We start from the raw sequence: 46192 nt of genomic DNA on the forward strand, positions 1-46192 counted from the left end.
CCGCGCTGAGGCGCCCGGACCACACCGGCGTCAGGGGCCGAGCGTCACCGTGCCGGGGAACCGCGCGGCGGAACGGTCGGTCGCGGACCCGTCGCCCGCGGCGTTGATCTCCGAGATCATCATGACGAGCTCGAGGTCGGAGTCCGCGGCGCGGGCGAGGCTGGTCGCGAGCTGGTACGGGTCCGTGAGCGGCTGCATGTCGTAGTCCGTGACGATCATGCGCGTCTGCATGCCGAGGCTGTCGTTCTCGACCGCCGTGCGCACGCTGTCCGCGAGGCGGTTCATCTGCGACTCGGTGAGCGTCATCGTCACCTGCTGGCCGGACGACACCTCGCCCGACGGGGAGAAGCCGGAGAACTCCCGCGTGTTGAAGTACTGCGACGACATGTCGTCCGCGGTGACGTCGAACGAGTACGTGCGCGCCGAGAGGTCCTCGTTCCCCGACGCGTCGAAGGCCTGCGACATGCGGAAGTCGCCGCGGTCGCCGTACGTCGCGGTGAGGAGCTGCTCCGTGCTGCCGTCCGGGTTGGTCGTCGCGACGAGCGAGCCCGTGTTCTTGCCGATCTCCCACTCGGCCCCGCCGACGGGCGTGTCGAAGCCGACGGTCGACGTCGAGTCGAACTCGACGCGCTCGATCTTCGTCGTGCCCGAGATACCCGTCGACGGGTCGGCGGGGATCTCGCCGGTGACGAGGTACGCGTCGTAGGCGGCCTGACCCTCCGGCGTCGACAGGTCGAACTCGGCGCTGCGCAGGGACGCGCCGTCGAGCGACGTCGTGTTGCCGAGCATGACCTTCACGGCGTCGAAGTCGAGCCCGAGCCCCGCGTGGTTCGCGATGGCCTCGGTGGGGCCCGCGGTCACGCGCACCGTGTCGTCGCCCGTGCGCTCGATGAGGCTCGTCACGCCGCTCGCGTCCTTGACGGACGACTCGACGGCGATGTGGCGGAACGCCGCGTTGAGCTCGGTCTCCGAGTAGCTGCCGCCGTCCATCGTGACCGACGAGCCGACCGGCATGCTCCGGGGATCGAACGGGTTGATGCTCCCGGGGTCGGTGACGCCCGCGCCGTCGGGCACCTTGACCGTGTACTCGGACGCCACGCCGGTCGTGTACCCGCCGCTGACGCCCGTGCCGGCCTTGTCGACGCCGCCCTCGACGCCGATCGAGACGTCGGACTTGGACGTGTACGTGGTGAAGCCGTCCTCCGACTTCTCCCCGACCGTGTACTCCGCGCCGCCGGTGACCCCGAACGAGATCTTCGACCCGTTCGTCGTCTTCATCCAGTCGGAGAGCGAGCCGCTCCCCGAGTAGGTCGTCTCGCCGCTCTCCGGGTCGTGGGACACGCCGAACCCGACCTTCGCGTCCGTGCCCTCGGTCGCCGGGTTGCCCGGGCTCCCGTTGTCGGAGCCGGACTCGTGGTCGCCCTTCACCGTGACCTTCGGGCCGCCCGGACTCTCGTCGCCCGAGCCCGACCCGCCGCCCCCGCCGCCGGAGCCCGGCCCGCCGCCCGGTCCGCCGGCAGAGCCGCCGCTGCCGCCCCCGCCGGGGCCGCCCGTGCCGTCGGAGCTCGCGCTCTCCTGCTGGTCGGCGTTCTTGCGGACCTTGTCCGCCGCGTCGCGGAGCGTCGCGGTGGCGGCGGCCAGCGCGGGGCCCAGCTCGGCGGACCAGCGGCCGCGCAGCTCGTCGCCGTCCGGGCCGGCCCAGCGGGCGCCGCTCACGGTCGAGTCCAGCGTGCTGCGCGTCGCGGTGAGCGCCTCGGACGCCGTCGTGAGGCTCTGCGCGAGCGCGCGCAGCTCGCCGATGTCGGCACCGTAGAACCCCATGGTCGTCCCTCTGTCGCTGCGGATCGTGCCTCCGGAGCGTACGCGGGCGGCCGCCGCCGCGTCTCGCCCTGCTCATGGGGCGAGGTACCCATGGGGCGCCCTGGCGCGGCTCGGGAGCACGGCGCGTGGTCAGGCGGAGAGGACCTCGGCGAGCCGGTCGAGGACGATCCGGCCCGCCGGCGGGACGCGGTGCGCGTCGGCCGGCGTGAGCCACGCGAGCTCGGCGATCTCGGCGTTCGGCGCCGGCTCGGGGGAGCTGGGGAACGGCTCGGCGTACATGCAGTGCATGCGCACGACCCGACCGCCGAGGCCGTGACCGGGTGCCTCGGCGACGAAGGCGGGGCGGACCGACGTCGGGTCGAGACGGACGCCCAGCTCCTCCTGGATCTCGCGCACCAGGGCCTCGGCGTCCGACTCGCCGGGCTCGACCTTGCCACCCGGCACGAAGAAGCGGTCCTTGCCGGTCGTGCGGACGGCGAGCAGGCGCCCGTCGCGGACGTTCACCCAGCCGACGGTGCGCAGCGGCGGCAGCGCAGCGGGCTCGGGGGTGGACAGCTCGGTGCGAGGAAGGTCGTGCGACGTCACGGCTCCACTGTGCCATCTCCGCCAGGTCTGTCACCGCGCCGCGGTCCGGCGTCGACGGCTCACGACGAGCGGGACCCCCGACGGCGCGTGGCGCACCCAGCGAACCACGCGCCGTCGGGCCTGCCCCTCGCGCGGCCCCAGTTCCGGCGAAGGGCGATCGTGCCGGGCCGAGGCCCGGCACGACGATCGTCACACCGACCAGCGGACCGCGCTCGGTGCGGACTCGTTCCAGACCCGGTCGAGCGCGGTCACGACGTACGTGTAGCGGCGCCCCCGTACCGGGGTCGGGTCGAGGAAGTCCTGGAGCACCCGCCCCTCGGCCCGCTGCGTCGCGAGGAGGTTCGCCGGGTTCTCGGTGTCGACGTGCTTCACCCAACCGTCAGCACGGTAGATCGCGAACGACGTCGCCGCGAACCGACGGCCACCTGCGTCGGTCCAGTGGACGCGGATGCCGTCGTCGCGCCAGCCCGCCCACGCGAGCACGGGCGTGCGGATCTTCGTCCCCGGCAGGTGCGGCATCGCGGGGACGATGGCCGGGTACCGGTAGTGGTCGTCGCGGACGCGCGTCATCGAGCCCTGCGGGTCGGCCGGGACGTGCTTGGCGGAGAAGTACACGTTGCCGTGCACGGGGTGCTCCTGCTCGCCGCAGAAGGTCAGGTGGTTCGACAGCTCGGCCGGGTCGGTGAAGACGCCGGACGTCACCTTGTACAGCGCCTCGCCGACGTACAGGTGCGTGCCCGACTGCGCGGCGACGTCGGCCCACCAGGGCACGAGCTTCGCGTAGTCCGCGACTGCGAGGCCGAACTGCCAGTAGATCTGCGGGTTGATGTAGTCGAGCCAGCCCTCGAGGACCCACTTGCGCGTGTCCGCGAACTGCATGTCGTAGGACTGCGACCCTCCGGTCTCGGAACCGCGCGGGTCGGTCGAGGCGTTGCGCCAGATGCCGAACGGGCTGATGCCGAACTTGACCCACGGCTTCGTCTGCTTGATGCGCTGCGAGATCGACTGCACGAACGTGTCGACGTTGTGGCGTCGCCAGTCCTCGACGCGCTCGAAGCCCGCGCCGTGCGACGCGAACGTCGCCGCGTCCGGGATCGTCTCACCGGCGACGGCGTAGGGGTAGAAGTAGTCGTCGAAGTGCACGCCGTCGATGTCGTAGTGCTCGACGCTGTGCAGGATCGCGTTCTTGATGTGCTCCTGCGCCTCGGGCAGGCCAGGGTCGAAGTAGAGCTTGCCCCCGTACGCCCACACCCACTCCGGGTGCTGTCGCGCGGGGTGCTCCGGGACGAGCCGCGCCGGGTCCGCCTGCATCGACACGCGGTACGGGTTGTACCAGGCGTGGATCTCGAGGTTGCGCCGGTGGCACTCCTCGACGACGAACGCGAGGGGGTCGTATCCCGGGTCCCGGCCCTGGACGCCCGTGAGGTACTGCGACCACGGCTCGTACGGGCTCGGCCAGAACGCGTCGGCCGTCGGGCGGACCTGGACGAACACGGCGTTGAGCCGGAAGTCGCGGGCGACGTCGAGCCAGCGCAGGAGCTCGGCCTTCTGCTGGTCCGCCGTCAGGCCGGACGCGGACGGCCAGTCGATGTTCACGACGCTGGAGATCCACATCGCGCGCAGCTCGCGCTTACGGGGCGTGGGTCCCCCTGCTGCCGCGGCGTGGACCGTGCCGCCGGGGGTGGTGAGAGCGGCGGCGGGGGTGAGCGACCCGACCGTCACGGTGAGCGTGCTCGCCGCGACACCGGCCGTGGCGAGCGTGAGGAACTGTCGTCGTCCGACGCCGGCCGGGGCTGGGGCGGGAGACGAGGGGGAGCCGTCGAGCGTCATTGCTGATCCTCCGGGTCGAACGGGCTGTGTGGCAGATAGTTTCACAAAACGATCTGTCTGTGAAGGTTTCCACCACAGGAGACCCGCCGAACACGACACGGCGGTCGTTCTCAGCGCCGTTTCGACCCTCATGTCGTGCTCGACGGCGGGTGGGGGCTTGTTCGTATGGCTCTGGTGTGTCGTTCTTACATAGGTTCCTCGCGAGGGTATGTTTGTGGGCATGGCATCCAGACCGCTCCAGGAACCCGCGTTCCTGATCCTCTCGGCGCTCGCCGCCGGACCGCTGCACGGCTACGGCATCGCGCAGGACGTCGGCTCCAGCTCCGACGGGCGCGTCACCCTGCGCGCCGGGACGCTCTACGGCGCCATCGACCGGCTCGTCGCCGCTGGCCTGGTCGAGGTCGACCACGAGGAGGTCGTCGACTCGCGACTGCGCCGCTACTACCGGCTCACCACCGAGGGCGGGTCGCGCCTCGCCGCCGAGGCCGAGCGTGCCGAGGCCCAGGCACGCCGCGCGCTCGAGCGTCTCGGTGCCCGACGTCGTGCGTCCGCGGTGGCGCACGACGGCGCCGCGGGACGCCCCGCCCGGGGCGTCGCGGGAGGCCTCGCCGACGGCGGGGTGATGCCGGCATGAGCGAGGGCCGCGAGCACCGCCTCCGCGCCGCGGGTGACGAGACCGACAAACCGACCGCCGCCAGCCCGACGGCGAAGCCCGGCGCGACGGTGCTCGTCACCCCGGTGCTCGTGCGGGACTACCGCCGTCTCCTGCGGCTCTTCCCGTACACCTACCGGCGGGCGCACGAGGCCGAGATGCTCGGCCACCTGCTCGACGGCGCGCGGCCGGGACAGTCGCGCCCGACCCGAGCCGAGCGCTGGGACCTCCTGCGCGCCGCCGCGCGCGAGTGGGCGCTCGCGCCGCTGGGCCCGACCGAGCGGCAGCGAGCGTCGGCGGCGGTCGTGGTCCTCGTCGCGCTGACGGCGGTGCTCGCCGCCCCCGCGTCGCAGGACCTCCTGCGCGTCGGCCTCGCGCTGGGGGACGAGCCCATGCGGGAGGTGCTGGGAACGGCCGCCTCGCCGGCGTGGCTGGCGGTCGCGACGGCGCTCGTCGCGGTGCCCCTCGCCCCGGCCTGGCTGCTCTGGGCCGGATCGGTCGTGGCCCTGGCCGCGCGCCTGCGGCGGACCGGTCTCGTGCTCTGCGCCCTCGCCGCCGCGGCGGGCGTCGCCGCGGTCGGGTCGCTCGTCGCGGCGGAGCGCGCGTTCGTCGCGTTCCAGGAGACCGGGTGGGTCGTCGCCCTCCTGGCCTCGCTCGGGGCGGTCGTCGCCCGCGGGCGGCAGACGGGTCCCGTCCTGGGAGCGCGCGCGGGTGTGGCCGCGCTCTGGCTGACGGCGGCGTCGCTCGCGGTCTCCGTGCCGCGGAGCGCGACCGTCGTCGCGGACGAGGGCGTCTGGGTCACCGCTCCGGGCTACCCCTTCACGCTGGCAGCGGACGTCGTGATCCTCGGGGGGATGGCGGTCCTGCTGGTGGCCGTCCGCCCCGTGCGGCAGGCATCTCCCGTGCTGGCCGGGGTGTTCACCGCCCTGGTCCTCAGCGGCTCGGACGTCTTCTGGTCCGGTGGGCTCGACACCACGGCCGTGAACCTGGGCAACGTGCTCGGGGTGGTCGCGCTGTCGGCCGTCGTCACCCTCGTGGCCCGGTGGGTGGTCAACCGCCTCGACGAGCTCGCCGCGTCCCGGGCCGCGCACCGTGCGCTCCTGGCCGCGTCAGGCTCCGGCACGGTGGTCGCCGCATGACCGCGGCAGATGCCCCGGCCTCGGTCACGGGACCGCTGGTCCCTCCGGTGCTCGTGCGGGACTACCGCCGTCTCCTGCGGCTCTTCCCGTACACCTACCGGCGGGCGCACGAGGCCGAGATGCTCGGCCACCTGCTCGACGGCGCGCGGCCGGGACAGTCGCGCCCGACCCGAGCCGAGCGCTGGGACCTCCTGCGCGCCGCCGCCCGGGAATGGCTGCTCGCGCCGTTGGGCTCCACGCCACGGCAGCGGCGCGCGGCGACCGGCTTCCTGTTCGTGCTGCTCCCGGCCGTGCTCGTGGTCATGGCGGCGCGCGTCCTCGCGTTCGCCGCCGCGATCGTCCGGGCGATGTTGGGCCCGGACAGCATCGCGCCGCTCGTGGCGACCGTCCCGACGGCGCTGATGTGGGCCCTGTGGCTCGCGGCGGTGGCCCTCACGCTGGCCGGTGCGCGGCGCGTCGGCCTCGCGACGGCGGTGCTCGCTGCCGTCGTCGGGGTGGTCGCGCTCGTCCTGGCCCTCGTGTCGGGCAGCGCCTACGCCGCGTACCTCGACGCGCCGTGGGTCGTCGGGCTCGTCGCGTACGCGGGAGTCCTCGCCGCGCGACGGACGTGCCGGGTCGGTGCCGAGCCGGTGGCCCTCCGGGCGGCGACGGTCGGGGCCATGGCGCTGGTCCTCGGCACCTTCGTCGCCGCGACCTACTCCGACGCGGCGCACCTCGGGACGCCGTGGTGGTCGGGCGGCGCTCTGGCCTCGTGGACGCTCCAGGCGCTCGCTGCGCCGGTGGTCGTGCTCCTCGGCACCGCCCTGCTGGGGCGCCGCACCCGGCAGGCGGTCCCGGTGCTCGCTGGTCTCGCGGTCGCCGTGCTGCTGAGCCGGTCGAGCTTCTTCTGGTCCGGCACCGTGAGCATCCAGACGGCGGACCTCGGCAACGTCCTCGCCCTGCTCGGGCTCGCGACCGCCGCGACGGTCGTGCTGCGCTGGGTCGTCAACCGTCTCGACGAGCTCTCCGAGGCGCGCGCCACGCACCGCGCGCTGCTCGCCGCCGCGGGAGGGACACCGGAACCGGCCACGCCGCGCCCGGGCGAGCCGACCGCCGTCTGACACTGCGCCGTCGACCACGACCTCACCCACCCGCGAGAACGACATGAGGGTCGTTATCCGTCGGATAGCGACCCTCATGTCGTGTTCGGCGCGGGGCCGGGGCGGCCCGGCGCGGGGGCGGGTCAGTCCAGGTAGGTCGTCACCAGGTGGGGGGCCAGGCCCGTGTACGTCGCCGGGGTGAGGTCGGAGAGGCGCTGCGCGACGTCGTCGGGCAGGCCGAGGCCCGCGACGAACTCGCGCAGGCGCGCGGCGTCGACACGCTGGCCGCGCGTGAGGTCCTTGAGGCGCTCGTACGGGTTCTCCATGCCGGGCACGCCCGCGACCGACGCCGCGCGCATCGCCGACTGGATGGGCTCGCCGAGCACCTCCCAGTTCTCGTCGAGGTCCGCCGCCATGAGGTCGGCGTTCGCGGCGAGGGCCCTGAGGCCGCGGCGCACGTTGTCGATCGCGAGGAGCGAGTGGCCGAACGCGGGGCCGACGTTGCGCTGCGTCGTCGAGTCCGTGAGGTCGCGCTGGAGCCGCGAGGTGACGAGCGTCGCGCCGAGCGTGTCGAGCAGCGAGGAGGAGATCTCGAGGTTCGCCTCGGCGTTCTCGAACCGGATCGGGTTGACCTTGTGCGGCATGGTCGACGACCCGGTCGCGCCGGGCACGGGGATCTGCGTGAAGAACCCGAGCGAGATGTACGTCCACACGTCGGTCGCGAGGTTGTGCAGGATGCGGTTGAACCGCGCGACGTCCGCGTACAGCTCGGCCTGCCAGTCGTGCGACTCGATCTGCGTCGTCAGCGGGTTCCACGTGAGCCCCAGGCCCTCGACGAAGTGCTTCGAGACCGACGGCCAGTCCACGCCCGGGACGGCGACGGTGTGCGCGCCGTAGGTGCCCGTCGCGCCGTTCAGCTTGCCCAGGTACTCGGCCACGCCGACCCGGCGCAGCTGGCGGCGCAGGCGGTGCGCGAGGACGGCGAGCTCCTTGCCGAGCGTCGTCGGCGTCGCGGGCTGGCCGTGCGTGCGCGAGAGCATCGGCACGTCGGCGAGGTCGCGCGCCATGTCCGCGAGCTGGTCGGCGAGGGCCGTCGCGGCGGGCAGCCACACCTGCTCGACGGCGCCCCGCACCATGAGCGCGTACGACAGGTTGTTGACGTCCTCGCTGGTGCACGCGAAGTGCACGAGCTCGCCGACGCCGGGCAGGACGGTGTCCGAGCCCAGTGCGTCGGGCGCCGCGGCGAGGCGGCGCTTGACGAAGTACTCGACGGCCTTGACGTCGTGCACCGTCTCGCGCTCGATCGCGGCGAGCTCGGCGATCTCCTCGCCGCCGAACGTCGCGGGGATGCGACGCAGGTACGCGACCTCCGCGTCGGAGAGCTGGGGGGCGCCGGGCACGACAGGGCGGACCGCGTTCTCGTCGACCGCCTGGACGCCGTTGCACAGCGTGATCAGCCACTCGACCTCGACGTGGACTCGCTCGCGGTTGAGCGCGGCCTCGCTGAGGTGGTCGACGAGCGGGGCGACCGCGGCACGGTAGCGGCCGTCGAGCGGGCCGAGCGCGATCGGCGGGGTCACCTCGGCGAGCGACACGCGGGCAGGGGCGTCTGCGGCAGGGTTCTCGGGCACGCCCCTGATTCTCCCACGCGTGCCCGACGACGGCCCGCGCCTCCCGCAGTGCGGTCACCCGGTGCGGGCGGGAGGGAGACTCGTGGTGGCGCACCGGTCGTGACCGTCCCGAGGGTCCGCCCGCAAGGGTCCCGTCCACAGCGTGCGCGGCGCCGGGTGCACGCGGCGGTCAGCGCTCCGTACGGTCGCCGCCATGTCCTCCCCGTCACCGCCACCGCCTTGCGTCGCCCTGCCGTTCGGCATCACCCTCGCGCGGGCCCGCGTCCTCGCCGCCCGCGACGACGCCGCGCGGGCCGGCGCCGCCCTCGTCGCGCCCGACCTGCCGTGGGCCGGGCACGCGCGGCAGACGTACGACGACGCCGCGTCCGAGCGTCGGAGCGGGCTGCTGCGGCTCGACATGCTCCTGGACAGCTGCCTCGTGCGCCTCGACGCGCTCACGACGCAGGCCGAGGCGGACCTCGCGCGGATCGAGGCCGAGGCCGCGGTGGGAGCGTCGTGAGCGGTGCGGCGCCGGGACCCGCGGTCGTCGTCCGCGGCGGCACGGAACCGACCGTGGTCGAGACGGCGGCGGTCGTCGCGCAGGCGGTGGCGCTGGGCGCGCGGGCGGACCTCGTCGCCGGGAGCCTCGCGGCGCTCCGGGACGCGCGAGAGTCGGTGGAGGTCGTGACCGCCAGCCCCACCTCGTTCGGGGGCCGCCTCGCGGGTCCCGCCCCGCTCCGGGCCACCACGGGCTGGGACGTCCACGCCACGCCGTTCTGGTCCGCCGATGTGCGCGCCGCGCGCGCCGCCGCGCTCGAGGCGTTCGACCTCGCGATCGGCGTCGCCGACGAGCAGGAGCGGGGCCTGCGGGACCTCGCGGAGCGCGTGCACCAGGCGGTGCGGGTGTACGACGACGCGGACGCCGCCACGGCCGCCTTGTGGCAGGACGCCGCGCTCCTGGTCGCCGGGGGCCTGAACCCGGTCGGGGCGGCGGCTGCCGGGATCGCCGGCCTCCTGGCCATGGGGACGGTCGGGGCCTGGGTCTCGCTGAAGCAGGGTCGACCTTCCCTGTACCCGTTCATCACCTCGGGGCAGTCCCTGCACCCCGCCACGATCCGCGCGCTGAGCCGTGCGGTCGGCGTGCTCGACGTGGACCGCCCGTGGTACCAGATGCCTACGGTGGGCAACGGGGCGTCGGTGCTGCGCGGGCTGCTGCAGCCCCTGCGCGACCGGTTCCTGCGCGACCCCGAGGTCCGTCTCGTCGACCCGTCCTCCGACCTGCCGACCCCCACGGACGTGCGTTCCGCGCTCGGTGCCGTGGAAGCGCTGGAGAAGGACTCGACGCTCAGCATCCAGAGGATCGTCAAGGACGACGGCACGCTCACGTGGGTCGTCGCGATCCCCGGTACGCAGCTCCTCAACCCCGGGTCCGTCTTCAACATGACGTCCAACTACCAGCTCATGGACGACGACCCGGCGGTGCGGGCGCAGGCCGACAGCGCGCGTGCCGTGCTGGAGGCGATGCGGCAGGCCGGGATCGCGCCGGACGACGACGTCGTGCTCGTGGGGCACAGCCAGGGCGGCATCATCGCGTCGACGGTCGCGGCGGCGACGGTCGGCACGTACACCGTGCGGCACGTCGTGACGGCGGGCTCGCCCGTCGCCGGCCACGCCCTCCCGCCGGGGGTCAAGGGCACGCACATCGAGACCCAGGGGGAGGGGATCTCCGACACCGACGGTGCGGAGAACCGTGCGACGGCGGACCAGGTCACGGTCACGGGGGCCTTCATGGCGCCGGGCGGCGGGCCGACGAGCGAGTGGCCGCACAGCGTGCGCCACCACCAGGAGACGCTCGACGCCGCCGTCGAGGTGGGTGACCGCGGGCTCGAGGAGCACCTGGACGACGTCGAACGGTGGCTCGACGGGGAGGCCGACGAGCCGCTCGTCTACGAGGCGCGCCTGGTGCCCGACCCGGACACGACGTTCTGCATCGGGGACGTGGCGGTCCCGCGGTCGCTCACGCCCCCGTGGGCACCGGGCACGCCGTTCCCGGGTGCGCCCGGGGTGCCGTTCCCCGGGGTGCCGACACCGGGGGCGCCCGGGGTGCCGGGCATCCCGTCCACGGGGACTCAGGGGGCCGGTGATCTCACCGCACCGGGCCCGGACGGCGGGGGAGGCGAGGACGACGCGCGGTAGCGACGCCCGTCAGCGGTCCTGAGCCTTGGGCACGACGGCCGAGACGGCGAAGTTGATGAGCCCGATGATCAGCGCCGCGAGCAGGGCCCACCAGAACCCGCCCACGATGCGGATCCCCCAGTCCGTCTGCTCGGTGATCCACGCGGTGAGCATGAGCATGAGCGCGTTGACGACCAGGGAGAACAGCCCCAGCGTGAGGATGTAGAGCGGGATGGACAGGATCTGCACGATCGGCTTGATGACGGCGTTCACCAGCGAGTAGAGCAGCGCCACCACGAGGATGATGACGACCTGCCCGCCGGCGGTGTCGGAGCCGACGATCTGGAAGTGCTCGTCGATGAACAGGCTCGTGAGCCAGATCGCGAGGCCGGTGACGAGGACGCGGACGACGAAGCTCATGGCGCCATCCTGTCATCCGGGCCGCGCGGGGGCACGGCACCGAGCCGCGCGCCGTCGGGGTGGGTCGAGCAGGTGGCATGATCGAGGACCGTGGCCCACGAACCCCGCGTCCCCCTGCGTCCCGCCGTCGCCGCGCTGCCGGCCTACGTCCCCGGGGCCCGCGTCGCCCCGGGCGCCGCGGCGTTCAAGCTCTCCTCCAACGAGAACCCGTACCCGCCGCTGCCGTCGGTCGTCGCGGCGATCGCCGACGCCGCGGCGGACGTCAACCGCTACCCGGACATGTACGCGACGCAGCTCACCGAGGCGCTCGCGGCAGACCTCGGTGTCGGTGCCGACCAGGTCGTCGTGGGGAACGGCTCGGTCGCGGTGCTCGCGCACGTGCTCCAGACGGTCGTCGAGCCGGGCGACGAGGTGGTGTACCCGTGGCGGTCGTTCGAGGCGTACCCGATCGCGGTCGCCGTCGCGGGCGGGACGTCGGTCCAGGTGCCGCTGCGGACCGGGGCCGACGTCGGCAGTCTCGACCTGCCGGCCATGGCCGCGGCGATCACGGAGCGCACGCGCGTCGTGATGGTCTGCACGCCCAACAACCCGACCGGTCCTGTCGTGCACCGCGAGGAGCTCGAGACGTTCCTCGCGGCCGTGCCGTCGGACGTGCTCGTCGTGCTCGACGAGGCGTACCTCGAGTTCGTGCGCGACCCCGAGGCCCCCGACGGCCTCGCCGTGCACGCGCAGCACCCGAACGTCGTGCTGCTCCGCACGTTCTCCAAGGCGTACGGCCTCGCCGGGCTGCGCGTGGGCTACGCCGTCGCGCGTCCGCGGCTCGCGGCGGGGATCCGCGCGGTGTCGACGCCGTTCGGCGTCTCCCACGTCGCGCAGCGCGCGGCCATCGCGTCGCTCGCCGCGCGCGACGAGCTGCTCCAGCGGGTCGAGCATCTCGTCGCCGACCGCGCGCGCCTCGTCGAGGGCCTGCGCGACCAGGGCTGGGTGCTGCCGGAGTCGCAGGCGAACTTCGTGTGGTTCGACCTGGGCGAGCGCACCATGCAGCGGGCGGAGGAGGCCCGCGCCGCCGGCGCGATCGTGCGCCCGTTCGCGGGCGAGGGCCTGCGCGTGAGCGTCGGCGAGCCCGAGGCGACGGACCTCTTCCTCCGCGTGAGCGCCACCTGGCGGTAGGTCCACCGGCCGCCGCCGGTCCCTCGTCTCGTCATCCACCGCGCGTCCGCGATGCGGACGGCCCGGGACGGCCCCAGGCGTCGGTCGCTACTTTTCAGTAGCAATCATGTTCCGAAGGGGGAAATATGACGTTCAGACGAGTGCTCACGACGGCGATGGTCGCGGGGATGGTCGCACTGACGCCCGCGGTGGCGTTCGCGGGGTCGAAGGTGGTGGGAGGCGGGGTCTGGAACTACGGGACCAGCGGCGGCATCGTCTACTCGCACTACCACCACAACACGGCGTGCCACGGGGCGTCGGTGGACAACGGGAAGCTCTACCGCGTCACCAACATCCGGGGTGGTGTCTGGGCGAAGGTGGGCGCGACGGACTGGCCGATGCACGTCGACCACGCCTACTGGCACCAGTGCGGCTAGCACGGTGAGGGAGGGGCGGCGACCTGTCGCCGCCCCTCCTCCTTGCCATGCGTGGAGCGAGCATGCTGAACCGCAGCCTCAGACGTGCCTACGGCCTCGCGGTCGCAGTCACCGTCTTCCTCACCTTCTTCACCCTCCAGGCCTACAGCGAGTTCGCGGTGCAAGGTCCGGCTTCGCAGCTGCGCGTCGGCTCCCTGGGCCCGACCGCGTCCAGCGCCGAGGTGTACGACGCGATGACGACGTTCGCGCAGGAGCGCGACTGCACCGTCGCGCGCGTGTCCTTCGACCTCACGGACCCGTCGGTACGGCACCTGCACGTCCTCGGAGACCGCCTGTCCGAGCCGGGGAGCCGGTGGGTCACGAGCGGGTACGCCGACTTCAGCCGTGGCGTGACGACCCGCGTGCATCCCGGGAGCGAGCTCGGGACGGCCAGCCCGGTCGGCTCGTTCGTGCTCACGTGCGGGCTGGAGGACGCCACGACGCTCGCGTCCACGCTCCAGCAGCAGGGCGTGTCGGTCGTCGCCGACTCCTACCCGACCCTCCGGGAGTGGAACCGCTACCTGGGCGGGACGCCGCTCCTGGCGAGCTACGTGATCGCGGTGGTCGCCACGTCGCTCCTCGCGGGCTGCGGTGCGCTGCTCGGCTCGCGTGCCTATGCGGTCCAGCGCCTCCAGGGCGCACCCTTCGCGCAGATCCTGCGTCGAGACCTCGTGCCCGTCGCGCGCCGCCTGGTCGTCCACCTCGTCGTCGCGGCCGCCGTCTGCGCCGTCATCCTCGGCGTCTACAACCGCTTCGCGCAGTGGACGACCTTCCTCGGCCTCGCCCTGATCGTGCTCGGCGTCCTCCTGGCCGTGACCGTGCTCTCGCACACCGTGTGCGCGGCCGCCACGCTCCGCATCCCGCTCGCCGCCGCCGTCAAGGGCGAGGCGGTGGGCGGCTGGGTCGTCCCGGTGGCGTTCTCGGTCCGCTTCGTGGCCGCGGCGGTCCTCGTGGTGTCGATCTTCTCGGCGCTCGGCGCGGGTCAGCTCATCGTCGCGCAGCAGGCGGCGCGCGACGCGTGGCAGAGCGCCGGCGGCGCCGTCTACCTGGGCCTCGGTGGGGGCGACAAGGCGCGCGCGGCGGAGCACGCGCAGGCGCTGGGCGACCTCGTGGCGGCAGCGGAGGACGAGGGCAAGGCCGTCGTCGCGTTCAGCCAGCCGGTCGCCGCGTTCGGAGCAGTCACGGTGGTGGCCGAGGAGCAGCCCGTCCTCGTCGTGAACCGCACCTACCTGCGTGAGCAGGAGGTCGTCGGCGCCGACGGCGAGCGGCTGGTGCCCGGCGACGACACCTGCCTCGAGCTCCACCTCCCGGGCTCGCTCGAGCCCGCGCAGCAGGCCGACGTCGCGGCCGCCGTCGACTCGTGGGCCGAGTTCTTCGGAGCGACCTGCCCCGTCGAGGAGGGCATCGCGCTGCCCCACGGCACCGTCCTGTTCGACTACGGGAACGCGGCCGACCCGAGTGCGCCCCCGCTCGTCGAGGACCCGGTCCTCCTCGTCGTGGACCACGGCTCGGGAACGATCAGCGCCGACGCGTACGACGCGTACGCGTCGACGGGGGGAGTGGTCTTCCTCGATCCCGCGTACGCGCTCGAGAAGGCCTCTGACGCGGGGGTGCGCGACTACATCCTTTCCACGACGCCGGTCGCCCAGGCGGCGGCCGTCGAGTACCGGGACCTCGTCCGGGCCCTGCGCCTCGGGCTCACCAACATCGCCGCGTGCGCGGGGGTGGTGCTCCTGACCGGCGTCGTCGTCGCGAGCGCCTGGACGAGGAGGAACGCCCAGGCGATCTTCGCGAGGTACATCTCCGGGTGGTCGTTCTGGTCGAGGTTCCGCACGACGCTCGTGGTCGAGATCGTCTCGGCGGCGGCCCTGGTGGTGTACGTGGCGTGGAACCCGCCGCGGACGCCGCCGACCGTGGGCGCCTTCGTGCCGGGCAGCGAGCCGCCGCTCCTGGGCGGCTGGGAGCCGGTCGCGGTGGCGGCGGTGTGCCTCGTGTCCGCGACGTTCCTGGTGGGCGCCCTCGCCGCGGCTCAGCGACGCCTGCTGCGCACGCGGTCCAGTGATTCGTGACCGAAGGAGCATGACGATGATCGAGGTTGTGGGTGCCGGCAAGTCGTACGGCGCGCGGACGATCTGGTCGCGCCTCACGCTGAGCGTGGAGTCCGGCTCGATGGTGGGGCTGGTGGGATCGAGCGGCTCGGGCAAGACGACCCTGCTCAACTGCCTGGGGCTCCTGGACCGGCTCGACGTCGGGACGATCACCGTGGACGGGCGCGACGTCACCGCCCTGGGCGCCCGTGACCGGCGGCTCTTCCGTCGCGACCAGCTCGGGTACCTGTTCCAGAACTACGCGCTCATCGACAACGAGACCGTCGCGGCGAACCTCGACGTGGCGTTCCCGGGCAGGGGGGCTCGGCGGTCCGAGCGGGCCGCGCTGCGGGGGGAGGCGCTGGACCGGGTCGGGCTGGGCGGCTCCGGGGCCTCGATGGTCTACGAGCTCTCCGGTGGCGAGCAGCAGCGGGTGGCCGTGGCACGCCTGCTCATCAAGCGGCCGCGCGTCGTGCTCGCGGACGAGCCGACCGGGGCTCTCGACGAGACGAACGCGGACGCGATCGTCGCCCTGCTGCGGGGGTTCGCGGACGACGGGTGCACGGTGGTCGTCGCGACGCACAACCCGCGGGTCGAGGGTGCGTGCGACGCCGTGCTGGAGCTCGGGGCCTCGACGCAGAACGTGGCGCGCGCTTTTCTGGGGTCGAAGGGCGACGTCGCGTCGTAGTGCGTCTCTCCGGGCGTCGCTCGGCGCAACCGCCTGCCGCGGCGGCGCGGTTGCCGGGTCGGGGCGGCGCGAGAAGACTCGCGACCATGGACAACGTCGAGTACGACCAGTTCGTCGACGACTACGGCTGGCTCTTCGGGGGCGCGGCCGTCGTCGTCTACGTCGCGGTGGCGGTGATCTTCTTCATCGCCTACATCCGGATCATCCAGAAGGCCGGCTACTCGGGCTGGTGGATCCTCGTCGGCCTCGTGCCGATCCTCAACGTCGTCATGTTCCTCGTGTTCGCGTTCTCGCGCTGGCCCGTGCTGCGCGAGCGCGACGCGCTGCGCGCGGGCGGCGCATACCCGCGGTAGGGCGGGACCCCGCAGGCGCGGGGGGTCGTCCGGTGGCGATTGGAGGTTCCCTACAGCCCGCCGCGACGGATGTTGGGCGACATGTCGGCAGCCGAACCTACGGTGTCGTAGCCTACGCTTGCGTAGGCTACGGAGACGTAGGTTCCGACGGCGCCCCGACCGGGCGCCTCCTGCCCCCGAGCGGGCCGGCCGCACGGTCGGGCCGCACCGAAGGAGAGTCGCGTGACCGAGAACGACGCGAGAGCTGCCGCGCGGGACGGCGCGAGCACGCCCCCCGACCTCCCCGACGTCGCCGGCGGCCCCGACGACGCCCCACTGCTTCAGCTCGTGACTCCGGCCGGCGCCCGCGTCACGACCCCCGAGACGGACGGCTACCGCGAGCGCGTCGCCCACCTGGACGCCGCCGCCCTGCGCGGCCTCTACCGCGACATGGTGCTCACGCGCCGCTTCGACGACGAGGCGACGTCGCTCCAGCGCCAGGGCGAGCTCGGCCTGTTCGCGCAGTCGAAGGGTCAGGAGGCCGCGCAGATCGGCTCCGGCCGTGCGCTCGCGCCGCAGGACTACGTCTTCCCCTCCTACCGCGAGCACGGCGTCTCGCACGTCCGCGGGATCGACCCGACGGCGCGCCTGCGGCTGTTCCGCGGCGTCGACCACGGCGGCTGGGACCCGACCGTCCACAACGTGCACCTGTACACGCTCGTCATCGGGTCGCACGCGCTGCACGCGACCGGGTACGCGATGGGCGTCCAGCGCGACGGCCTCGTCGGGTCGGGGGACCCGGAGCGAGACACGGCCGTCGTCACGTACTTCGGCGACGGCGCGACGTCGCAGGGCGACGTCAACGAGGCGCTCGTGTTCGCGGCCGTGAACAACGCGCCCGTCGTGTTCTTCTGCCAGAACAACCAGTGGGCGATCTCCGAGCCCACCACCAAGCAGACGCGCGTGCCGCTCTACCGCCGCGGCGGCGGGTTCGGCGTCCCGAGCGTCCGGGTCGACGGCAACGACGTCCTCGCGTGCTACGCCGTGACCGCGGAGGCGCTCGAGCGGGCGCGGTCCGGCGGCGGCCCGACCTTCGTCGAGGCGTTCACCTACCGCATGGGCGCGCACACGACGTCGGACGACCCGACCAAGTACCGCTCGCGGGCCCAGGAGGAGTACTGGCGCCGTCGCGACCCGATCGACCGGCTCGAGAACCTGCTCCGCGCCGAGGACGCGTGGGACGACGCGTTCGCCGCCGACCTCGCGGCCGAGGCCGACGCGCTCGGCGAGCGGCTGCGCGACGAGGTCCGCGCGCTCGCCGCGCCCGACCCGTCCACCATGTTCGACCACGTCTACGCCACCCCGAACGCCGTGGTCGAGCGCGAGAAGGCGTGGTTCGCCGACTACCAGCAGTCCTTCGAGGAGCCGGCCGCGGAGGTGGCCCGATGAGCGAGAACAAGACCCTGACCCTCGCCCGCGCGATCAACGAGGGCCTGCGCCGGTCGCTCGAGACCGACCCGAAGGTCCTGCTCATGGGCGAGGACATCGGCGCGCTCGGCGGCGTGTTCCGCGTGACGGACGGGCTCCAGAAGGACTTCGGCGAGGACCGGGTGGTCGACACGCCGCTCGCGGAGTCCGGCATCCTCGGCACGGCGATCGGCCTCGCGCTGCGCGGCTACCGCCCGGTCTGCGAGATCCAGTTCGACGGCTTCATCTTCCCCGCGTACGACCAGATCACGACGCAGCTCGCGAAGATGGGCTACCGGTCGGGCGGAAAGCTCCAGGTGCCCGTCGTGATCCGCGTGCCGTACGGCGGCGGGATCGGCGCCGTCGAGCACCACAGCGAGAGCCCCGAGGCGCTGTTCGCGCACACCGCGGGTCTGCGCGTCGTGTCGCCGTCCACGCCGCAGGACGCGTACACGATGATCCAGGAGGCCGTCGCCTCGCCCGACCCGGTGCTGTTCTTCGAGCCCAAGGGTCGCTACTGGGAGAAGGGGCCGGTCGAGACCGCCGGGCGTGGCGAGGGCGCGACCGTGCTCGACCGCGCGCGCGTCGTCCGCCCCGGGACCGACCTCACGCTCGTCGCCTACGGCCCGACCGTCGCGACCGCGCTCCGGGCCGCCGCCGCGGCCGAGCAGGAGGGGCGCAGCGTCGAGGTCGTCGACCTGCGCAGCATCTCCCCGCTCGACACCGCGACGGTCGTGGAGTCCGTCCGCCGGACCGGGCGCTGCGTCGTCGTGCACGAGGCCCCGACCTACCTGGGCTCGGGCGCCGAGGTCGCCGCGCGCGTGACGGAGGAGTGCTTCTACTCGCTCGAGGCGCCCGTGCTGCGCGTCGGCGGGTTCCACACCCCGTACCCCGTCGCCAAGATCGAGCACGACTACCTGCCGAGCCTCGACCGCGTGCTCGACGCCGTCGACCGCGCGTTCGCGTTCTGACGCGACCGTAGCGACCTCGACAGCGCCGACCGGGACCACCAGGAGGACCACGCAGTGCCCACCTTCGAGAAGTTCAACCTCCCCGACGCGGGCGAGGGCCTCACCGAGGCCGAGATCGTGCACTGGCACGTCGCCGTCGGCGACGCCGTGACGGTCAACCAGACGATCGTCGAGATCGAGACGGCCAAGTCGCTCGTCGAGCTGCCGTCCCCGTACACGGGCGTCGTCACGGAGATCCTCGCGCCCGAGGGGACGACGGTCGAGGTCGGGGTGCCGATCATCGTCGTGGACACCGACCCGTCCGGTGCCGCGCCGGCGCCGAGCGCGCCTGCCGGCGTCGTGCCCGACGGCGCGGACGCGGCCTCGGCGCCCGCCTCGCCCCCGGGTACGGCGACGGAGGGCGCGACGCCCGCCGCGGCCGGCGGCTCCGGCTCGGTGCTCGTGGGGTACGGCACGGTGGAGGCGGGCACGGCCCGTCGCCGTCGCCGTGCTCCGGACGCGGCCCCGGCCGTCGCGCCGGCCGCAGCCGTCCCGGTTCCTGCCCCGGCACCCGCCGCCGTGCCCGCGGCGAGCGCGCCGACCCCCGCGCCCGCCGCCGTCGGGCACGTGCACCTGCCCGTGCTCGCGAAGCCGCCGGTGCGCAAGCTCGCCAAGGACCTGGGCGTCGACCTCGCGAGCGTCGCCGGCACCGGGCCGGGCGGGATCGTCACGCGCGAGGACGTGCAGGCGTACCGCGAGCAGGCGAAGGCGCAGCCGCTCGCGACGTACGCCGACGACGACCAGCCGTGGCTCGCGTCGGGCGCGGTCACCGCGGACGGCCGTCAGACGCGCGTCCCGGTGAAGTCGGTGCGCAAGCGCACGGCCGAGGCGATGGTCACGAGCGCGTTCACCGCCCCCCACGTCACGGTCTTCCACACGGTCGACGTCACCAAGACCATGCGGCTCGTGCACACGCTGCGCGAGGACCGGGAGTTCACCGACGTGCGCGTCACCCCGCTGCTGGTCACCGCCAAGGCGCTGCTCCTCGCCGTGCGGCGGCACCCGGAGATCAACGCGAGCTGGGACGACGCCGCGCAGGAGATCGTCTACAAGCACTACGTGAACCTGGGGATCGCGGCCGCGACGCCGCGCGGGCTCGTGGTGCCGAACATCAAGGACGCGCACCGCCTCGACCTGCACGGCCTCGCGGGCGAGATCGCGGACCTCACCGCGACCGCGCGGGCGGGCCGCACGTCGCCCACCGACATGTCCGACGGCACGATCACGATCACGAACGTGGGCGTGTTCGGCATCGACACGGGGACGCCGATCCTCAACCCGGGCGAGGCCGCGATCCTCGCGTTCGGCGCGATCCGCGAGCAGCCGTGGGTCCACAAGGGCAAGATCAAGAAGCGCTGGGTCACGCAGCTCGCGCTGAGCTTCGACCACCGTCTCGTCGACGGCGAGCTCGGCGCGCGCGTCCTGGCCGACGTCGCGAAGGTGCTCGAGGACCCGGCCCGAGGGCTCGTCTGGGGCTGACCCCCCCGCGTCCTCCGGCCGAGGTAGAGCCCTGGTTGGTCGAGGTAGAGCCCTGGTCTGCCGAGGTAGAGCCCTGGTCACCGTGCCCGACGGCGCATGGTCGGGTGGGGTGGTCGGGGTGGGTGGTGGTGCCGCGTCTACCATCCGCCGCTCGTTCCTCGCGGCTCCCGCCAGGCCCGCCACGACGCGGCACCACCACCCACCCCTCCCGGCTTCTGCTCGCCCGGTCCGGGCTTGCCCCGGGCGAACCGCCCGCGCGGCTGGGTGTGTCGTCCCGCGCTGCATGCGCCCTGGCCGCTCGGGGCCGGCCGACCCGGCGCGCATCGGCGGTCCGACTCCCTCTGGTGGTGACCTGACCGCGTCGGCGGGCAGGCCGCCGTCGGGCCTGACCAACCCACCGCGAACCCACACCCCGGGCCTGAGACCCGACCACGGCTCTACCTCGGCCGACCAGGGCTCTACCTCGACCAACCAGGGCTCTACCTCGGCGGACCACGGTTCTACCTCGCGCGGGGCGGGCGCTCACAGCGGTGCCGCACCGGGTGTGCGGAAGACCTCACACGGGCTTAACGGCGGTCGCGCGCCGGGGAAACACGGCGTTCCTAGCGTCCTGGGTACTGACCGGGACCTGCTGAAGGAGCCGCCATGTCCGCGCCCACGAGCCCCACCACCCACGAGGGTGAGCAGTCCGCAGAACACCCCTCCGGCCCCGCGACCACCGCGACCGTCGTGGCCCCCGCGCCCGGGGCCACGACCGCCGCCGGGCCGACGAGCGCCTCGACGGCCGGCCGCTCGACGACGGCCCCGACCCACCGCTCGGGGCGCTGGATCGACCGCTGGGACCCGGAGGACCCGACGTTCTGGCGCGACGGCGGCCGCAAGGTCGCGACACGCAACCTGGGGATCTCGGTGTTCGCGGAGTTCCTCGGCTTCGCGGTCTGGGCGCTGTGGTCGATCGTCGTGCCGCAGCTCCCCGCCGCCGGGTTCACCTTCACGGTCGACCAGCAGTTCTGGCTCATCGCCGTGCCGAGCCTCGTCGGCGCGACGCTGCGCATCCCGTACACGTTCGCGGTGCCGCTGTTCGGCGGCCGCAACTGGACCGTGGTCTCCGCGCTGCTGCTCCTGCTCCCGACGGCGGCCCTCGCTGTCGCGGTGCAGGACCCGGGGACGCCGTTCGGCGTGATGCTCGCGGTCGCGGCGCTCGCCGGCTTCGGCGGCGGCAACTTCGCCTCGTCGATGGCGAACATCTCGTTCTTCTACCCGGAGCGGGAGAAGGGCAAGGCGCTGGGCCTCAACGCCGCGGGCGGCAACCTGGGGACGGCGGTCGTGCAGCTCGCGGTGCCGCTCGTCATCGTCGCCGGGGCGGGCGTCGCGCTCGAGCGCGCGGGTCTCATGATGATCCCGTTCATCCTGCTCGCGGCGTTCCTCGCGTGGCGGTTCATGGACAACCTGTCCACCGCGAAGGCCGACCCGAAGTCGTTCGCCGCCGCGACGCGGAACAAGCACACGTGGATCATCTCGTTCCTCTACATCGGGACGTTCGGGTCGTTCATCGGGTACGCCGGGGCGTTCCCCATGCTGCTCAAGGGCCAGTTCCCCGAGGTGACGCTCTCGATCGCGTTCCTCGGTGCGCTCGTCGGCTCGGTCACGCGGCCGCTCGGCGGCGTCATCGCGGACCGGGTGGGCGGCACGCGCGTCACCATCGCGTCGTACGGGGTGATGGCGCTCGGGGCGTTCGGTGCGATCCAGGCGCTCCAGTCGCACAGCTTCGGCCTGTTCTTCGCGTCGTTCCTCGTCCTGTTCGTCGCGACGGGCATCGGCAACGGCTCGACGTACCGGATGATCCCGGCCGTCTTCCAGGCGAGCGCCGTCCCGGGCGGCGCGCTCGACGGGCCGACGACGGTCGACGCGGCGGCGCTCGACGAGGCCCGGGCCCGCGCCCGCAAGGCCGCGGCCGGGTGCATCGGGATCGCCGGCGCGATCGGCGCCTTCGGCGGGTTCCTCATCCCGCGCGGGTTCGCGGCGTCGACGAGCCTCGCGGGCTCCCTCGTCCCGGCCCTGTGGACGTTCATCGGGATGTACGCGGTCATGGCGGTCGTCGCCTGGGCCGTGTACCTGCGCAAGGGGTCGGCGCTCGCGTCGGCCGGGATCTGAGCGGAGGCCGCGAGTGCCGTCCGCTCCCACGACTGCCGCGCCGGGGATGTCTGAGGCCCCCGGCGCGGCACGGGCCGTCACCCCGCCAGCCGTCGCGCCGCGGGGTGCCGACACCCACTGCCCGTACTGCGCGCTGCAGTGCGGCATGCGGCTGTCCCCCGCGGACGGCGCACTGCCCGACGGCGCGGCGCAGCAGGGCGTGCGGCCCGCCCCGGACGACCGGACGCCGTCGGCCCTGCCCCCGGTGACGGTCGCCCCCCGCGACTTCCCGACCAACCGCGGCGGCCTGTGCCAGAAGGGCTGGACGAGCGCGACGGTCCTCCGCGCGACGGACCGGATCACGACCCCGCTGCTGCGCGGGAGCGACGGCGCGCTGCACCCGGCGTCGTGGGACGCGGCGCTGGACGTCGTGGCGGCCGGGATCTCGCGCGTGCAGGCCGAGCACGGCCGGGACGCGGTCGCGGTCTTCGGCGGCGGCGGCCTGACGAACGAGAAGGCGTACGCGCTCGGCAAGTTCGCGCGCACGGTGCTGCGGACCGCGAACATCGACTACAACGGGCGCTTCTGCATGGCGTCGGCGGCTGCGGGCGCCAACCGGGCCTTCGGCGCGGACCGCGGGCTGCCGTTCCCGCTCGCGGACCTCGCCGGTGCGGACGCCGTGGTCCTGCTCGGGTCCAACCTCGCCGAGACCATGCCTCCGTCGGTCCAGCACCTCGCGGGCGTGCGCTCGCGCGGCGGGCTCGTCGTCGTGGACCCGCGCCGCAGCGCGACGGCGGCGCTCACGGGCGAGCCGGGGGACGCCGTCGGGCAGCGTGCCGGCGTGCCCGACGACGGCCGCTCGACCGGGCGCCCCGTCCCGCCTCCGGGTGCGGGGCCGGTGGGCGACCAGGGCGTGCACCTCCAGCCCGTGCCCGGCACGGACCTGGTGGTGCTGCTCGCGCTGCTGCACGTCGTGGTCACGGAGGGGCTCGCGGACGCGGAGTACCTCGCCGCGCGCACGTCGGGGTTCGACGACGTCCGGCGATCCGTCATGGCGTGGTGGCCCGAGCGGGCGGAGACGGTGTGCGGCATCCCGGCCGAGCGGCTGCGGTACGTGGCCCGGATGCTCGCCGCGGCGTCGCCCGCCCGCGGTGGCTCGGGCGCGTACGTGCTCACGGGCCGCGGCGTCGAGCAGTCGTCGCAGGGCACGGCGACGGTGACGGCCGCGATCAACCTCGCGCTCGCTCTCGGCCTGCCGGGCCGCGTCGGCTCCGGCTACGGCGCGATCACCGGCCAGGGCAACGGGCAGGGCGGTCGCGAGCACGGGCAGAAGGCCGACCAGCTCCCGGGCTACCGCAAGATCGACGACCCGGCCGCCCGGGCGCACGTCGCCGCGGTGTGGGGCGTCGACCCGGAGACGATCCCCGGCCCGGGGATGCCGGCGGTGAGGCTGCTGCAGTCCTTGGGCGCCCCGCGCCACGGCCGAGACGTGCCTGTCCGCCCCGGATCGGGCCAGAACGGGGGCGGAGAGGCGCTTCTCGGCGGTGCGGGACCGGCCGAGGTGCGCCCGCGCGCGCTGCTCGTGCACGGGTCGAACGTCGTGGTCAGCGCGCCGGACGCGGACCAGGTCGCCGCGAACCTCAGGGCCCTCGACCTGCTCGTGGTGTGCGACCTGGTGCCGTCGGAGACGGCTCTGCTCGCCGACGTCGTGCTGCCCGTGACGCAGTGGGCGGAGGAGGAGGGCACCATGACGTCACTCGAGGGGCGCGTCATCCGCCGCCGTCGCGCGGTCGACGCGCCCGGCGAGGCGCGCTCGGAGCTGTGGATCCTCGCGGAGCTCGCGCGGCGCCTGGGCTCGGACGTCTCCTTCCCGACCGACCCCGCCGTCGTCTTCGACGAGCTCGCGCGCGCCAGCGCGGGCGGCGTGGCCGACTACTCGGGCCTGAGCCACGCACGCCTCGACGCGGACGAGGACGACGGCGGCCCGGGGCTGTACTGGCCCGTCCCGAGCGCGGAGCACCCCGGCACGCCGCGGACGTTCCTCGACCGTTTCGCCACGCCGGACGGGCGCGCGCGGATGGTCGTCGTCGACCACGTCGGGCCGAGCGACGACGTGCGCCCGGACGCCCCGCTGTACCTCGTCACCGGGCGCGTGCTCCAGCACTACCAGTCGGGCGCGCAGACGCGCCGCGTGCCGGAGCTCGACCGCCTCGTGCCGGAGCCGTTCGTCGAGCTGCACCCGGTCCTCGGCCTACGGCTCGGGGTCGGCGACGGCGACCGCGCCCGCCTCACGACGCGCCGCGGCGAGATCGAGGCCGTCGCGCGGTGGACCGACCGGATCCGGCCGGACACCGTCTTCATGCCCTTCCACTGGAGCGGGGAGGGCAGCGTCAACCGCGTCACGACCGACGCGACCGACCCGATCTCGGGCATGCCCGAGTTCAAGGTGTGCGCCGTGGACGTGCGGCGCGCACCCCGCACCCAGGAGGTGGGCGCATGACGCGCGTCGTCGTGGTCGGCAACGGCATGGTCGGGTCGCGGTTCGCGAGCGACCTCGTGGCACGGTGCGGGACCACCGCGGGGACGGCGGCCGTCGAGGTCACCGTGCTGGGTGCCGAGGAGTACGAGCCGTACAACCGCGTGCTGCTCAGCGAGGTCGTGGCGGGCAAGGTCGACGTCGCGGCGATCGGGCTGCCCGGCGCGGACGACGCCCGCGTGACCGTCCGGCGCGGCACCGAGGCCATCGCGATCGACCGCGCCGCGCGCCGTGTCGTCACGGGGGAGGGGGCGCACCCGTACGACGTCGTCGTGCTCGCCACGGGCGCGGCCGCCCGGATCCCCGACCTGCCGGGTCTGACGGACCTCCCGGGCGGCCTGCCCCGCGGCGCGCACGCGCTGCGCACGCTCGACGACGCGCGCGAGATCGTCGCGGCGTCGGTCAACGCCCGGCACGCCGTGGTCGTCGGGGCAGGAGTGCTCGGGCTCGAGGTCGCGTGCGGGCTCGCGCGCCGCGGCGTCGCCGTGAGCCTCGTGCACGGGGGCGGGAGCGTCATGGACCGCCAGCTCGACCGCGCCGCGGGCAGCGTCGTCGCGCGTAGCCTCGCGGGGCTCGGCGTGCGGACCTGGACCCGTGCGCGCACCGAGCGCGTCGTCGTGGAGTCGGGCTCCGTGCGCGGCGTGACGCTCCGCGTGCCCGACGGCGGGGCTCCCGCCGGGCCGTCGGCCGGCGCCGGGGGAGCGGACGACCCGACGCGGCTCGTCGACCTCGAGGCCGACCTGCTCGTGCTCGCGTGCGGCACCGTGCCCGAGGCCGGGCTCGCGCGCGCGGCGGGGGTCGCGGTCGACCGGGGCGTCGTGGTCGGGCACGACCTCGCGAGTCCCGACGACCCGCGCGTGTTCGCGATCGGTGACTGCGCGCAGCCGCCCGAGGGCGGCACCGGGCTCGTCGCGCAGGGGTGGGACCAGTCGCGACGGCTCGCGGAGCACCTCGCGGAGCGGTTCGCCGCAGCGGGCGCCGGGGGGCCGGGCACTGGGCAGGGGGCGGCGTCGGGCCGGCCGCGCGTCCGCCTGGGGATCGACGCGGACCGACCGAGCATGGCGCTGCGCCTCGCCATGAACGTCGTCGCGCGCTCGCTCCCGGCGACGCCCACGCCGTCGGCAGAGACGCGCTCCGTGGCCGCCACCGGCCCTGCCGAACCAGGTGCGGCGCTTCGCCCGCCGGCGAACCCCGGGGTCGCCGGGCGCGCGGCGGCCGGGACCGACGTCGTGCGCGTCAAGGCCGCGGGGCTCGAGATCGTCACGATGGGCGTGTGCGGCGAGCGCCGCGCGCCCCACCCCGCGCACCGCTCCGTGACGCTGAGCGACCCCGCGTCGGGGCGGCACGTCGAGGTCGTGGTCGCGGACGGCCTGCTCGTGGGCGCGACGTGCGTCGGCGCGCCGGAGGTGGGCGCCGACCTCACGGCCACGTACACGCGCCGGGTCCCCGTGCCGGTCGACCCGGCCCACCTGCTGCTGCGGCCTGTCGCGCAGGCTCCCGCGCCGGCGTCGTCCCCGACCCACATGCCCGACCGCACGACGGTGTGCACGTGCAACGGCGTGACTAAGGGCGACGTCGTGGGGTGCTGGCACGACGGCGCGCGGAGCGTCGACGACGTCGCGCGGGCCACGCGCGCGACCACGGGCTGCGGCGGGTGCAAGGACGTCGTGTGCGGGCTGGTCGACTGGCTCGCACAGGCCGACCCTGAGCAGCCGCAGGACGAGGCAGCACCGGCGCGCTCCGGCCTCAGCACGTGAGGTCGGCAGGCCCTGCCGAGATCGACAGTCACGATCGCCGATCTCGACACGACCTGCCGATCTCGCACCGCACCGCCGACCTCACACGGGGGTGCGCGTCCGGGTGAGAACACCGTTACGGACGGGCAACGGACGGGGCACGGTCGCGAAACCGCTCGTCCGTAGCGTCGTCAGCACCTTCCCGGGGACTCGCCTCGCTCTCGACGTACCTCGCGGACGGTGACCGATCCGCCCCGACGCCCCCAGGAGCCCGCCGTGACCGGACCTCAGACCGATCCCGCCCCCGCCCCGACCGCCGGTGCGCCCCGGCACCTCGTCGTCGTCGGCGGCGGCATGGTGGCGCAGCGGCTCGTCGAGGCGCTGCGCGCGCGCGACACCGACGGCGCGTGGCGCGTCTCGCTCTTCGCCGAGGAGCCGCGCAAGCCCTACGACCGCGTCGCGCTGACGAGCTACTTCTCGGCGCGCGACGCCGAGGAGCTCACGCTGGGCGACCCGGCGCTGTGGGACGACCCGCTGGTCACGCTGCACCGCGACTGCGCGGTGACGTCGATCGACCGCGACGCGCAGACCGTCACCGACCGGCTCGGGCGCGTGCACGCGTACGACGAGCTCGTCCTCGCGACGGGGTCGAGCGCGGCGATGCCGCCCATCCCGGGCAACGACCTCCCGGGCGTGTTCGTCTACCGCACGATCGACGACGTCGCGGCGCTGCGCGGGTGGGTCGAGGAGAAGCGCCGGACCGCCACGACCGAGGGCGGCTGGGAGCGGCCGGTGCGCGGCGCGGTGATCGGCGGCGGCCTCCTGGGCCTCGAGGCGGCGGGCGCGCTCAAGGCTCTCGGCGCGCAGGCCACGGTCATCCAGTTCGGCACGCACATGATGGACGCGCAGATCGACCTGGGTGGCGGCGAGGCGCTCAAGCGCCTCATCAACGGCATGGGCATCGCGGTCCGGTGCAACACCGGGACCAAGGAGATGAAGGTCTCGCGCAAGACCGGGCACGTGGGCCGGCTCGACTTCGCCGACGGCGGCCGGCTCGACGTGGACGTCGTCGTCGTCGCGACGGGCGTGCGACCGCGCGACGAGCTCGCGCGCTCGGCAGGGCTCGCGGTCGGGGAGCGTGGGGGCGCCGTCGTCGACCTCGCGTGCCGCACCGAGGACGAGCACGTGTGGGCCGTGGGCGAGGTCGCGTGCATCGAGGGTCGGTGCATCGGCCTGGTCGCGCCGGGCTACGCCATGGCGGAGGTCGTCGCGGACCGCCTGCTCGGCGGCGAGGCCACGTTCCCCGGCGCGGACACGGCGACCAAGCTCAAGCTCCAGGGCGTCGACGTCGCGAGCTTCGGCGACGCGTTCGGCCGCACCGAGGGGGCGATGGAGCTCGTCTGGGCCGACCCGGTCGCGGGCGTCTACAAGAAGCTCGTCCTCTCCGACGACGCGCGCACGCTCCTGGGCGGCGTGTTCGTGGGCGACGCCGCGCCGTACGCGTCGCTGCGGCCGATGCTCGGCACGGAGCTCCCGGGCGACCCGGGGCTCTTCCTGCTCCCCGAGGGGTCCGGTGGCGGGGCGCCGAGCCTCGAGCTGCCCGACGACGCCACGGTCTGCTCGTGCAACAACGTCAGCGCGGGCACCATCCGCGGGGCGGTCACCGAGCACGGGTGCACCGACCTCGCGGGCGTCAAGGCGTGCACGCGCGCAGGGACGAGCTGCGGGTCGTGCCTGCCGCTCGTCAAGAAGATCACCACGACCGAGCTCGCCCGGGCCGGCGTCGAGGTCTCGAACGCGCTGTGCGAGCACTTCGACCTCTCGCGCGCACAGCTCTTCGACGCCGTCCGCGTCGCGGACCTGCACACGTTCAGCGAGATCGTCGCGCGGTTCGGTCGGGTGCCCGAGCCCGTCACCGACACGCAGGGTGCGGTGCTGGTGCGCGACGCCGGCCGCGGCTGCGACATCTGCAAGCCCACGATCGCGTCGATCCTCGCGTCGCTCGGCAACGGGCACATCCTCGACGGCGAGCAGGCGACGCTGCAGGACACGAACGACCACGTCATGGCGAACATGCAGAAGGACGGCACGTACTCCGTCGTCCCGCGCATCCCCGGGGGAGAGATCACGCCGGACGGGCTGCTCGTCATCGGCCAGGTCGCCAAGGACTTCGGGCTCTACACGAAGATCACCGGCGGCCAGCGCATCGACATGTTCGGGGCGCGGATCGAGCAGCTCCCGCACATCTGGCGCCGGCTCGTCGAGCACGGGTTCGAGTCGGGGCACGCGTACGGCAAGTCGCTGCGCACGGTGAAGTCGTGCGTCGGGTCCACGTGGTGCCGGTTCGGGGTGCAGGACTCGGTCGGCATGGCCGTCGAGCTCGAGCTGCGGTACCGCGGCCTGCGCTCGCCGCACAAGATCAAGCTCGGCGTCTCGGGGTGCGCCCGCGAGTGCGCGGAGGCGCGCGGCAAGGACGTCGGCGTCATCGCGACGGACAAGGGCTGGAACGTCTACGTCGGCGGCAACGGCGGGTTCACGCCGCGGCACGCACAGCTCCTCGCCGAGGACCTGGACGACGAGGCACTCATCCGCACCATCGACCGCTTCCTCATGTACTACGTCCGCACGGCTGACCGCCTCCAGCGCACGGCCGCGTGGGTGGAGGACTACGAGGGCGGCCTCGACGCGATCCGCGAGGTGATCGTCGAGGACTCGCTCGGCCTCGGCGCCGACCTCGACGCCGCGATGGCCCGCCACGTGGGGGACTACGAGGACGAGTGGCGCGCGGTCCTCGAGGACCCGGAGAAGCTGCGCCGCTTCGGCTCGTTCGTCAACGCGCCCGCCGAGCCCGACCCCGACCTCGCGTACGTCACCGAGCGCGGCCAGATCCGGCCCGCGACGGCGGACGAGCGCGCCGCCCTGGAGGAGGCCCGCGCCGCGGGTCTCGCCACCGTCCCCGCCGGCCCCGTGGTGATCGCCGGCACGACCCTGGAGGTCCGTCGATGAGCGTCGTGTCAGCAGAGCAGGCCGTGCACCCCGGAGAGACGGCGACGTCGGGCACGGCGGGGTGGGAGCGCGTGTGCCTCCTGCGCGACCTCCTCGTCGAGCGCGGCGCCGCCGCCCTCGTGGGCGGGGTGCAGGTCGCGCTGTTCCGCCTCCCCGACGACACGGTCCGCGTCGTGCAGCAGCGCGACCCGTACTCGGGCGCGAACGTCATGTCGCGCGGGATCGTCGGCACGCGCGGGGGTGTGCCCACCGTCGCCGGGCCCATGTACAAGCAGGTCTTCGACCTCGCGACGGGCCGCTGTCTCGAGGCCGCCGGGTACGTGCCCGTCCAGGGCCTCGCCCCGGACCTGGCGACGTGGCCCGTCGAGGTGCGCGACGGCGTCGTGCACGTGGGCGCGCGACCGCGCGTCGTGGCCGAGGCCGCCGCCGGATCCGGGGTCCAGGACGGTGCGCCGTGACCACGCTCCTGGGCCTCGATCTCGCCGGGCGCACGGTCCTCGTCGCCGGGGGCGGTCCCGTCGCGGCGCGCCGCGCGCGGGCGATGGCCGACGACGGCGCCCACGTCCGCGTCGTCGCGCCCCAGGTGTGCGAGGACCTGCGCGACCTCGTCGCGGCCTCGCTGCACGCCCCGCTCCTCGGGCCCGGCCCGGCCCCGTCGTCGGCTCAGCGGCTGCCCGACGGCGGCGCCGGGCCGGTCGGCCGCGTCACCTGGGCGCCGCGCGAGGTCCGCGAGTCCGACGTCGCGGACGCGTGGCTCGTGCTCGCGGCGACGGACGACTCGGGGACCAACCGCGACGTCGCCGCGTGGGCGGCAGCGTGCCGCACCTGGTGCGTCAACGCCGGGGCCGCGCACGAGGGCACCGCGCGCACGCCCGCGACGACCCGCAGCGGCGACGTGCTGGTCGGGGTCGTCACGGACGTCCCCGCGGCTGGTGTGTCAGCGGACGGTCGGGCTCGGGGGCGACGAGCGGATGGCAGCCCGGCCGAGCGGCGCGGTGCGGACCCGCGGCGGGCGCGTGCGGTGCGCGACGCGATCGCCGAGCACCTGCGCTCCGGCGGGGCCGACCAGCGGCGCCACCGCCCGGCGTCCGGCGGGCTCGGGAGCGTGACGCTCGTCGGTGGTGGACCGGGCGCCGTCGACCTGCTCACCGTCCGGGGTCGCCGGGCGCTCGCGGAGGCGGACGTCGTGGTCGCGGACCGGCTCGGGCCGGTCGACGTGCTCGACGAGCTCGCGCCCGGGGTCGAGGTGATCGACGTCGGCAAGACGCCCGGGAACCACCCGGTCCCGCAGCACGAGATCAACGCGATCCTCGTGGAGCAGGCGCAGCGCGGGCGGCGCGTCGTGCGGCTCAAGGGAGGCGACCCGTTCGTCTACGGGCGGGGCGGCGAGGAGGTCGTCGCGTGCCGGGAGGCGGGCGTGCCGGTGGACGTCGTGCCGGGCGTGTCCAGCGCGCTGAGCGTGCCGGCGCTCGCGGGCATCCCGCTCACGCACCGGGGGACGGTCGCCGCGTTCCACGTGGTCAGCGGTCACGACGGGCTCGACGCCGCCGCGCTCGCCGGGGTGCGCGACCGCACGGCTACGCTGGTGGTCCTCATGGGTGTCTCGCAGCTCGCACGTATCACGGCCCAGGCCCTCGGCGCCGGGGCCGACCCCGCGCTGCCCGTCGCGATCGTGGAGAGCGGCTCGACGCCGCGCCAGCGCGTCACACGGGCCCCGCTCGGCGAGGTCGTGGAGCGCGCCGCCCAGGTCGGGGTCCGGGCCCCGGCGATCATCGTGGTGGGGGACGTCGCCGCCGAGGGACGGCTCGACCCGGCGACGGTCGCGTGACCGGCACCGGCAGCACCGAGATCGACCCGCCCGTCGCGACGTCGGCCCCCGGAGGGTCGGTCCCGGACGCCCGGGTCGATCTGGCGTCCGAGCCCGGTGACCGCCCCGCGCTCGGCCAGGTCATGGCCGGCTGCACGGTGCTCGTCACGGCCGACCGTCGCAAGAGCGAGCTGGCCGCCGCCCTGCAACGCCGGGGCGCCGAGGTCCGCCACGCGCCCGCGCTGAGCATGATCCCGCACGCCGACGACGAGCAGCTCCTCGCGGGGACGCGCGACCTCGTCGAGCACCCGCCGGACGTCGTCGTCGTGACGACGGGCATCGGTTTCCGGTCCTGGGTCGAGGCCGCGGACGCCCACGGCCTCGCCGACCGCCTGCTCGAGGTGCTCGCCGACGCGCGGATCGTCGCGCGCGGCCCCAAGGCGCGCGGCGCGATCCAGGCCGCCGGGCTCACCGCCGACTGGGTCGCCGAGTCCGAGACGTCCGCGGAGATCGCCGACGTGCTGCTCGGCGAGGGCGTCGCCGGGCTGCGCATCGCCGTCCAGCACCACGGCGCCGGGGCCGACGGTCTCGACGTCGTCTTCGCCGAGGCCGGTGCCGAGGTCGCGAGCCTGGTCGTCTACCGCTGGGGGCCGCCCCCCGACCCCGAGGCGCTGCGCGCGTCCGTCGAGGCCGCGGCCGTCGGGGAGATCGACGCCGTCGTGTTCACCTCCGCCCCCGGCGCCGAGGCGTGGTTGAGCGCCGCCGAGGAGCACGGCGTGGGCCGACTCGTCGTGTCGCGGTTCCAGGACGGGTCCATGGTCGCGGCGGCCGTCGGGCCGATCACCGCGAAGCCGCTCGAGCACCGCGGGGTCACGCCGCTCCAGCCCGAGCGCGGACGCCTCGGCGCGCTCGTGCGGACGCTCGTCGCGCACTACGAGCGGGCCGAGACCGTCGCGCTCGCGACCGTCGCCGGCGTGCTCCAGATCCGCTCACGCGTCGCCGTGCTCGACGGCGAGGTGCTGCCCCTCTCGCCCAGCAGCCTCGAGGTGCTGCGCCTCCTCGCCGCGCGCCGCGGCGAGGTCGTCACGCGCGACGACGTGCTCGACGTCCTGCCCGGTGACTCGCGCGACCCCCACGCCGCCGAGGTCGCCGTGGCCCGCCTGCGCGAGGCGACCGGCCGGCGCGACCTCGTCAAGACCGTCGTCAAGCGCGGATACCGATTGGAGCTCGCATGAGCGCGGAGATACTGGCCTTTCCCTCGGGAGCGTCGTCCGACGCGCAGTCGGGGGAGGCCGGCCGCGGGGCGCCCGCGGGTGCCGCACCCGTGCTCGTCGGCTGCTCGCACGGCACGAACGACCTCACCGGCCGCGACGTGATCCGCGCGCTGCTCGACGACGTCCGCGCCGCGCGCCCCGACCTCGACGTCCGTGAGGCGTTCGTCGACGTGCAGCAGCCCGAGGTCGCGGACGTCGTGACGTCGGTCGTCGACCCGTCCGCGGCGACGGACGACCGGGGCGGGTCCGCGCCGGACGCCACGGACCGAGCGCAGCCGGGCGACGCGGTCGTCGTGCCGCTCCTGCTCTCCGGCGGGTTCCACGTGAGCGTCGACGTCGCGGCGGCGGTCGAGGACCGCGGGCCCGGGGCGGGTCGCGCGGCCGCGTCGACCCCGCTCGGTCCCGACCCCCGCCTCGTGGACCTGCTCGCCGACCGGCTGGCCGACGTCGGCCTGCGCGCGGAGGACGCCGTCGTGATCGCCGCTGCGGGGTCGAGCCGCGCGGGCGCCGCGCGCGACGTCGAGGAGCTCGCCGCGGGCCTGCGCGAGCGCGTGCCCGGCCCGGTGACGGTCGGCTACGGCGCCATGGCCAAGCCGTCCGTGCCCGACGCCGTCGCCGCCGCGCGCGCCGACCTCGCCCCGGGCGGGCGCGTCGTCGTCGCGGCCTACCTGCTCGCGCCCGGATTCTTCTACGACCGCGTCCTCGAGGCCGGCGGCGACGTCGTCACCGCACCGCTCGCCCCCGACGCCCGCCTCACGGCGATCGTCCTCGACCGCTACGCCACCGCCGCGGCCACCCTCGCCCTGCCGACGTAGAACACTGGTCTGCCGAGGTTGAACCCTGGTCCACCGAGGTAGAGCCCTGGTCCACCGAGGTAGAGCCCTGGTTGCCGAGGTAGAGCCCTGGTCGCGTGACCAGGGTTCGCCCTCGCGGGGCCATGGTTCTTTCTCGCCTGATCGGGTCGCTACCTCGTGAGGGTCGGGCGCGTGCGAGGGGCCAGGAGGGCGACGCCCGCCGCGAGCAGCACCGTGACGCCGAAGCAGACGACGTACGACGCGAGGCCGAGCGTCGGGTGCAGGGCCCACAGGAGCGAGCCGGTGACGGCGAGCGCGGTGGCGGCGGCGACGGCGTCGGACACCTGGAGCGCGGACGAGTTGGCGCCCTGCTCCGCCACGGGTGAGAGCTCGAGCGTCAGCACCGACAGCGTCGGGTGGGTCATGCCCATGCCGAGGCCGGCGAGGGTCCACGCGACCATGCCGACGACGGGCGGGACGGCGGTCCACGCGAGCAGCGCCGCGCCCCCGATGCCGAGCGCGACGAGCGTCCCGCCGAGGCGCACGTACCCGGCGTGCTGGAGCCCCCAGGTCGCGCGGCCGCGCAGCCAGGACCCCGTCGACCAGCCGACGGCGCCGAACGTGAGCACGGCGCCCGCGAGCGACGGCGCGAGGCCCCGCTCGTGCGAGAGCAGGAGCGGGAGCAGCACCTCGGCGCCGGTGAACGCGGCGGCGACGAGGCCGCGGATCGCGATGACGCTCGGCAGGCCGCGCGCGGCGCGGGTCGTGCCCCGGGGCAGGAGCCGCGGGACGGCGAGCGCGACGGCGGCGAGCGACGCGACGAGGAGTGCCACGAGCCCGAGCCCGCGGAGCTGGCCCGCGTAGTTGAGCGCGCCGATCCCCACGGCGGCCACGACCGCCCAGGCGAGCGACGCCTCGCGCGCGGTCCGGTCGAGGGGCGACTCGGCGTCGGCGGTCCCGTACGGCGGGGCGGCCTCGAGCGGCGGCTCGGCGTCGTCGGGCACGGCGGTAGCCGCGTCGTCCGGGGCCGAGCCGCGGGCGGCACGCATGCCCGGCCGCATGAGGATCAGCGCCGGGACGGCGAGGGCCGGGACGGCGAGGAAGACCCAGCGCCACCCGACGTGCTCCACGACCAGCCCGGCGATCGCGGGGCCGACGATCGACGGGATCACCCAGGCCGCGGCGAACGCGGCGAAGACCTTGGGGCGCCGGTCGGTGGGGAACACGCGCGCGACGAGCACGTAGAGCGCGACGATGTACAGGCCCGTCCCGACGCCCTGGAGCACGCGGCCCGCGACGAGGACCAGCATGTCCTGTGCGAGGCCGGCCACCAGCAGGCCGGTGAGGAAGAGGCCGATGCCCGTCCACAGGGGCGTCGTCGGGCCCACGCGGTCGCTCCAGCGACCGGACGCGACCATGCCCACGACGCTCGACGCGATCGACGCGGCGAACGCGAGCGTGTACAGGGTGAGGCCGTCGAGCTCGACGGCGACGGTCGGCATGGCGGTGGCGACGGCGAGCGCCTCGAACGCGCCGAGGAACACGAACGCGACCATGCCGAACAGCACCGTGCGTTGCGTCCCGGGAGAGAGCGTGCCGGCGGCAGGTTCGGCGGGGGCGTCGAGGGTGCCGTGCACCGGCGCGTCGGCGTCGGTGCGGGGGTCCGCCGTCATACGAGAACGACCTTTCCGGTGGTGGCGCGCGCTTCGAGCTCGCGGTGGGCGCGCGCTGCGTCCGCGAGGGGTACCTGGTGCGTGACGACGTGCCACGTCCCGTCCGCCGCGAGCGCGAGCGCGCGCTCCTGCAGGTCGAACAGGTCTCCCCAGGGTCGGGCCCGGGGTCCCACGGCCCACCGTACGTCGTGCGTCGCCGCCGCGGCCTCGGAATTCCCGGCGTCGTGGTCGACGTCACCGGCACGGTTCGGCTCACCCGACGACCACCCGAAGAGCACGAGGCGCCCGTCCGGCGCGACGAGCGCCGCAGCCTCCGTGCCCGCGTCCCCGCCCACGCCGTCGAGCAGGACGGTCGCCCCGGCCGGGGCGTGCCGCACGACGGCGGCCCGCGCCTCGTCGAGCCAGCCGTCGGCCCGGTAGTCGATCGCGACGAGCCGGTCGGCGTGCGCCTGCGTGGCGAGCGCGCGCACGAGCGCGACCTTCTCCGGGCCGCCCGCGAGCGCGACGACCCGCGCGCCGGCCGCGAGCGCGCTCTGCACGAGGAGCGTGCCGAGCCCGCCGGCCGCGGCCGTGACGATCGCGGTGTCGGTCGCGTCGAGCTCCGCGAGGTCGAGTATCCCGACGGCGGTGCGGCCGGTCCCGATCATCGCGATCGCATCGGGCGCCGTGACGTGGTCGGGGATGCGGTGCAGCGCCTCGACCGCGACGACGGCGAGCCGCGCGTAGCCGCCGCCGTCGGGGGTGGCGCCGAGGTGGGCCGCGACCCGCCGACCACGCCACGCGGCGTCGACCCCCGGCCCGACGGCGGCCACGACCCCGGCGACCTCGCGTCCGGGGATCGTCGGGAGCGCGGGGAGGGGCAGCGGGCCGCCCGCGGCCTCGCCCCGGCGCAGGGTCGTGTCGAGCAGGTGCACGCCGTGCGCGCGGACGGCGACGAGCACCTGACCCGGCCCGGGGACGGGGTCGGGGACCTGGTCGAGGACGAGGTTCTCGGGCGGTCCGAACGTGTGCAGGCGGATGGCGTCCACGGGTGCTCCCTCGGTTGTTGCGGGCCGCGGCCGGAGCGGCGGTACGCGACCCGGTCCGGGCGCGCCCTGCTAGTCTCGAACCTCAACAAATGTTGAGGTCAAGCAGCCCGCGGCGCGTCGTCGTCGCGGCCGTCCGGCGAGGAGCCCGCGTGCCCGACGACGCCCCGACCCCGGACGACGAGCTCACCGTCGGCCAGCTCGCCGCACGCAGCGGCGTCGCGGTCTCCGCGCTGCACTTCTACGAGCGCGAGGGGCTCATCACGAGCCGCCGGACCCCGGGCTACCAGCGGCGCTTCCCGCGCGAGACGCTGCGGCGCGTGGCGTTCGTGCGCGCGTCGCAGCGCGTCGGCATCCCCCTCGCGCGCATCCGCGCCGCGCTCGCGACGCTGCCCGGCGACCGGACGCCCACCGCCAAGGACTGGCACCGGCTGTCGGCCGGGTGGCACGCCGACCTCGACGCGCGCATCGAGCAGCTCACGCGACTGCGCGACCACCTCACGGACTGCATCGGCTGCGGGTGCCTGTCGCTGCGCAAGTGCGTGCTCGTCAACCCGCACGACGCGCTCGCCGACGAGGGCCCCGGCCCGCGGACGCTGCTCGTGGACGGGATCGAGGACTGAGCGCCGGGCGTCAGGCCGGCGCGAGCAGCGAGCCGAAGCTCGGGCGGCTGCGCAGCGCGAACCCCAGCCGCTCGTACACGCCGATCGCGCCGACGTTCTCGGCCGCCGCGTGCAGGAACGCGCGCTCGCCACGCTCCTGCACGTGGAACGCGACGTCGCGGACCAGGCGCGACGCGAGACCCCGGCCGCGGTGCGCGGCGTCGGTCGTCACGGCACTGATCTCCGTCCAGCCGGCGGGGTGCAGGCGCTCGCCCGCCATCGCGACGAGCCGACCGCCGTCGTCCCGGAACCCGACGTAGCGCCCGAGCAGGTACGTGCGGGCCTCGAACGGCCCGGGGCGGCTCAGCTCGACGAGCGCGAGCATGTCCGGCACGTCGGCTGCTCCGAGCACGACCGCCTCCGGGTCGGGCCGGGTGACGAGGCGGTCGGTCTCGACGAGCTGGACGCCGTCGACGCGGAGCTCGAGCGTCCAGCCCTCGGGTGGCTCGACCCCCACGGGCGGCGCGGAGAAGCGACCGCCCGGCCCGACGAGCGCCGCGATCGCGTCCCACACCCCGGGCTCGTCCCACGAGCGCACGCCCGTGATGGGCGAGACGTCGGCCGGGTACCGGCGCGCGAGGTCGTCGCCCTCGGCGAGGTGCGCGTGGGCGCCGACGAGGGCGCTCCACGACGGGTTGTCGAGAGCGACGTCGTCGACGCCGGTGGCGTCGGTCTGCGTTCTCGTCGCGGTCATCGTGCTCCTCCTCGCCCGGTCCCCCCGGGGGCTGTGCCGTCGCCACGGTCGTCCGGGCGTGCGTGTCCTCCAGGGCGAACGCGCGCGCACCCGCGCTTCTTCCTGGTGGTTCGGGGTCACCAGGCGAGCGCGTGCCCGGCGCGGACCGCGCCCGGGGACGTCCGCCGCGGCCGGGGACGAGGCCGGGGCCGTCACCAGTTCTTGGTGCCGCTCCCGCTGCCCTCTCCCGGGTCGGTGCCGGTGCCGGGCTGGTCGCCGTAGAGGTCGCGGTACTCCTGCTCGAGGCGCTCCTGCTCGTCGCGCGCCTCGGAGCCCTGCTGCTCGAGCTCCTCCTGGCGCTGCTGCTCCTCGCGCTCGGCCTGGCTCTGCTGGTCCTCGCCCTCCGAGCCCTCGCCGCCCGAGGCCTCGGACTGCTCGTCGCCCTCGGAGCCCTCGCCCTCCTGCGTGTCGCCGCCGCCCTGGTTCTCGGGCTGGGAGTCCTGCGCCTGCTGCTGCTTGTCCTGGAGGCGCTGCTGCGCGGCCTCGTCCTGCTCCTGCTGCTCGGGGGTCTGCTCGGACTCCCCGCAGTCGGGCCAGCCCCGGATCTGCTCGGCCGTCGCGTACTCCTGCTCGGCGTACTCGTACCAGTCCTGGACGTCCTGGCGCAGCTCCTCCGGGTCGGGCTCCTCGCTCCCGTCGCCGTACGGGTCGAGGATGTCCTCGTCGTACGGCAGCCCGGCGTCGCGGGCGGCGATCGCCTCCTCGACGAGCGCCAGGTCCGCCGCCTTGCCGTCCGCGTACGCCATGTCGCCGTCGCCCTGGATCTCGTACGCGAGCGACAGGTTCGTCTGGATCATGCAGCGTTCCTCGGGGCTCTCGTGCTCCGCGAGGTCGTACGCGCGGTCGAGGGACGTGATCGCGTCGTAGAGCGCCCACGAGTCCTCGGAGCGGGCGAGGGCCGTCCCGTGGTTGTAGTGCGCCTTCCACGGCTCGACGATGTTGAGGACCCGCTGGATCCCGTAGTAGTCGGCCGCGGTCGTCGCCTCCCCGCCGTCGTAGCGGTCCTTGCCCGTCGCGGCGATGGGGGCGAGGAGCGCCAGCTTGACCCCGAGGACGAGGAGCGCGAGCACGACCGGCAGCGTCCCGACGAGCCACCAGGTGCGCCGGCGCAGGCGCGCGGCGCGCAGCGCGGCGACCCCGGTGGGGCGCGGCTTGCGCGTGCCGGTCGGCGGCGTCGGGGGCGGGGACCAGGTCATCGGCGCACCTCCACCCGGTCCGTCGTCGGGCGCACGAGCGAGCGGCTGGCCGAGCGCGACCAGAACCACGCCTCCAGGCCGAGCAGCGCGACGAGCGCGAGCGCGAACGGCCAGACGACCGGGCGGAACGCCGTGACGTCGCGCCGCCCGTCGGCCGCGACCTGCTGCGGGTCCACGCCCGCGACGAGCGACGCCGTCTCGGACGGCTCCTGCCGGTGCACGTACGGCACGCCGAGCTGGTCGGCGAGCGCCGTGAGCGACTCCTCGTCGAGCACGGACAGCGCCTCGACGGGCTCGCCGTCCTCGCTCGGCTGCGACCAGTCGATGATGTACTCCGCCTCCTCCGGCTCCACGTCCGGGTCGTACTCCTTCATGCGGCCGCCCTCGGCCGTGCCGTAGCCGAGCACCGCGCCGCCGTCGACCAGCGGGGCCAGCTCGGCGAACGAGCGCGGCTCGCCCTCCGCCGTCTGCTCGCCGTCGGTGAGGAAGAAGACGAGGCGCACGTTCGCGGGGTGCTGCTCGGCGGACCCCTGGAGCGCGGACCGCAGCTCGTCGAGGGGCCGGTCCGTGAGCGATCCCTGGGAGTACCGCGTGATCTCCCGGTGGAACGTGTCCGCCCACGAGGTGATCGCGCGCGCGTCCGTCGTCAGGGGGAGCTGGCGCGAGGCCTGGGAGTCGAACGAGATGATCGAGTAGCGGGCGCCGGGGATGGCCTCGGTGAGGCTCGCGATGTCGTGCCGCACGCCGTCGAGCCGCTCCTGGCCGCCCTCGGGCCCGTAGTCCTCGGCCGCCATCGAGCCCGTGCGGTCGACGACGAAGAACATGTCGACGTTCGCGACGGACGTGTCGCGGTCCGTCGACGCGACCGACGGCGCGAGACCGATGATCCCGAGCAGCACGACCGCACCGGTGCGGCGCAGCCAGGCCGCGCGCGGGGCGCCCGGTCGCGGGGCGCCGTCGGGCCCGGGGCGTCCGGCCACGACCGCCTGCCACACCGCGAGGCCGAGCAGGGGCAGGACGAGCAGCGCGAGCGCCCACACGGGCACGAGCGGCTGCAGCGTCAGTCCGGCGAGGTTCATCGGCCCGTCACTCCTTCACCCGCCACGCGACGACGAGCAGCAGCGCCACGCCGAGGACCGCGACGAGGAACCAGCCCGCGGGACGGTCCGTGACGATCACCTCGGGCGACGCGTCGAGCTCGACGGCCTGCTGCGCGACGACGTCGTCGACCATGCCCTGCACCGCGGCCGGGTCGTCGGCGAGGAAGTAGAGCCCGCCGCCGTCCTCGACCGTGCTGCGGTACTCGCTCTCCTCCGGGGTGCCCTCGTAGCGCCGCGAGCCGCCGAAGATCCCGTGCAGCGTGATGTCGCGCGACGCGACGAGGTCGGCCGCCTGGGGCAGCGTGTAGATCGGCTCGCCGGAGACGTAGTTGTCGGTCGCGAGGATGATCGAGCGCGAGCGCTCGGTGTCCTCCGCGTCGAACTGGAGGGCGCAGCTCGCGAGCCCGTCGCCGATGAGGCTCGCGCCGGAGAGGTTCGCGGTCGTGCCGGCGGTGAACTGCGCGTACTCGAGGATCTCGGCGTCGTCCGACCCGCCGGTGTAGTCGAACGTGGCCGGGTCCTTGTCGAGCGCGTCGATCCCGGCCTGGAGCTCGTCGCGCACGAGCGCGTAGTCGTCGGTGAGCGGGAAGACCGTGCGCGACGAGGAGTTGAAGATCGACAGCGCGATCCGCTCGCCCTCGAAGTTGTCCACGAGCTCCTGGAACACCTTGAGCACCGCGCCGTCGTACTCGATCATCGAGCCCGAAACGTCCAGGCACAGCACGATGTCGCGCGTGCCGAGCCGGTCGACGACGACGTCCGTCTCGACCGGCCGCGCCGCCACCGCGCCCGCGCCGACGACCGCGACGAGCAGGCCCGCCGCCGTGAGCCCCTGGAGCACGCGGTAGCGCCGCGCCCACGCCGCGAAGGCGGGCACGCGCGCGAGGTAGTCGGAGTTCGCGACCCAGAGCACGTCGGCGTCGGCGTCACGCGCCCGGCGCCGACGAGCGAGCCACCAGGCGACCGCGCCCGCGGCGAGGACGGCGCCGACCAGCGCGCCCCACAGCCACGGCCACAGGATGGAAGCACCCTGGGGACCGGGCACGACGGCGGTGCTCGTCGCGAGCGCGTGCCTCACCATCCGCGCACCACCGATCGGGCGCGGTCGATCGAGTCCTCGGCGTCGGTCGCCCGGGCCGCGGGGTCGTTGTCGTGGTCCGCGAACGACGGCCGGTAGTACCGCGCGATGACCTGGGTGAGGCGTCCGGCCTCGCCGATCTGCTGGATCTCCGAGAGCGTCATGGACGACGCGTCCTGCCCGAGCCGGCCCGTGGCGAAACCCCGCATCTCGGCAGAGAGCGCGAGGTGCAGCCCGCGCTCGTCGAGCTCGCCCGCGCGGAACCGCTCCGCGACGGCGTCCAGCCGTCGCTCGTACTCGGCGCGCAGCGACGCGTAGGGGTCGTAGGGGCCGGTGGGGAGCAGGGGCGCGCGCGGCGGCGCGGCCTTCTCCGCCGCGCTCGCGCGTGTCAGCCAGACGACCAGGAACACGACGGTGGCCGCCGCGAGGATCAGCACGATCCCCAGCACGGTCCACCACCCCGAGTAGCCCACGGGGTCGACGAGCTCATCGACGGGCACGCTTCTGCCTCCCCAGGAGCTCGACGAACCGCTGCACGACGTCGTCCGACCCCTCGACGAGCACGCCCTCGACCTGGAGGGTGCGCAGCCGCTCCGCGACCTCGGCCCGCCGCGCGGCGAGGGCCTGGGCCGCGGACTCGGCGAGCGCCGCCCGGCCGCGCAGGAACGCCGGCAGGCGCAGCGTCCCGTCGACGTCCGCGACCTCGCCGGTGGCGTGCGGGCCCGCGCCCGCACCGACGGGGGAGAGGTCCGCGACCTGGACGACCATGACCTCGTGGCGCACGCGCAACGACCGCAGGAGCTCCTCGTGCTCGGCAGCGGGTCGTGCCTCGTCGGTCACGACCACGATCAACGAGCGGCGCCGGAACGCGGACCGCGCGCGGTCGAGCGGCCGCGTCAGGTCGCTCGGCGGCGCGTCGGGTCGCCACAGGTCCTCCACCGTGCGCAGCAGCACCTCGAGGTCCTGCGTGCTCGCACGGGGCGGGAGCTGGACGAGCCGCCGGGCGTCGCCCGCGACGAGCGCGACCCGGTCGCCCCGGTCGCGCGCGAGGTAGGCGACGAGCGCGCAGCAGAAGCTCCCGATCTCCGCCTTGGTCTCGCCGCTCGGGGCGGTCGCGCCCATCGTGCGCCCGGTGTCGACGACGAGCACGAGGTTGAGGTTCGACTCGCGCACGAACCGGCGGATGATCGGCAGGCCCGCGCGCGCCGACGACTTCCAGTCGATGTCGCCGACGTCCTCGCCGGGCGCGTACAGGTGCAGGTCGTCGAAGTCCTGGCCGTGCCCCTTGAAGACCGACCGGTGCCGTCCCTCGAGCAGGCCGGACGCCCGGCGCGCGACCGGGAGGTCGAGCCGGGCCCGGACCTGGGCGAGACGGGAGACGTCGGGCACGTGGTGCTCTCTCGAGAAGGTGAGGGGGTCGCTCAGGGCGTCGGGACGGCGTCGAACACCGCGTCCACGAGCTGCTCCGGCGGCACGTTGTTCGCGAGCGCGTCGAACGTGCGCACCAGGCGGTGGCGCAGCACCGAGTAGCGCACGGCCTTGATGTCGTCCGGGATGACGTACGCGCGGCCCGCGAGGATCGCGAGCGCCTGGCCCACGCGCATGAGCGCGATGCCGCCGCGCGGCGACGCGCCCACGCGCACGTGGCGGTCGAGGCCGGGGATCGGGCGCGGGCCGGAGAGGCGTGTCGTGTTGATGAGGTCGACGACGTACCGCTTGATCGAGTCGTCCACGTACACGTCGTCGACGAGGCCGCGCAGGAACCGGACGTCGTCGAGCGAGATCGGCTGCGCGGTGAGGGGCTGCGTCATCTGCCCGGTCGCGATGCGCTGGAGGATCTCGAGCTCCTGCGGCGGCGTCGGGTAGGTGAGCACCTCCTTCATGAGGAAGCGGTCCATCTGGGCCTCGGGCAGCACGTACGTGCCCTCCTCCTCGATGGGGTTCTGCGTCGCGAGCACCATGAACGGGTCCGGCAGCGCGAAGTTCTCGCCGCCGATCGACGTCTGCTTCTCCTGCATCGCCTCGAGCATCGCCGACTGCGTCTTGGCCGACGAGCGGTTGATCTCGTCGAGCAGCACGACGTTGGCGTGCACCGGACCGAGCTGGGTCGTGAACTCCCCGGTCGCGTAGTTGAAGATCTGCGTGCCGACGATGTCGTTCGGCATGAGGTCGGGCGTGCACTGGATGCGGTGGAACGACCCGTCGACCGCCGCGGCGAGCGTCTGCGCCGCCGTCGTCTTGGCGAGCCCCGGCACGGACTCGAGCAGGATGTGCCCGCCCGCGAGGAGCGAGCTGACGAGCGCCGTGCGCAGCGCGTCCTGGCCGACGACGCGCTGGTCGAAGACCTGGCCGACGCGCTTGAGCAGGTGGCTCGCGCGGTCGAGGTCCTGCGTCGAGATGCTGCCGTGCCCTGCGGCCATCGATCGTCCTCCGGGTCGTGCGTGGGTCGTGCGGGTGTGGTCCCGTGCGCGGCCGGAGGGGTGGACGGAGCGTCGCGAGCCCCCGGCGAACCCGGCCCAGTATGCCAGCGCGACCCCGCCGGACCGGGCGTCGTCCACAGGTCCGGGTGGGGAGAGGTCCCCACCGGTCCTCCGCTCGGCCGGCCCTGGGAGACGTCTCGCGCGCATGCCGGGAATGTCACGCGGGCGCCGGGAGGTTGGGCTGTCATGAGCACCGACGCCGTCGGCACGACCGACGCCACCGCCGCCGCCACGTCCCCCGACACCGTCGCCGGGCTCGGCGATCCCGCGCTCCTCGCTCTCGTCACCGCGCGCCACCAGGGCGTCCTCGCGACCGTCAAGAAGGACGGCCGACCACAGCTCTCCAACGTGCTGTACGCGTGGGACGCAGAGGCGGGCGTCGCGCGCGTCTCCGTCACCGCCGACCGCGCCAAGACCCGCAACGCCGCACGCGACCCGCGCGTCTCGCTCCAGGTGAGCGCCGAGGACTTCTGGAGCTACGCCGTCGTCGAGGGTGACGCCGAGCTGAGCGCGGTCGCGCTGGACCCGCACGACGCCGCCGCCGACGAGCTCGTCGAGACGTTCCGCGCCGCCTCCGGGAGCGAGCACCCCGACTGGGAGGAGTTCCGGCGCGCGATGGTCGCCGACCGCCGCCAGGTGCTGCGCGTGCGGGCCACGCGCGTCTACGGGATGGCCCGGCTCCCGCAGCCGTGACGCGATGACCGCAGGGGGTCGCGCGCTCGATACCCTGGTGCGGTGACCACGACTGCCCTGCGCCGCGCGCCGTCGGACGCCCGACCCGCGAACCCGTGGTGGCTCGTCCTCGCCGGTCCGTTCGCCGTCGTCGTCGCCGTCGTCGCGGTGCTCGCCGCCGGCGCGTTCTCGGCCGCGTTCACCGTCCCGGCCGGCTTCCCCGACCCGGGTGCGCTCGCGCGCCTCGGCACCCCGGTCGTCACGGTCCTCACCGAGCTCTCCGTCGCGCTGACGCTCGGCTCGCTCGTCCTCGCGGCGTGCGTGCTGCCCGCCGGGACGCCGGTCCGCAAGGCGCTCGGGGTCGCGGGCGCGTCGGCCGCGACGTGGGCCGTGCTGGCGGTCCTGCAGGTCGTGCTGCGCTACTCCTCGATCTCGAGCACGCCCGTCACGGGCCCGACGTTCGGCGACCAGCTCGGCCTGTTCGTCTCGCAGGTCAGCCTCGGGCGCAACTACCTCGCGATCGTCGTCGTCGCCGCGCTGACGTCCGCCGCCGCGCTCGCGGTGCGCAGCGCGACGGGCGCGATGTGGACGGCCGCGCTCGCGCTCGTCGCGATCGCGATGCAGGCCAACACGGGTCACGCCGCGGGCGCGGTGAGCCACGAGCTCGCCGTCTCCTCGATGTTCCTCCACCTGGCCGGCGCCGCGCTGTGGGTCGGTGGCCTGGGGACGCTCGCCGTCGTGCGCGTCCGCGGCGGGCTGGGACGCGCGGACTTCGCGGCGTCCGTCGCGCGGTACTCCGCGATCGCGCTGTGGTGCTACGTCGCCGTCGCCGTCTCGGGGATCGCGAACGCGAGCATCCGCGTCGACACGCTCGCGGGCCTCACCACCGACTACGGCATCCTCCTGCTCACCAAGCTCGCGCTCCTGCTCGTCCTGGGGGCCGTCGGGTTCGCGCACCGCGAGCTCGTCGTGCGGCGGCTCTCCGGCCCGACGGCGGCCGCGCGGCCGGGCGCCGACCGTGCCTCGTCGAAGGGTTCCTCGAAGCCCGCGGCGAAGGCCTCGTCGAACGGCTCGTCGAGCAGGGCGGCGACGTCGTCGTCCACGGGCGCGAAGGGCGCCGCCGCGGAGGGCACGCGCTGGCTGTTCTGGCGCCTCGTCGCGGTCGAGCTCGCGATCATGGGCGCGGTGTCCGGCGTCGCCGTCGCGCTCGGGTCGACCGCGCCGCCGGTGCCGCAGGAGGAGCCGCTCGACACCTCCGCCGCGTACCAGGTGACGGGGCACGCGCTGCCGCCGGAGCCGACGCTCGCGCGCTGGTTCACCGAGTGGCGCTGGGACCTGCTGCCCGCCTTCGCGTGCGTCGCGGCGCTCGTCGTCTACCTGCGCTGGGTGCGTCGCCTCGCGAAGCGCGGCGACTCCTGGTCGGTGGGCCGCACGGTCTCGTGGTGCATCGGCATCCTCGTCCTGTTCTGGGTGACCTCGGGCGGGCCGGCCATGTACGGCCACGTGCTGTTCAGCGCGCACATGGTGCAGCACATGATCCTGGCCATGGTCGTGCCGATCTTCCTCGTGCTCGCCGCGCCCGTGACGCTGCTCCTGCGTGCGGTGCCGCCGCGCAAGGACGGGTCGCGCGGCCCGCGCGAGTGGGTGCTCGCGATCGTGACGTCGCGCGTGGGCCAGTTCTTCGCCAACCCGATCGTCGCCGCGGTGAACTTCGCCGGCTCGATGATCGTCTTCTACTACACGCCCGCGTTCGAGTACGCCCTGACGACGTACGCCGGGCACCTCGCGATGCTCGCGCACTTCACGCTCGCGGGGTACCTGTTCGCCAACGCGCTCGTCGGGATCGACCCGGGCCCGCACCGGCCGCCCTACCCGCAGCGCCTGCTCCTGCTCTTCGCGACCATGGCCTTCCATGCGTTCTTCGGTGTCGCGCTGACCTCGGGCGAGGTGCTGCTCGTGCCCGAGTGGTTCGGTCTGCTCGGCCGCGAGTGGGGTCCGAGCGCGATCGCCGACCAGCAGCGTGGCGGCGGCGTCGCCTGGGGCATCGGCGAGCTCCCGACGCTCATCCTCGCCATCGTGGTCGCGGTCATGTGGACACGCTCCGACGAGCGCGAGGCCCGGCGGAGCGACCGCCAGGCCGACCGCGACGGCGATGCCGAGCTCCAGGAGTACAACGCCATGCTCGCCGAGATGTCGAAGCGCGACGACTGACCCACCCCCTTTCCCGCCGAACACGACATGAGGGTCGTTATGGAGCCCATAACGACCCTCATGTCGTGTTCGGCGGC

At 74.6% G+C, this 46192-nt stretch carries 39 protein-coding genes (1 of these 39 running past the window's edge); 25 read left to right on the top strand and 14 right to left on the bottom strand.

Going from position 1 to position 46192, the window contains the following annotated elements:
* On the top strand, positions 1 to 9 hold the 3' portion of the coding sequence (locus tag CCE02nite_RS12375; protein ID WP_218027103.1) for an SH3 domain-containing protein. Its footprint begins 1242 nt before the window's first position; 9 of the gene's 1251 nt are visible here — the last part of the coding sequence; its start codon lies beyond the left edge, outside the window; it ends in the stop codon at positions 7 to 9.
* 21 nt (positions 10 to 30) lie between these two features.
* Here the strand turns inward: CCE02nite_RS12375 and CCE02nite_RS12380 are convergent, their stop codons facing one another.
* The 3 genes from CCE02nite_RS12380 to CCE02nite_RS12395 form a co-directional block, all read right to left on the bottom strand.
* A complete protein-coding gene (locus tag CCE02nite_RS12380; protein ID WP_170227304.1) occupies positions 31 to 1821 on the bottom strand; it encodes a hypothetical protein in 1791 nt (596 codons plus the stop codon).
* A 129-nt stretch (positions 1822 to 1950) separates the two neighbouring features.
* Entirely contained in the window at positions 1951 to 2406 is a 456-nt protein-coding gene (locus tag CCE02nite_RS12390; protein ID WP_218027104.1) for an NUDIX hydrolase, read from the bottom strand.
* 189 nt (positions 2407 to 2595) lie between these two features.
* Positions 2596 to 4236 (bottom strand): glycoside hydrolase family 10-like protein, encoded by a 1641-nt coding sequence (locus CCE02nite_RS12395; protein ID WP_141389940.1) that lies wholly within the window; start codon positions 4234 to 4236, stop codon positions 2596 to 2598.
* 220 nt (positions 4237 to 4456) lie between these two features.
* Here CCE02nite_RS12395 and CCE02nite_RS12400 point away from each other — a divergent pair, with 220 nt between their 5' ends.
* From CCE02nite_RS12400 to CCE02nite_RS12410, 3 genes are read left to right on the top strand one after another with little or no spacing between them, the layout of a single operon-like run.
* Positions 4457 to 4870 (top strand): PadR family transcriptional regulator, encoded by a 414-nt coding sequence (locus CCE02nite_RS12400; protein WP_141389941.1) that lies wholly within the window; start codon positions 4457 to 4459, stop codon positions 4868 to 4870.
* Positions 4867 to 6027, top strand: coding sequence for a hypothetical protein (locus tag CCE02nite_RS12405; protein ID WP_141389942.1), 1161 nt, complete (start codon positions 4867 to 4869; stop codon positions 6025 to 6027). Before CCE02nite_RS12400 ends, CCE02nite_RS12405 begins: the two co-directional genes overlap by 4 nt.
* Positions 6024 to 7127, top strand: coding sequence for a hypothetical protein (locus CCE02nite_RS12410; protein WP_141389943.1), 1104 nt, complete (start codon positions 6024 to 6026; stop codon positions 7125 to 7127). Before CCE02nite_RS12405 ends, CCE02nite_RS12410 begins: the two co-directional genes overlap by 4 nt.
* A 122-nt stretch (positions 7128 to 7249) precedes the next feature.
* Here the strand turns inward: CCE02nite_RS12410 and purB are convergent, their stop codons facing one another.
* Entirely contained in the window at positions 7250 to 8737 is a 1488-nt protein-coding gene (gene purB / locus CCE02nite_RS12415) for an adenylosuccinate lyase (RefSeq protein ID WP_141389944.1), read from the bottom strand.
* 193 nt (positions 8738 to 8930) lie between these two features.
* On the opposite strand from purB, the gene CCE02nite_RS12420 reads away from it, so the two are divergent.
* Positions 8931 to 9236: a hypothetical protein gene (locus CCE02nite_RS12420; protein ID WP_141389945.1), complete on the top strand. Its 306-nt coding sequence runs from the start codon at positions 8931 to 8933 to the stop codon at positions 9234 to 9236.
* Positions 9233 to 10912, top strand: a complete 1680-nt coding sequence (locus CCE02nite_RS12425) for an esterase/lipase family protein (protein ID WP_141389946.1) — start codon at positions 9233 to 9235, stop codon at positions 10910 to 10912. Before CCE02nite_RS12420 ends, CCE02nite_RS12425 begins: the two co-directional genes overlap by 4 nt.
* A gap of 9 nt (positions 10913 to 10921) precedes the next feature.
* Here CCE02nite_RS12425 and CCE02nite_RS12430 read toward each other — a convergent pair whose 3' ends face one another.
* Complete coding sequence (locus tag CCE02nite_RS12430) at positions 10922 to 11311, bottom strand: phage holin family protein (RefSeq protein ID WP_141389947.1); 390 nt, start codon at positions 11309 to 11311, stop codon at positions 10922 to 10924.
* 90 nt (positions 11312 to 11401) lie between these two features.
* Here CCE02nite_RS12430 and hisC point away from each other — a divergent pair, with 90 nt between their 5' ends.
* The 16 genes from hisC to CCE02nite_RS12510 all read left to right on the top strand — a co-directional run bounded on the left by hisC (position 11402) and on the right by CCE02nite_RS12510 (position 33306).
* Complete coding sequence (hisC, locus tag CCE02nite_RS12435; protein WP_141389948.1) at positions 11402 to 12481, top strand: histidinol-phosphate transaminase; 1080 nt, start codon at positions 11402 to 11404, stop codon at positions 12479 to 12481.
* A 125-nt stretch (positions 12482 to 12606) separates the two neighbouring features.
* Positions 12607 to 12897, top strand: a complete 291-nt coding sequence (locus CCE02nite_RS12440) for a lactococcin 972 family bacteriocin (protein WP_141389949.1) — start codon at positions 12607 to 12609, stop codon at positions 12895 to 12897.
* Between the two features lie 62 nt (positions 12898 to 12959).
* On the top strand, positions 12960 to 15005 hold the full coding sequence (locus CCE02nite_RS12445) for a bacteriocin-associated integral membrane family protein (protein WP_141389950.1): 2046 nt from the start codon (positions 12960 to 12962) through the stop codon (positions 15003 to 15005).
* Positions 15006 to 15021: 16 nt separating this feature from the next.
* Positions 15022 to 15711 (top strand): ABC transporter ATP-binding protein, encoded by a 690-nt coding sequence (locus CCE02nite_RS12450; RefSeq protein WP_141389951.1) that lies wholly within the window; start codon positions 15022 to 15024, stop codon positions 15709 to 15711.
* A gap of 86 nt (positions 15712 to 15797) precedes the next feature.
* A complete protein-coding gene (locus CCE02nite_RS12455; RefSeq protein ID WP_218027105.1) occupies positions 15798 to 16064 on the top strand; it encodes a DUF805 domain-containing protein in 267 nt (88 codons plus the stop codon).
* Positions 16065 to 16379: 315 nt separating this feature from the next.
* Positions 16380 to 17492 carry a pyruvate dehydrogenase (acetyl-transferring) E1 component subunit alpha gene (gene pdhA, locus CCE02nite_RS12460; protein WP_255318841.1) on the top strand — a complete coding sequence of 371 codons (1113 nt, stop codon included), beginning with the start codon at positions 16380 to 16382 and terminating at the stop codon, positions 17490 to 17492.
* A complete protein-coding gene (locus CCE02nite_RS12465; protein WP_141389953.1) occupies positions 17489 to 18481 on the top strand; it encodes an alpha-ketoacid dehydrogenase subunit beta in 993 nt (330 codons plus the stop codon). The genes pdhA and CCE02nite_RS12465 overlap by 4 nt, the downstream gene beginning before the upstream one ends.
* Before the next feature lie 54 nt (positions 18482 to 18535).
* Positions 18536 to 19999, top strand: a complete 1464-nt coding sequence (locus CCE02nite_RS12470) for a dihydrolipoamide acetyltransferase family protein (RefSeq protein ID WP_141389954.1) — start codon at positions 18536 to 18538, stop codon at positions 19997 to 19999.
* A 645-nt stretch (positions 20000 to 20644) separates the two neighbouring features.
* Positions 20645 to 22153 carry an MFS transporter gene (locus CCE02nite_RS12475; RefSeq protein WP_141389955.1) on the top strand — a complete coding sequence of 503 codons (1509 nt, stop codon included), beginning with the start codon at positions 20645 to 20647 and terminating at the stop codon, positions 22151 to 22153.
* 145 nt (positions 22154 to 22298) lie between these two features.
* Complete coding sequence (locus CCE02nite_RS12480) at positions 22299 to 24632, top strand: molybdopterin oxidoreductase family protein (protein ID WP_371861925.1); 2334 nt, start codon at positions 22299 to 22301, stop codon at positions 24630 to 24632.
* The gene (locus CCE02nite_RS12485) at positions 24629 to 26425 is read left to right on the top strand and encodes an FAD-dependent oxidoreductase (protein WP_141389957.1); all 1797 of its coding nucleotides are present in this window, start codon (positions 24629 to 24631) and stop codon (positions 26423 to 26425) included. The genes CCE02nite_RS12480 and CCE02nite_RS12485 overlap by 4 nt, the downstream gene beginning before the upstream one ends.
* Before the next feature lie 333 nt (positions 26426 to 26758).
* The gene (nirB, locus tag CCE02nite_RS12490) at positions 26759 to 29410 is read left to right on the top strand and encodes a nitrite reductase large subunit NirB (protein ID WP_141389977.1); all 2652 of its coding nucleotides are present in this window, start codon (positions 26759 to 26761) and stop codon (positions 29408 to 29410) included.
* Positions 29407 to 29868, top strand: a complete 462-nt coding sequence (nirD, locus tag CCE02nite_RS12495) for a nitrite reductase small subunit NirD (protein WP_141389958.1) — start codon at positions 29407 to 29409, stop codon at positions 29866 to 29868. The genes nirB and nirD overlap by 4 nt, the downstream gene beginning before the upstream one ends.
* Entirely contained in the window at positions 29865 to 31238 is a 1374-nt protein-coding gene (gene cobA / locus CCE02nite_RS12500) for a uroporphyrinogen-III C-methyltransferase (RefSeq protein ID WP_141389959.1), read from the top strand. The genes nirD and cobA overlap by 4 nt, the downstream gene beginning before the upstream one ends.
* Before the next feature lie 122 nt (positions 31239 to 31360).
* Positions 31361 to 32452 (top strand): uroporphyrinogen-III synthase, encoded by a 1092-nt coding sequence (locus CCE02nite_RS12505; protein WP_141389978.1) that lies wholly within the window; start codon positions 31361 to 31363, stop codon positions 32450 to 32452.
* Complete coding sequence (locus CCE02nite_RS12510) at positions 32449 to 33306, top strand: sirohydrochlorin chelatase (RefSeq protein WP_141389960.1); 858 nt, start codon at positions 32449 to 32451, stop codon at positions 33304 to 33306. The genes CCE02nite_RS12505 and CCE02nite_RS12510 overlap by 4 nt, the downstream gene beginning before the upstream one ends.
* Before the next feature lie 149 nt (positions 33307 to 33455).
* Here CCE02nite_RS12510 and CCE02nite_RS12515 read toward each other — a convergent pair whose 3' ends face one another.
* Positions 33456 to 34958 carry an MFS transporter gene (locus tag CCE02nite_RS12515; RefSeq protein ID WP_141389961.1) on the bottom strand — a complete coding sequence of 501 codons (1503 nt, stop codon included), beginning with the start codon at positions 34956 to 34958 and terminating at the stop codon, positions 33456 to 33458.
* Positions 34955 to 35986: an alcohol dehydrogenase catalytic domain-containing protein gene (locus CCE02nite_RS12520; RefSeq protein ID WP_141389962.1), complete on the bottom strand. Its 1032-nt coding sequence runs from the start codon at positions 35984 to 35986 to the stop codon at positions 34955 to 34957. Before CCE02nite_RS12520 ends, CCE02nite_RS12515 begins: the two co-directional genes overlap by 4 nt.
* A gap of 149 nt (positions 35987 to 36135) precedes the next feature.
* Here CCE02nite_RS12520 and soxR point away from each other — a divergent pair, with 149 nt between their 5' ends.
* Positions 36136 to 36606, top strand: coding sequence for a redox-sensitive transcriptional activator SoxR (gene soxR, locus CCE02nite_RS12525; RefSeq protein WP_255318837.1), 471 nt, complete (start codon positions 36136 to 36138; stop codon positions 36604 to 36606).
* A 10-nt stretch (positions 36607 to 36616) separates the two neighbouring features.
* Here soxR and CCE02nite_RS12530 read toward each other — a convergent pair whose 3' ends face one another.
* The 7 genes from CCE02nite_RS12530 to CCE02nite_RS12560 form a co-directional block, all read right to left on the bottom strand.
* On the bottom strand, positions 36617 to 37339 hold the full coding sequence (locus CCE02nite_RS12530) for a GNAT family N-acetyltransferase (RefSeq protein WP_141389964.1): 723 nt from the start codon (positions 37337 to 37339) through the stop codon (positions 36617 to 36619).
* A 191-nt stretch (positions 37340 to 37530) separates the two neighbouring features.
* Positions 37531 to 38574: a hypothetical protein gene (locus CCE02nite_RS12535; RefSeq protein WP_141389965.1), complete on the bottom strand. Its 1044-nt coding sequence runs from the start codon at positions 38572 to 38574 to the stop codon at positions 37531 to 37533.
* Positions 38571 to 39653, bottom strand: coding sequence for a vWA domain-containing protein (locus CCE02nite_RS12540; RefSeq protein ID WP_141389966.1), 1083 nt, complete (start codon positions 39651 to 39653; stop codon positions 38571 to 38573). The genes CCE02nite_RS12535 and CCE02nite_RS12540 overlap by 4 nt, the downstream gene beginning before the upstream one ends.
* Positions 39654 to 39660: 7 nt before the next feature.
* Positions 39661 to 40755, bottom strand: coding sequence for a VWA domain-containing protein (locus CCE02nite_RS12545; protein ID WP_141389967.1), 1095 nt, complete (start codon positions 40753 to 40755; stop codon positions 39661 to 39663).
* Complete coding sequence (locus CCE02nite_RS12550) at positions 40749 to 41252, bottom strand: hypothetical protein (RefSeq protein WP_141389968.1); 504 nt, start codon at positions 41250 to 41252, stop codon at positions 40749 to 40751. Before CCE02nite_RS12550 ends, CCE02nite_RS12545 begins: the two co-directional genes overlap by 7 nt.
* Positions 41239 to 42141 (bottom strand): DUF58 domain-containing protein, encoded by a 903-nt coding sequence (locus CCE02nite_RS12555; protein ID WP_141389969.1) that lies wholly within the window; start codon positions 42139 to 42141, stop codon positions 41239 to 41241. Before CCE02nite_RS12555 ends, CCE02nite_RS12550 begins: the two co-directional genes overlap by 14 nt.
* A 32-nt stretch (positions 42142 to 42173) precedes the next feature.
* On the bottom strand, positions 42174 to 43172 hold the full coding sequence (locus tag CCE02nite_RS12560) for an AAA family ATPase (protein WP_047231854.1): 999 nt from the start codon (positions 43170 to 43172) through the stop codon (positions 42174 to 42176).
* Positions 43173 to 43418: 246 nt separating this feature from the next.
* Here CCE02nite_RS12560 and CCE02nite_RS12565 point away from each other — a divergent pair, with 246 nt between their 5' ends.
* Together CCE02nite_RS12565 and CCE02nite_RS12570 are read left to right on the top strand one after the other, a co-directional pair.
* Positions 43419 to 43925: a PPOX class F420-dependent oxidoreductase gene (locus CCE02nite_RS12565; protein ID WP_141389970.1), complete on the top strand. Its 507-nt coding sequence runs from the start codon at positions 43419 to 43421 to the stop codon at positions 43923 to 43925.
* A gap of 42 nt (positions 43926 to 43967) precedes the next feature.
* Positions 43968 to 46115 carry a bifunctional copper resistance protein CopD/cytochrome c oxidase assembly protein gene (locus tag CCE02nite_RS12570; RefSeq protein WP_255318839.1) on the top strand — a complete coding sequence of 716 codons (2148 nt, stop codon included), beginning with the start codon at positions 43968 to 43970 and terminating at the stop codon, positions 46113 to 46115.
* The last annotated feature ends 77 nt before the right edge of the window (positions 46116 to 46192 follow it).

It is taken from the genome of Cellulosimicrobium cellulans (genome assembly GCF_006539945.1).
GTDB lineage: Bacteria > Actinomycetota > Actinomycetes > Actinomycetales > Cellulomonadaceae > Cellulosimicrobium > Cellulosimicrobium cellulans.

Coding starts and splice junctions, on each gene's coding strand:
- CCE02nite_RS12530 (WP_141389964.1), bottom strand. CDS start 37,339: ATGACCGCGACGAGAACGCAGACCGACGCCACCGGCGTCGACGACGTC.
- CCE02nite_RS12455 (WP_218027105.1), top strand. CDS start 15,798: ATGGACAACGTCGAGTACGACCAGTTCGTCGACGACTACGGCTGGCTC.
- CCE02nite_RS12565 (WP_141389970.1), top strand. CDS start 43,419: ATGAGCACCGACGCCGTCGGCACGACCGACGCCACCGCCGCCGCCACG.
- CCE02nite_RS12535 (WP_141389965.1), bottom strand. CDS start 38,574: ATGACCTGGTCCCCGCCCCCGACGCCGCCGACCGGCACGCGCAAGCCG.
- CCE02nite_RS12505 (WP_141389978.1), top strand. CDS start 31,361: ATGGCCGGCTGCACGGTGCTCGTCACGGCCGACCGTCGCAAGAGCGAG.
- CCE02nite_RS12400 (WP_141389941.1), top strand. CDS start 4,457: ATGGCATCCAGACCGCTCCAGGAACCCGCGTTCCTGATCCTCTCGGCG.
- CCE02nite_RS12560 (WP_047231854.1), bottom strand. CDS start 43,172: ATGGCCGCAGGGCACGGCAGCATCTCGACGCAGGACCTCGACCGCGCG.
- CCE02nite_RS12515 (WP_141389961.1), bottom strand. CDS start 34,958: ATGACGGCGGACCCCCGCACCGACGCCGACGCGCCGGTGCACGGCACC.
- nirB (WP_141389977.1), top strand. CDS start 26,759: ATGGTGGCGCAGCGGCTCGTCGAGGCGCTGCGCGCGCGCGACACCGAC.
- nirD (WP_141389958.1), top strand. CDS start 29,407: ATGAGCGTCGTGTCAGCAGAGCAGGCCGTGCACCCCGGAGAGACGGCG.
- CCE02nite_RS12445 (WP_141389950.1), top strand. CDS start 12,960: ATGCTGAACCGCAGCCTCAGACGTGCCTACGGCCTCGCGGTCGCAGTC.
- CCE02nite_RS12475 (WP_141389955.1), top strand. CDS start 20,645: ATGTCCGCGCCCACGAGCCCCACCACCCACGAGGGTGAGCAGTCCGCA.
- CCE02nite_RS12545 (WP_141389967.1), bottom strand. CDS start 40,755: ATGGTGAGGCACGCGCTCGCGACGAGCACCGCCGTCGTGCCCGGTCCC.
- CCE02nite_RS12510 (WP_141389960.1), top strand. CDS start 32,449: ATGAGCGCGGAGATACTGGCCTTTCCCTCGGGAGCGTCGTCCGACGCG.
- CCE02nite_RS12410 (WP_141389943.1), top strand. CDS start 6,024: ATGACCGCGGCAGATGCCCCGGCCTCGGTCACGGGACCGCTGGTCCCT.
- CCE02nite_RS12540 (WP_141389966.1), bottom strand. CDS start 39,653: ATGAACCTCGCCGGACTGACGCTGCAGCCGCTCGTGCCCGTGTGGGCG.
- CCE02nite_RS12450 (WP_141389951.1), top strand. CDS start 15,022: ATGATCGAGGTTGTGGGTGCCGGCAAGTCGTACGGCGCGCGGACGATC.
- CCE02nite_RS12380 (WP_170227304.1), bottom strand. CDS start 1,821: ATGGGGTTCTACGGTGCCGACATCGGCGAGCTGCGCGCGCTCGCGCAG.
- CCE02nite_RS12420 (WP_141389945.1), top strand. CDS start 8,931: ATGTCCTCCCCGTCACCGCCACCGCCTTGCGTCGCCCTGCCGTTCGGC.
- CCE02nite_RS12440 (WP_141389949.1), top strand. CDS start 12,607: ATGACGTTCAGACGAGTGCTCACGACGGCGATGGTCGCGGGGATGGTC.
- CCE02nite_RS12395 (WP_141389940.1), bottom strand. CDS start 4,236: ATGACGCTCGACGGCTCCCCCTCGTCTCCCGCCCCAGCCCCGGCCGGC.
- CCE02nite_RS12485 (WP_141389957.1), top strand. CDS start 24,629: ATGACGCGCGTCGTCGTGGTCGGCAACGGCATGGTCGGGTCGCGGTTC.
- CCE02nite_RS12405 (WP_141389942.1), top strand. CDS start 4,867: ATGAGCGAGGGCCGCGAGCACCGCCTCCGCGCCGCGGGTGACGAGACC.
- CCE02nite_RS12430 (WP_141389947.1), bottom strand. CDS start 11,311: ATGAGCTTCGTCGTCCGCGTCCTCGTCACCGGCCTCGCGATCTGGCTC.
- CCE02nite_RS12480 (WP_371861925.1), top strand. CDS start 22,299: ATGCGGCTGTCCCCCGCGGACGGCGCACTGCCCGACGGCGCGGCGCAG.
- CCE02nite_RS12465 (WP_141389953.1), top strand. CDS start 17,489: ATGAGCGAGAACAAGACCCTGACCCTCGCCCGCGCGATCAACGAGGGC.